Raw genomic sequence first — 56347 nt, 5'->3', positions numbered from 1 at the left:
AGCGCAGCCGACAGGAAGAGTGCCACCTTGAACGCCTTCGCGAGCCCGGGGCGGACCACGTAGTCGTTCACGATGGTGCGCATGCCGTTCGCGCCGTGGATGAGCGCGAGCCACAGGAGCAGCGTGTCCCAGATCTGCCAGAACGGGCTCGCGAGCTTGCCGGCTACGAAGCCGAAGTTGATCGCGTGCACGCCACCCTCGGTGAGGAGGAGGTTCGAGGCGAGGTGGCCGAACACGAGCACCAGGAGCAGCACGCCGGAGACGCGCATGTAGATCCAGCCCCACTTTTCCCAGTTGGTGCGCTTCTTCGCGGGGGTCTGTGAGCGCGGAGCATCAATCGTCATCGTCATGTCTCTCACTCCTCGCTTAGTGGCCGAATACGTTCATCAGGTGGCGGGGCAGGAAGCCGGCCATCGTGACGACCCAGAGGCCGATGACGATCCAGAACATCACGCGCTGGTACTGCGCGCCCTTGCGCCAGTAGTCGACGAGGATGATGCGAATGCCGTTGTAGGCGTGGAAGACGATCGCTGCGACGAGCGCCGCCTCGCCGAGGCCCATGACGGGGGTCTTGTAGGTGCTCATGACGGCGTTGTAGGCCTCGGGGCTCACGCGGATGAGCGCCGTGTCGAGCACGTGCACGAGCAGGAAGAAGAAGATCGCGACACCGGTGATGCGGTGCAGCACCCACGACCACATTCCCTCGTTGCCTCGGTAGAGCGTGCCACCCGGGCGGCTCTTCTGCTTCACCGCGGGTGCGGCCTCTGCCGTTTGGGCTGACACGGGCTTCCTCCTTGGTCGTGCGTTGCCGGGTGTGCCCCGGCAGCTGACGGTGTGGGCTCAGGCGCTGATATCGCATTCAGGTCCGACCCGAAAGCGCGCACGGCTGAGAATCCACTGCGTCCCCATTATGACACCATTTCTGAACCCGGCTCGCACGGGACTCTCGCGCGCACTACCGAGAATTCATCTGATGAAAAAGTGGTTTGCGCTGCATCGCGAGCAGGGAGGTCGGGCGGGCGGCAGGCGAGAGGGGTCGGGGCGCGCGCCCCGACCCCTCAACTGGCCTAGACCGCAGCCGGCATGACCGCGCGCTCGAGAATCGCGCGCAGGTCTTCACGATCCGCCGCAGTCAGCTCCTGAAGCGGCGGGCGCACAGGCCCGCCGGTCCGACCGCGCACGTCGAGCCCCGCTTTCACGATCGAAACCGCGTACCCGGGCACTCTGTTCCGAATCTCGAGGTAGGGCTGCACGAACTCCCGCAACGCACCAAACACTGCAGCGTGGTCGCGCCGACGAACCGCGCCGTAGAACTGAGTAGCGAACTCGGGCACAAAGTTGAACATCGCCGACGAATAGGTGGTGACGCCAAGCTCAAGGTACGGCAGCGCAAACGTCTCCGCTGTGGGCAGGCCACCGATGTAGGTCAGCCGGTCGCCGAGCGTCGAGTAGATCTGCGTCATCTGCTCGATCGAGCCGACCCCATCTTTGAACCCAATAAAGTTCCGGCATCGTTCGGCGATTCGGACGAGGGTCGCCGCCGCATACTGCGCGTTCGCGCGATGGTAGACAATCACCCCGAGCGATGTCGAACGGCATACCGCCTCGACGTAGGCCGCAAGCCCCTCCTGCCCCGCTTCTGTGAGGTAGGGCGGGAAGAGCAGGATCCCGGCACCACCGGCGGCTTCGACAGCGCGTGCCTGCGCGACCGCTTGCTGCACGGACCCCCCTGCAGGCCCGAGCACCGCGACCCGTCCGTTCGCCTCGCCTACCGCGGCGGCTACCACGCGCGCCACCTCCTCAGTGGTGAGTGAGAAGTACTCTCCGGTGCCGCCTGCAGCGAACAGACCAGCCACAGGGTGGGCGCTGAGCCAATCGATGTGCTCGCGGTAGGCGTTCTCATCGAACTGCAGTTGTGCATCGAAGTGGGTGACAGGGAAAGAGAGAAGTCCAGAGCCGATCTGGTGCGCAAGCTCCGTGGGTTCGATGGTGTGCACGTTGTGCGACCTCCGCTATGTCGTGGTTTCACCCCGCAGATACGAGGAGCTCGGGCGACTCACCCGATACCTTCACGCTAAGGAGGAGAGTGCATACCTGTCCAACATCAGTTCTAGATCATCGTATGCAGTTTGGGTATCATGAGTCACAGCCCATCGTCGCCAAAGAAACCGTGAGTTGCATGTCCTATACCCTCGATCAGGTCCGTGCCCTTGTCGCTGTTGCTGAAGAACTCCATTTCGGTCGCGCCGCAGAGCGTCTGCAGATGACGCAGCCGCCGCTGAGCCGGCAGATTCAGCGTCTCGAATCGCAAATCGGGGTGCAACTGCTCACCCGCAGCAACCGTCGCGTCGAACTCACGGATGCGGGTAGGGCGTTCCTCGATGAGGCGCGTCGGATCCTCGCGATTGCCGACAGCGCTCCTCAGGTGGCCCGCACGGTCGCCGCAGGACTCTCCGGAATCGTGCGCATCGGCTTCACCGCGTCGAGCGCGTTCACGCTCCTGGGCCCCACGCTGGCGAGACTCTCGGCCGCGCTGCCCGATGTGACGATCGAACTTCAAGAAATGGTGACCAAGCGACAACTCGATGCCCTGACCAAGAACACCATCGACGTGTCGATCGGCCGGCCACCGTTTGACCCTGACCAGTTCAGCTCACTGCGCGTCCACCGGGAAGGGCTGCTCATCGCTCTCCCTGCGGATCACCTGCTCGCGCGACGCACCAGTCCCATCACCGTGGAGGATCTGGTCAACGAAGACATCATCATGCACTCCCCGGTTGAGGCGAAGTACTTCTACGACATCGCAACGCGACTCATGCCGATCTCCCGGTGGCGGCACCGCTTTACCGTGAGTCAGGTCTCCACGATGGTCGCGCTAGTCGCGGCGCGTTGCGGGGTCGCCCTCGTCCCGGAATCCGCCGCAGCGTTTGGGCTCCCCGGTGTCGTCTACGCTCCGCTGATGACGAGCGATCCGAGCCCCATCGAGTTGCACGCGGTGTGGCGCGCTGACGATTCGCGTCCGCTGACCCACCGCGTGGTGCGGGAGCTGCAGGACGCGGCACCGTCAGCGCGCCGCTCAGGGTTTGGAGACCCAGCCGCTACTCGGTGAGCGTGAGGTTGTAGGTGCGGTCGGCACCAATGAACCAGAGATCCTCGGTTCCGATTGCGTAGTTGCCGTAGCGCCACGGGATCTCGGCAGCTCCGTAAGAGCCTTCCCGAAGCACGAAGCGGTACCCGGGTCGCAGCTCGTTTGCAAACGATTCCTGTTTGCCCATGAGGTGGCCGACGTTGCGCTTGCGGTACTCCGTGTCGAAGTCGGTTTCCTCACCCAGCAGGCCCAGCTCGATCATTCGCGGCCGCACCTCCGCGAGATACTCGAGCGTGCCAGCGTGAACGTCTTCGCACACCACCCCTGGGCGCAACTGCGAGATCACTCCCTCCCGCACGGCGCGCGTCAGAATCTCGTAGGCTTCCCGACCCTCCGGCGTGCGCAGCAGCGAGCGCGCCATGTCGGACGTGGCGACCGTCACCCCGTCAATCACCACTCGCACCCCTGCGTCGAGCTGCACGCAGGTGGTCTCGGCGTTGATCGGGAAGTCCGTCGGGGGCCCTGGGAACAGCATGCGCTGTGAGGAGTGCAGGTTCGTGAAGTAGGGTTCAATCCGAAACGGGATCTCCGCCGCACCGCTGAAGCGCTCAAGCGCCGCAAGGTACTCCGAATACATGTCGTTCTCAGTGAAGCTCTCACCGTCGTCGAGTCGCCCATGTGCCCAGGCCACTGCCGCTTCGATCGCTGTCGTTGAGGCTCGCGCCGCAAGCACCTGGAACGGGAGGTCCTCATGGTCCCGCTCGTCGCGCCAGGAGCCGAGCGCGAGTGAGGCAGCGACCAGCACCGCGCCGCCACCCGAGAGCTCGATGCCGAGCGCGCTCGTCTCCCACTGCTCCTCGAGGGCGATGCGCGACCCTCCGGCATGGGCGAGAATCGCCTGCGCGGCCGAGTCATAGCTCGCGATCGGGGCACCGTGGGCATCGTCCAGCTCGCGGTCAGCGATGACGACGAGCCGTCCGTCTGCCTGCGACCACAGCGCACGGGTTCCCCCCTCGCGCGCGGTACCCGTTGCTTCCGAGTAGTTCGGATCGGATGAAATCAGGATCGCGTCGACGCCGAGGCGCTCTGCGACGGCCGCGAGACCGGAGAACCTGGTGTCGGTGCCGGCGTCGAAGTGGGTGTCGAGTCCGGTGAGGTGCGACACCCCTGCGATCACTCGCGAGGCGACCGGCAGCGCGTCGGCACGCCAAGCCGCAAACCTGGCGGTGACCGTCGCCTGATCAACCTCGTATACGCTGACCGGCTTGGGCTCCTCGTGCGGCACCCGTACCTCGACCTCGCCGCTCAGCTTCAGGAAGTGCGCGTACGGCGCGTCCGGAGAGAGCTCCACCGGCCGGTCGCCCACGAGCTCGCGCACGAGTGCTGAGAGGTTGGTGGCCGCTGGGAAGTCAGCGACCGGCCGCGGGTCGATGGTGACCCAGGGCTCGTAGAAGCGGACTCGGTCCGGGGCAACTCCGGCCGACAGGATGTTGCCCTGCTCCTGCTGGCGTGCGAGCAGCAGTTCGGTGTCGCCATCCTCGAAGATGAGCGGCGTGACGAACGGGAATGAATCGAGTCGAATTGCGGAAAATAGCAGGCGCTCGTTCGGTGTGAAGCCGTATCGGCGCTCCACCTCCTCTGCGTTGCAGATGATGCGTGCCATAGCGTGTGGTCCTCTCTCGTGTCGGTATGTCGGTGCGGGCCGCGTGACCCGCATCTTCTCGGGGCGCGGTGGCCGGTCAGCTAATCCCGGCTTCAACACCGAGCAGGCGTTCGACTTGCGCAACGAGTTCCGCGAACTCGTCGAGGTAGCGCGTCTCCTTCGCGCGCGGGCGGGGCAGATCGACCCGGATATCGGCGATGATTCGGCCGGGTCGGTCTCCCACAACCAGGACCCTGTCGGCAAGCCAGACCGCCTCCGGGATACTGTGGGTGACGAACAGCACGCTGCGTCGCGTCTCCTGCCAGATACGCTGCAGTTCGAAGTTCATCGAGTCGCGCGTCATCGCGTCGAGCGCACCGAACGGTTCGTCCATGAGCAGAATCTCCGGGTGCGAGACCAGGGCCCGGCAGATCGATACCCGTTGCTGCATCCCGCCCGAGAGCTCGTACGAGTAGTTCTTCGCCTTGTCTCCGAGGCCGACGAGGTCGAGCAACTCACGAGCGTACGCACGCGCCTCGGGAGTGGCTCGCTTCCGGAACTCCATGGGAAGCATCACGTTTGCGAGGTTGTTGCGCCAGGGCAGAAGCGTGGGGCTCTGAAACACCATGGCGATGTCGCGGAGCGCCTCCGTCACGTCCCGGCCTCGCACGAGCACCTCCCCCTCGGTGTTCTGCAGAAGGCCAGAGATGATCTTGAGCAGTGTGGTCTTGCCACCGCCAGACTGGCCAACGATCGACACGAACTCCCCCGGTGCGATGTCGAAATCGCAGCCGCGCAGCACGGTATTTCGTGATCCGTCGCGCGCGGAGTAGGTCATCCCGACGTCGCGAACGCTAATCACCGGTTCAATTGCAGACATATCTTGACTCCTGTGTTTTCGGCTCGTAGCGGTGCTGGGTGCGGTCACTTGTTCGGTGCGGGGATCTGCTCGTCCGGCCCCAGCGGTTCGAGGAACTCGTTGGTGTACATATCTGACGGATCCTGCTCACTTGGGTTCTCGAGCCCCAGGTACTCGGCTGCGACATCGATCTGTTTCTGCACGCCGGCATCACTCATGGTGCCGAAGCCCGCCTCCAGGCTCTCCTCGTTCCACATCAGGTCGCACTGGCCGGCAATCGCTTCCGCGAGCGCGGCATCATCGAAACCGGGGACTGCTTCGGAGAACGAGGCGGCGGTGTCCTCCTGGTTTTGACATGACCACACGAACCCGCGCTGTAGGGCGCGCGTGAAGCGCTCAACGAGATCGGGATCGTTGGCGATCGTTTCGCCCGAGGTGATGACACCGTTGCCGTAGTAGAGCAGGCCAAGGTCGGCCCACTTCAACACGACCGGATCGTAGCCCTCGGCGACGAGCATCGGAGCGTCGGAGACGTAGAGCGCCAGATTGGCGTCCCACTGCTTGGCGATCAGACCGGGGATCTTTGCCTCCCCTGCCGCGGACACGACCGAGACATCGTCTTCGTCCCAGCCGAGCTTGTCGAGCACGGCTGGCCACATCGCCACCATGGCTCCGTTCCCCTCGGTCGCGACCGTCTTCCCCTTGAGGTCGTCCCAGTCGGCAATGCCGGAGTCGGGCAGGGCGAGTGCAGCGTACGCAGACTTGCCCTGCACGAGGTTGATCTGCTGGATGTTTGCCCCCTGGGCCCGGTTGAGAATCGACACGTTGAAGTCGGCCCAGCCGAAGTCGACCCGTCCGGTGTCGACCGACGCGACGGTGTTGGCCGAGCCGGAGCCGGGCATGATCTCGAGATCGATTCCTTCTTCCTCGAAGAAACCGGCCGCTGCGGCCGCGTAGAACGGTGCGTGCTTCGGGAGCACCGCCACGTCGAGCATCAGGCTGACCCGGTCGGATCCGGACGCGCCGGCATCGGTGCCGCAGCCGGTGGCGAGGAGCCCGGCTCCCACGACCAGGGCTGCCGCCAGTAGTTTCCTTGCACGCATTTGCGAGCCTTCCTTTCTAAACACGGTGGTCTGTTGCGATGCCCGAGGGCGTCACTTCACGTGGTTGCGCCACGGCAGGAGCCGCTGCGAGAGCAGGGTGATGAGGTAGAAGAGCGCGAGTGAAATTGCCGCGAGCACCATGAACGCCGCGAACATCGTCGCGAGGTCGCTCTGCGCGTTTGCGCGGAGGATCACCTGGCCGAGTCCGTCGGTGCCGGCGATGAACTCGCCAACCACAGCGCCGCCGACAGCGAGCGAAATCGAGATCTTCGCGCCGGAGAAAATCGATGGCAGCGCGTACCAGAACTCAATCTTCCGCATCCGCATCCACGCACTCGCGTTGTTGATTCGAGCCAGTTCCTTGAGCTCATTCGGGACAGCGGAGAGCCCGTCGAACGTGTTGATCACGAGCGGGAAGAAGGCGATCGCCATGGCAACAAACACCTTCGACTCGAAGCCGAAGCCGAACCACACGATGAAGAGGGGTGCGAGGGCAACCTTCGGGATCGTGTCCACCGCGATCAGTGCGGGATACAGGAAGTGCCGCACCGGCGGAATGTAGAACAGCATGGCCCCACACACAATTCCGAGACCAACGCCGAGGCCGAATCCGGCAAGGGCCTCCTGCACGGTAACCCAGGCGTGGTGCGCGAAGTACCCCGGCTGCTCTCCGAGCTTCTGAAACGCTGCGATCGGGCCGACGAGCAGGTAGCTCGGAATGCTGAACGCGCGCACGATCAGCTCCCAGATGGCGAAGATGCCGAGCATCCCCAGCACGGCCTTCACCGCTTTCGATACGCCCTCTGGCAGCGCGCGTCTGGGCGGCGAAACCACGGTGAGGGTCTCTGTCAGACTGGTCGGGGCCGCGATGCTTTGCGCATCAGGGACCGCGGCGGGTGTTGGAGGTGCGGTGTTCATCTCAATCCCCAGTTCAATATGCACCAGCGTGCACGTATGCGGCGCGTGTGTCTTCTACGGGTGTGTCATTCACGGCGACGCAGTCCGCACCGGCCAGACCTCGGCGGTGAGGTAGCGAAGCATGTTCATCAGTATTGGAGCCGAAAAAGATACCTGTCTAACACCCTTTAGGCATCTGTTGAGACCCTCAAGGTATCGACCTTGTGGGGCTTGGACTCCGGCGGCAACGATGCCGCAGAAGTATCATTCGACACCGAATCAATACTGGACAGCGGATCCACGTCGGCGTTCACTGTGGGCAGGAACGAGCGTTGCACGCTCCCGCCCCAGAAAGGTCCTGCCGAGATGATCGCACCACCGCAACCGCCCCGCCCACACCACGCAGCGCACGAGCGCCTCGCTCAGCTCGGGCTCACCCTCCCCCAGCAGCCACCCACACAGTACTCGTACAGCCCAGTGGCCTCGTGGGGACAGATTGCGTTCATCTCAGGGCAGATTCCCAAACGGGACGGCGCTGTGGCGTTTACCGGCCCAATCACCGCGGCGACTGATCTCGACCGCGGGGTGGCGGCGGCCGAGCTCGCGACGCTCGGAGCCCTCGCTGCGCTGGACCACGAGTTCGGGCTCCACCGCGTCGCGCGAGTATTGAAGCTCAGCGTCTACGTCGCCAGCGTGCCGGAGTTCAGCGATCCCCCGGCGGTGGCGGAGGGTGCCTCGCGCCTCCTCAGGAACGTATTCGGTACGGCCGGGCAGCACGCCCGAACCGCGCTGGGGCTGCCCCAGCTCCCGAAAGACGCGACCGTGGAGCTCGACCTGGTCGTCGCACTCACTCCCGAGGAGGACGCAGCATGAGCACCACATCTCCCGCCGCACTCGAGAAGGTGCTCGCCGCTGCCGCTGCCGCCGCCCCGACGTTGGCTGCGAAGACACCGCTGGCCCGCGCGCAGCTGCTCACCGCGCTCGCCGACGGCGTGAGTGACGCGGGCGCCGAGCTCAGCGCGATCGCGGCCCAGGAGACCGGGCTCAGCGAAGCGCGTCTCACCGGGGAAGTTGCGCGCACCGCGGTGCAGCTCCGTCTCTTCGCCGACACCGTGCTCACCGGGGGCGCCCTTGGCGCCCGAATCGACGAGGCCGACCCGTCATTCGCACTCGGCCACCGACCGGATCTGCGCCGCTCCCACCGACCGGTTGGCCCGGTCCTGAACTTCGCCGCGTCAAACTTCCCGTTTGCATTCTCGGTGCTCGGCGGTGACACGGCCTCCATCCTTGCTGCCGGCTGTCCCGTGATCGTCAAGGCTCACTCGGGACACCCACTTCTCTCGGACGCTACGGGCGAATTGGCGCGACGCGTCATTGCGGAGGCAGGGTTCCCAGCCGGCACGCTCCAGGTAATCCACGGCCACGATGCAGGAGTCGTCGCACTCACGGACGCGCGTGTGCGGGCTGGATCCTTCACCGGGTCTACCGCCGGAGGTCGCGCGCTCGCCGATCTCGCGGCAGCGCGCCCAGCCCCGATCCCGTTCTTCGGTGAGCTCGGAAGCGTCAACCCGGTCTTCATCACGGCAGCCGCGGTGGAGGAGCGGGCGTCCGAGCTCGCGAGCGGCTACCTGGCGAGTGTGTCCGGATCGGCGGGGCAGCTCTGCACCAAGCCCGGCGTGCTCCTCACCTCCGAACCGGGCCCCATCGCGGCGGCGCTCCCGCAGCAGTCCCGTGTGCCCGAGCACCGTCTGCTCGGGGCTCGGATCACCGAGTCGTACCGGGAACGTCGCGCGGCAATTCTTGCCCTGCCGGGGGTCACTCCGGTCGTGGAGGGCAGCATTCGCACGGAGAACGACGGCACCGGTTGGGTCACGCCCACGATCGTGCACGCGAGCCTCGACACCGTCCTGGCACACCGCCACCTGCTCGCCGACGAGACCTTTGGCCCGCTGTCCGTGCTCGCGGGCCTCCCACCCACGGCGGACCCCGCGGAGGTTCTTGACGAGCTCTTCGAAGGCAGCCTCACGGGAACCGTGCACCTCTCGGCGGCCGAGCGCGCAGCTCCCGGACCTGAGCTCGTGCGCCTGACCGAAGTACTCGCGCAGCGCGCTGGCCGCGTCATCTTCGACGAGTGGCCCACCGGCGTTGCAGTCTCCCCCGCGCAGCAGCACGGCGGACCGTGGCCGGCGACGACGAACGATACGAGCACCTCGGTGGGCTCCGCCGCGATCTCCCGTTTCCTGCGCCCCATCGCGTTCCAGAATGCTCCGGCGGCACTGTTGCCAGCCGAGCTCACTGACGAGAACCCCCTGGGAGTGCGCCAGGAGCGCAGCCGCGCCGGCGAGTCGCTGAGCTGGGGAGTGTCCGGGCCGTGAGGTTCGTTTTGCCGTTCATGGGCGCACCCGCCGGACACTCCCCAGCAGCCCCGGGTAGTCTGGCCGTATGACCGACGCTCCCGCGCCCAGCCCAGCTATCGACCGGCTCACCTGCGTGATTCCCGCTGGCGGCGTGGGATCGCGGCTGTGGCCGCTCTCCCGCGCGAACGCCCCGAAGTTCTTGCTCGACCTCACGGGCTCCGGCGACTCGCTGCTCCGGGCAACGTGGGATCGCCTCGCCCCGATCGCGCCGCCGGAGCGCGTGATGGTGGTCACTGGGGTGTCGCACCGCGAGTCGGTGATGGAGCAGCTCCCCGAGCTGCTGAGCGACAACCTCGTGACCGAGAGCGAGCCGAAGGACTCCTCGGCGGCGATCGGCCTCGCCGCCGCGCTCCTCGAGCTCCGCGATCCCGACGCGATTCTCGGCTCGTTCGCCGCCGACCACGTGATTCGCGGCGATGTGCTGTTTCAGCGCGCCGTCACGACGGCGGTGCAGGCCGCGGATCAGGGCTACATCGCGACGATCGGGATCCACCCCTCGCACCCGGCGACCGGGTTCGGCTACATCTCCTGCGGTCAGGCCCGCGGCGACCTCGCTCCGTTCGACGTGTACGAGGTGACGGAGTTCGTCGAGAAACCCGACGTCGCGAAGGCCGAGGAGTACCTCGCGCACGGCGGCTACCTCTGGAACGCTGGCATGTTCATCGCGCGCGCCTCAGTGCTCCTCGACCAGATGGCGCTCGCCGAGCCCGAGCTGGTGCGTGCGCTGCGCGAGATGGCCGCGAGCTGGGACACGGAGCAGGGCGCCGCGGCGCGCGAGCGGCTCTGGCCGACGCTGCCGAAGATCGCGATCGACTACACGGTCGCGGAGCCGGCGGCCGCCGCGGGCAAGATGGTGTGCGTCGCCGCGCACTTCGACTGGGACGACGTTGGCGATTTCGCGTCGGTGGCGAACCTGCTCACTCGCGGGCGGGGCAGCGATCTCGCCGTGCTCGGCGACGGCGCGCAGGTGCTCTCCGATGCCTCGAGCGGGATCGTGGTGTCCGAGAGCGATCGGCTCGTCGCCCTCGTCGGCGTTGAGGACGTCGTGGTGGTCGACACCGCCGACGTGCTGCTGGTCACGTCGAAGCACCGTGCGCAGGACGTGAAGAACCTGGTCAACCGCATGAAGGTGTCGGGCGGCGGCCACCTGCTCTGAGCGCGGCAGGCTGCGCCGGTACCGGCGCCAGTGCCAGTGACACTCAGGCCGCGCCCGTGCGCTCCCGCGCGGCGACGAGGGCGAACGGGTAACGGCTCGACCCGACGACACTGACGGCGCCCGTGAGCCCCGCGAGCCCCTGCTCGGGATCCACACCGGGGAAGCGATCGCCCGTCTGCCACTCGGCCTCGCTCGAGAGGATCACGCGGCCGCTCGCGTTGACGAGCGTCACCCCACAGCTGAGCTCTGCGTGCAGCGCGTCCTCGAGCGCGGAGACGAGCACATCGGCGCAGATCACGCCGACAAATCGCGCGTCGATCTCGACCGGGATCGCTGACGTGATGGTGATCTCGTTGGAGCACAGGTAGTCGACGAACGGGCCGGCGATGTGCCGCGTGCCCGTGGCCTCCGGCACTCGGTACCACTCGAGGCGCACGAGATCGATCGCCGCCTGGCCAGGGCCGAAGGTGGAGGAGGCGAGCAGGCTGCGATCCGCGCCCTGCCACCAGGCGAGCGGGTTCCCCTCCGCGACGACGGCGTCGCTCGCGCAGTAGCCGGCGCCGTAGACGGGCCGGTCGGCGGTGTCGAGCACGGCGTGCGCGTCGGCCTCGACGAGCGCCGCGAGTTGCGTGCCGGTGAGGCGCCCGTCGAGCAGCTGCGCTGCGAGCTGCTCGCGGAGGCGCGGGAGCCACGCTTCGAGCGGGGCGAAGACGCCGTCGAAGAACTCCTCGACACGTGCGAGCGCACGGTCGAGCTCGTGGTCCACCTGCTGCGGCACGTCAGTCCCCCTCTGCATTGAGGCCTCCGCGACGATCACTGTCCGCGGCTGCGAGACTCTAGTGTGTCATGAACCTCAGCGTTCCGGGGGCGCGCGAGGAGCTCGGCCCGGAATGAGACGAGCCAGCGCACGGAAGTGCGCACCGTGTCGCGCACTGCCGAGCGTGCGGCGGCGGCATCCCCCACCCGGGTCGCGGCGATCTGGGCGACGAGCCCTTCGTGCGTTGCCATGCGTGCGGCGTAGTCGAGATCCTGGAGCGCGAGCAGCGGCGTGAACTCCGTCTGCACGCGCACGTGCTCGTTCGTGAGCCGCACGGACTGGCTGAGCGCCGCGAGTTCGAGCTGCGCCTCGGTGATCCTGCGCCGCCAGGCCGCGCGGTCGAGGTCGCGAGCGTCGTCAACGATGCGCGCGACGACGCCAAGCTCCTCGGGAGTCGCACGCTGGCAGGCGTACTCGGCGCAGGCCGCGGCGATGACCTCGTAGTGCACGCCGAGGTCGGCGAGTGCGACGCGAGGGAGCGCCATGAGCGCTCGCGCGTTCACCTCCTCGACGGCGCGGTGGCTGGGGCGAACAAAGCTGCCACCGTTGCGGCCGCGGCGCGTCTCGATCAGGCCGCGGTGCCGCAGGGTGCCGAGCGCCTCACGCACGGTCACGACGGCGACGCCGAGGAGCGCGGAGAGCTCGGTCTCGCTGGGCAGCCGCTCGCCCTCGATGAACGCACCGACCGAGATGGCCTGCACGATGCGCGATTCGACGAGCTCGGTTCGCCCCTCCTCGCCAATCGGGGCGAAGGCGGCGGTGCGCAGGCGACTCGGGGGCGAGTGGCTCAGCGTTGCGCTCACGTGTCTCCTCCTGATCGAGTGCGTGCGTGCCTCGAGTCTGGCACGCGGTTCGTGAGGAATGGCTGTGCCGCTCCGTCATCGAATCGTGATCTTTCCGACACACCCTCGGCATTTAACCTATAAACCCATATGTTATGGTTCTTGACATTGGTTCGACAACGACGTTGAGGAGCAGCGCACCATGCCCCACCCCACCCCACACGCCGACGGCGCGGACATCGCGGTTTCCGTCCAGGGCGTGCGCAAGCAGTTCGGCGACCTGGTGGCCGTCAACGAGCTCGACATCGACATCCGCGCCGGTGAGTTCTTCTCGATGCTCGGCCCCTCCGGCTCGGGGAAGACCACCGTGCTGCGCATGATCGCCGGCTTCGAGGAGCCGAGCGCTGGCACGATCCTGCTGCACGGCACGGACGTCACCAAGGCCGCCCCGTTCGACCGCGAGGTCAACACCGTGTTCCAGGACTACGCACTCTTCCCGCACCTCACCATCGCGGAGAACGTGGCGTACGGGCTGAAGGTCCGCGGCGTCGGCCGCGCCGAGCGCGCCGCGCGCGTCTCCGAGGCCCTCGAGCAGGTGCAGCTGAGCCACCTCGCCGAGCGCCGACCCTCGCAGCTCTCCGGCGGCCAGCGGCAGCGCATCGCGCTCGCGCGCGCCCTGATCCTCCGCCCGAAGGTGCTCCTGCTCGACGAGCCGCTCGGCGCACTCGACAAGCAGCTGCGCGAGCAGATGCAGTTCGAGCTCAAGCAGATCCAGCGCGAGGTGGGCATCACTTTCGTGTTCGTGACCCACGATCAGGAGGAGGCGCTCACGCTCTCCGACCGCGTCGCGGTGTTCAACGGCGGCAAGATCGAACAGGTCGGCAGCCCGCGCGAGGTCTACGAGTTCCCGCAGACCGAGTTCGTCGCTCGCTTCCTCGGGATCACGAACTTCCTCGTCGGCGACAGCGCGCAGCGCATCCTCGGCGAGGCCGGCGCGCACAGCGTGCGCCCGGAACGCGTGGAGCTCGTCGATCCCACCGCACCGGTCGAGCCCGGCAGGATCGCCCTGTCCGGCACCGTCGTCGAGGCCGTATACGCCGGCGCGCACACCCGCTACCTCGTCGAGACCGAGGGCGGCGTGCGCTTCATCGCAGAGAAACAGAACTCGCACACGCCGCACCTGCACCCGAGCATCAGCCGCGGCGACGCCGTGAGCCTGCGCTTCGCGCGCGACCACGCGGTCGCGGTGCCCGGGGACCCCGCCGCCCAGCGCGCGGCCGCCTGATCCAGGCACACCGCCCGCCAACCACACATACTCGCACCACACACAATCGACAACAAGGGAGTTCCGATGAACAAGAAGATCCTCGCCCCAGCGGCGCTCATCGCCGCTGCAGGCCTGGCACTCGCCGGCTGTTCCGCAACCGACGGTGGCGGTGACGCCGCAGGCGGCCTCTCCATCGACGTCCCCGAGATCCCCGCGATGGAGACGCTCGGCGACATGGAGAAGGAGGTGAACATCGTCGCGTGGTCCGGCTTCGTCGAGCCGGCGTGGGCCGATCAGTTCACTGCGGACACCGGCTGCGCCGTCAACCGCAAGGTCGCCGCGACGAGCGACGAGATGGTGCAGCTCATGCGCACCGGGGAATACGACCTCGTCTCCGCGTCGGGCGACGCCAGCCTCCGCCTCATCGTCGACGGCAACGTGCAGCCGCTCAACACCGAGCTGATCCCGAACTTCAGCGACGACATCGTCGAGGGCATGAAGGGGCAGCTGTACGACACGCTGAACGGCAGCGTCTACGGCATCCCGATCGGCCGCGGCGCGAACATCCTCGAGTACAACAGCGAGGTCGTCACGGAGGCGCCGGACAGCTGGGACGTCGTGTGGGAGAAGGACAGCCCGTACGCCGGCAAGATCACCGCATACGACAGCCCGATCTACATCGCCGACGCCGCGATCTACCTCATGGAGCACGAGCCGGATCTGGGGATCACGAACCCGTACGCGCTCGACGACACCCAGCTCCAGGCCGCGACGGATCTGCTCAAGCAGCAGAACGCGATGGTGTCCGAGTACTGGTCGCCCGCAACGAACGTGACCTCGTTCACCGGCGGCAACTCGGTCGTCGGCACCTCGTGGGAGGTGCTGCGCAAGGCGACGCAGGACGACAAGTTCAAGAGCGTGCTCCCCCAGGAGGGCGCGAGCGGCTGGTCCGACGCGTGGATGCTCGCCTCCGAGGCGAAGAGCCCGAACTGCGCGTACGCGTGGATGGACTACACCTCCTCGCCCGAGGTGAACGGCGCCATTGCGATGAACTTCGGCATGGCCCCCGCGAACGGCGCGTTTTGCGAGCTGAACGACGAGGCGAAGGCGCACTGCGACTACTTCAACGCCACCGATGAGGAGTACTACAAGCAGGTGTGGTTCTGGACCACGCCGATCGACCAGTGCCTCGACGGCCGCACCGACGTGACGTGCACGAACTACCAGGACTGGACCAACGCCTGGGCGACGGTGAAGGGCTAGTCACCCCGATCCGCTGAGGTGCGGGGCCAGCGGGCCCCGCACCTCACCCCCTCTCCTCCCCCGCACGCGCACCGCAGCGTGCCCCACCCACCGTCTCTCGTAGCGAGGAAGCACCGTGAGCACCCAGAACGTTCTCGAACGCCGCAGCAAGCCCCTGTCCACCGCGCTCGCGCGGCACCCGCGTGCACGCCTCGCCTCGCTCCTCGCGCTGCCGATGACGTGGCTCATCGGGGTGTACATCCTGTCCCTCGCGCTGCTGCTGATCACCGCGTTCTGGACCACCGACCCGTTCACCTCGCGCGTGAAGCCTGGCTTCACGCTGGAGAACTTCCAGCAGCTGTTCACGGTGCCCGCGTACCTCGCGACCGCGCTGCGCACGCTCGGGATCGCGCTGGCGGTCACCGCGATCTGCGCGCTCGTCGCGATCCCGCTCGCCGTGTTCATGGCGAAGGTGGCCGGGCCGCGCCTCCGGGCAACTCTCGCCGTCCTGATCACGCTGCCGCTCTGGGCGGGCTACCTCGTGAAGATCATCGCGATGCGCCTTGTCTGGACCGATACCGGGTTCTTCAACTGGGCGCTGTCCCCGCTCGGCGTCGAGGGCCCCGGCTTCGGCGTGCTCACCGTCATTCTGACGCTCGTCTACCTCTGGTTCCCGTATATGGCGATTCCGGTATATGCCGCGGTGTCCCAGATCCCCACGAACCTGTTCGACGCGTCCTCTGACCTCGGCGCGAGCGGTGCGCGCACCATCCGCACCGTGGTCGCGCCGCTCCTGCTCCCCTCGCTCATCGCCGGCTCGATCTTCACGTTCTCGCTCAGCCTCGGCGACTACATCGCGGCGATGTACGTCGGCGGCTCCACCCAGATGATCGGCAGCATCATCGCGCAGAACATCAATCTCAATCCCCCGCTCGCCGCTGCGTTCTCGGTCGTGCCCATCGTGCTCGTTGTGCTCTACCTCACCGTGGTGCGCCGCACGGGCGCGCTGAACAACCTGTAGTCCGATCCGGCTCGCCAAGGAGACCCCCATGCTTCGCTTGAACCGCGGGACGAAGATCGCTCTCGCCATCGTCACGCTCATCGCGCTCGGCTTCATGTACATCCCGCTGTTCGTGATCGTCATGAACTCGTTCAACTCCGGCCGCGTCGCCGGCTGGCCCATTCCCGGTTTCTCACTGGAGTGGTGGCACAAGGCGCTCGTCAACCCCGCCGTGCACGCGGCGCTGCTCAACTCCGTCGTGGTCGCCCTCATCGCGACCGCGATCGCGCTGGTGCTCGGCACACTCGCCGCGTTCGCGCTGCAGCGCTTCCGCTTCTTCGGGCAGCAGACGGTGAACCTGCTCATCGTGCTGCCGATCACCCTGCCGGGCATCGTCACCGGTGTGGCGCTCTCGAACACGTTCCATCAGGTGCTGAAGCCCATGGGGATCCACGTCGGCTACTGGGGCATGATCATCGCGCACGCCACCTTCTGCGTGGTGATGGTGTTCAACAACGTGATCGCGCGGCTGCGCCGCATGAACCCGAATCTCGAGGAGGCGTCGATGGACCTCGGCGCCGGCATCGGGCAGACGTTCCGCCTGGTCACGTTCCCGCAGTTCCGCAGCTCCTTCATCGCGGGCGGCCTGCTCGCGTTCGCGCTCTCCTTCGACGAGATCGTGGTGACCATCTTCACGGCCCCGCCCGGCGTTGAAACGCTGCCGCTCTGGATCATGAACCAGATGGCGCGCCCCAACGAGGTGAACCAGGTGAACGTCGTCGCGACGATCATGATCCTGCTCTCGCTGATCCCGGTGTACTTCTCGCAGAAGGCCTCGGCGGCCGGCGACGTGAAGTAGCCAGGGCGGCATGCGGGGGTGGGGAGCTCGGTGGCTCCCCACCCCCTTATGCGTGCGCCCGCGGCCGGAGGCCGAGCGCCGTGTACTCGGCGCGGAAGCCGTTCAGGATCGCGCGGAGCCCGAGATCGAACGCGGCGTCCGCTGGGCGCACGCCGCGCTCGGCGAGCACGGTGGAGCGCTCGGCGTACGCTGCAGTGAACTCGGGCACGTCGTCGCGCGGCCCGGGATCGAGCATGCTGTCGTCGGCTGCGAGGTCGAGCGCCGAGCCGAGGATGAACGATTCGAGCGCGACCATGAGGGCGAGCGCGCGCTCGCCCGACCAGCCCGCGCGCACGAGCGCCGCGATCACCGTCTCGTACATCTGGGAGGTCACGGAGTTCTCGGCGAGCGGCAGGGTGGCGAGCAGCGCGATCGTCGGGGGATGCGCGGCGAACGTGCTGCGGTAGTGGGTGGCCCAGCCAGCGAGCGCCTCGTCCCACGGCTCGCTGGCGAACATGTCGACGGCGATGCGGTCGCTGATCAGCTCGCGCACGCCAGCGATCAGCTCCGCCTCGCCCCCGATGTGGTTGTACAGCGCCGACGGGCGCACGCCGAGCTCGCTCGCGATCGCACGCATGCCGACGCCGTGCGCGCCGCGCTCGTCGATGAGCCGCAGCCCGGTTTCCAGGATCAGGCGGCGCGACAGCACGCGGTTTCGCGGTCGGCCGACGCGCCGTTTCGGGGCGCTCGGAGCGCTCGTTTCCGCCGCGGTCTCGCTGGCGTCGCCGGTGGGCGCTGGCTTCTTTGCCGGTGTCGACATCGTGTTCCTCCGCTCCCAGCTTGCCACGATCCGACACATCAGCGTGTGCGAAGTCGCGCTCGGGCGCGTTTCGTACTATTCTCAACCCGACCGTAAAAGAACCCCGTTCATTTATGCGTCCGCACCACCCGCATCAAAGGAGATCCAGTGACAGAATCCGCCGCACGAAATGGGCTGAAACGAGAACTTGGCCTCGGAGGCCTCGTCCTCTTCGGCCTCGCGTACATGGCGGTCGCGACCGTTTTCACCACCTACGGCATCGTGAACCAGGTCACCGAGGGCAAGCTGCCCCTCGCGTACGTCGTCGCCCTGCTCACCATGCTCTTCACCGCGAATAGCTACGCGGCGATGGTGCGCAAGTACCCCGTCGCCGGTTCGGCGTACACCTACACGCAGCAGGCCTTCGGCGGCGGCGCCGGCTTCCTGACCGGCTGGGTCCTCCTGCTCGACTACCTCTTCATCCCGATGATCAACTTCATGATCCTCGGCCTCTACGTGTCGACGCAGTTCCCGAGCGTGCCGGCCTGGATCGTCTCGCTCATCACGCTGATCGCGGTCTTCATCTTCAACGTGCTCGGCATCACGCTCGTCAACAAGCTCAACGTCATCATCGTCAGCATCTCGGTCGCCGCGGTGATCCTCTTCGCCGTGTTCGCCATCAAGACGGCGATCGCCGACCCGAACGCGCCCGGCCTCATCGAGCCGTTCATCCCCGGCTCGACCGGCTTCAGCCCGATCTTCACGGGAGCCGGCATCCTGGCCCTCTCCTTCCTCGGCTTCGACGCGGTGTCCACGCTCTCCGAGGAGGCGAAGCACCCCCGCCGCGACATCCCGCGCGCCATCATCCTCACCGCGCTCATCGGCGGCGCGATCTTCATCTTCGTGTCGTGGGTGGGCGCGCGCGCGTATCACCTCGACGACTGGAGCCAGGCCCCGCGCGAGCTGCTCGACGCGGCCGGCGTGGTGCTCGCACACCACGTCGCTGGCGAGTGGCTCGGCCTCCTCTTCGTGGTGTTCACGGTGGCCGGCTGCTTCGGCTCCGGTCTCGCCGGCCAGGTCTCGGTCGCCCGCATCCTCTACTCGATGGGCCGCGACGGCACGCTGCCGAAGCCGCTCGGGATCCTCTGGAAGCGGTTCGGCACCCCCGTCGTCGCAGCCGCCGCGGTCTCGATCGTGGCGCTCGCGAGCCTGTTCCTCACCCTCGAGCAGGCGGCGTTCATGATCAGCTTCGGCGCGCTCGCCGCGTTCGCGATGGTCAACCTCTCGGTGATCCGCGTCTACCTCTTCCCCAAGCGCGGGGAGGAGGCGCAGCGATCCGGCAAGGATCTGATCCTGCGCGGCCTGTTCCCGCTCATCGGCTTCGCGCTCACCATCTGGCTCTGGACCTCGCTCGAGTCGATGACGTGGATCGTCGGCGGCATCTGGTTCGCGATCGGCCTCATCATCCTCATGGCGAAGACCAACTTCTTCCGCAAGCCCGTGCCGCGCATGGACTTCTCCGAGGGCCCGGAAACCACCGTCGTCGACGCGATGGGCGAGGCGGTCCCCTTCAAGTAGCCCCCGTGCGGCGGGGCACCGCCCCGCCGCACCCCACCAGCGCGCCACGCACCACCGCACCAGGCACCACCGCACCAGGCACCACCGCCCGAACCCGCACCCAGCAGCAAGGACGCAGAGACCATGAGCATCACCGTTTTCACCGGCGGCACCATCCTCGTTGACCCCGCACACGCGGGATCGCCGATCACGAGCGACGCCATCGCGTTCGACGGCGCCGCGGTCGCGGCGCTCGGAGCGGACGCTGCCGCGCTCGCGTCCCAGCCGGGCGCCACCGTGATCGACCTCGCGGGCGGCACGCTCGCCCCAGCCCCCGGCGACGGCCACGCGCACCCCATGCTCGGCGGCGTCGAGGCCCTCGGGCCCGCGATCCGCGCCGCCGCGGACAAGCAAGGAATCATCGACGCGGTCGCCGCGTGGAAGGCCGAGCACCCCGAGGCCGAGTGGATCGTCGGCGGCAGCTACGACGCGACGTTCTCCGAGGGAGGCCTGTTCGACGCGCGCTGGCTCGACGAGGTCACGGGCGACACCCCCACCATCCTCCGCGCCTGGGACTACCACACGGCGTGGGTGAACTCCGCGGCACTCGCGGCCGGCGGCATCACCGCGGACACCCCCGATCCCGCACTCGGTCGCATCGTGCGCCGCGAAGACGGCTCCCCGCTCGGCACCCTGCAGGAGGCCGCGGCCAACAACTTCCTCGCGGATGTCGTGCCGGCGTTCCCGCTGGAGCAGCGGCTCGACGCGATCGACCGCGCGACGCGGCAGTACGCGGCGCTCGGCATGACGTGGGTGCAGGACGCGTGGGTGGAGCCGGGCGACCTCCCCGTGTACCTCACCGCCGCCGAGCAGGGCCGCCTGCACACGCGCATCAACCTCGCGTTCCGCGCCGATCCCGCGCGCTGGCGCGAGCAGCTCGCCGAGTTCACCTCGAACCGCGCGCGCGTTCGCGCACTCGGCGCTGACCGCCTGAGCGGCGAGACCGTGAAGTTCTTCGTCGACGGCGTCATCGAGAGCCACACCGCCGCGCTGCTCGAGCCGTACGCCGATCGGCCGACCGAGACCGGGCTCCCCAACTGGGATGCGGTGGAGCTCGCGGCCGCGGCGACCGCGTTCGACGCCGCTGGCTTCCAGCTCCACCTGCACGCCATCGGCGATGCGGCGAACCGGAGCGCGCTCGACGCAATCGCCGCCGCGGTGGCGACGAACCCCGCGCGCCAGCGCGACCACGTGATCGCCCACGTCGCCCTGCTCGATCCCGCCGACGTGTCGCGCTTCGCCGAGCTCGGCGTCATCGCGAACTTCGAGCCGTACTGGGCGCAGTGCGACGCCGTGATGCGCGATCTCACGATCCCGCACCTCGGCCACCCGCGCGAGGACTGGCAGTACCTCATTGGCTCGGTGCACCGCAGCGGCGCCACCATCTCCTTCGGAAGCGACTGGCCGGTCACGACGATCGACTGGCGCCCCGCCGTGTCGACCGCGATCACCCGCCACAGCCACGCGGAGCCCGGAGCCGAGGCCTGGCTGCCCGAGGAGCGCGTCGACGCCGCCACCGCGTACGGCGCGTACACGCGCGGCATCGCCCGCCAGGCGCTGGCCGCCGACACGCGCGGCACGCTCGAAGTGGGTCGCACGGCGGACGCCGTGTGGCTCGCCGAAAATCCGCTTGAAATCGCGGCAGAAGCGATTGCGGATCTGCCCGTGCTCGGCACGTGGCTCGCAGGAGACCGGACTTTCACCCGATAATCCACAAGTAAGAACGCTGACTCGATTCAAAGGAGACATCGTGAGCGCATCGAATCAACCCCAGCTCAAGCGATCACTCGGCTTGGTTGGACTCACCCTGTTCGGGGTGACGTACATGACGGTGATCACCGTCTTCACCACGTACGGCATTGTCAACCAGGTCACCGACGGCCACCTCCCGGCCGCGTACATCGTGGCGGTGGTGACGATGCTGTTCACCGCTGCGAGCTACGGTGCGATGGTGCGCCGCTACCCGGTTGCCGGGTCGGCGTACACCTACACGCAGCAATCCTTCGGTGGGGCAGCTGGCTTCCTCACCGGTTGGGTGATGCTGCTCGACTACCTGTTCATCCCGATGATCAACTTCATGCTGATCGGGATCTACCTGAACACGCAGTTCCCGGCGATCCCCGTGTGGGTGTTCACGCTCGTCGCACTGCTGCTGGTGCTGCTGTTCAACATCCTCGGCATCAACCTCGTCAACAAGGTGAACTTCGCGATCATCGCGCTCTCCGTGGTGCTCGTGGTGATCTTCATGGTGCTCGCGTTCAAGCACGCGCTCGGCGGCAACACCGACGTGAGCCTCATCGAGCCCTTCACCTTCGGTGAGGGCGGCATCGGCGCGGTCGCCTCGGGCGCCGCGATCCTCGCGCTCTCCTTCCTCGGCTTCGACGCGGTCTCCACGCTGTCGGAGGAGGCGAAGCGCCCCCGCAAGGACATCCCGCGCGCGATCGTGCTCGCCACGCTCGTCGGCGGCCTGTTCTTCATCCTCGTCTCCTGGGCCGGAGCGGTCGCGTACCACCCGGACTGGGCCGCGCTCAGCGACACCGAGATCGAGGCAGCCGGCGTCACCGTGATGAACAACATCGGTGGCGAGGCGTTCACGGCCTTCTTCGTCGCGGTGTACGTCGTCGGCGCGTTCGGCTCCGGCATGACCGGCCAGGTCTCCGTCTCGCGCATCCTCTACGCGATGGGCCGCGACGGCATGCTTCCGAAGCCGCTCTCGCGCCTCCACCAGCGCTTCGGCACGCCGATCGTCGCCGCGGTGACGGTCTCCGTGTTCGCGCTGTCGAGCCTCTTCCTGTCGCTCGACACGGTGGCGTTCATGATCAGCTTCGGCGCGCTCGCCGCGTTCGCGATGGTCAACCTGTCGGTGATCCGTACCTACCTGTTCCCGAAGGGCGGGCGGCGCGAGCCGGTGACCGCGTCGCAGATCCTGAAGTACGGCGTCGCACCGCTGATCGGTTTCGCCCTGACGATCTGGCTGTGGACGTCGCTCGAGCCGGCCACCTGGCTCGTCGGCGGGATCTGGCTCGTGGTCGGTGTCGTGATCATCGCGCTCGTCACGAAGGGCTTCAAGAAGCCGGTGCCGAAGATGGACTTCTCGGAGGGGGATCCCACCACGGAGCAGATCGACGCGCTCGGTGAGGAGTTCCCGCTCGAGGGCACCCGCTAGCCGCACACGACGGAGCCCGCCACCACGATCACTGCATCGTGGTGGCGGGCTCCGTCGTGTGCCGTCCGGCGTGCGATCAGCGGAGGTGCTCGACGTCGCCCGCCGAGACGGTCAGCTGACCACCCGTGGGCAGATCGACCACGAGCGAGCCGTCCGCGGCGAGCGCACGTGCCCGGCCGTCGACGATCTCGTCGCCGGGCAGGTGCACACGCACCTCGGTGCCGAGGGTCAGCGAGGCGCGCGCGACGCGGGCGCGTGCAGCCGCGGGGTTCTCCGCTGCGAGCGTGAGGAGCTGCCGGAGCGCCAGCACGTAGTCGGCGAGCACCCCGTCGACGAGTGCGACGCCTGCCGGGTCGAACACGGTCTCCGCGCCACCGACGTCGGCGCCGGCCGCGAGCAGCGACGTCGCACGCCCCGTCGGCAACTCGTACTCGGGGATCAGGAGGTTCACGCCGGTCCCCACGATGACCGAGCCGTCGGGCAGCAGCTCGCACAGGATCCCGCACAGCTTCTGCCCCGGTCGCCCGGCGATCGCGTCGTCCTCGTCGCGCACATGCACGTCGTTCGGCCATTTCACGCCGACGCGCATGCCCTCCCCGAAGCGTGACTGCAGTGCGGTGCTCATCGCGGTGCCGACGAGGAGCGGCAGCCAGCTCAGCTCGAGCCCGGCGCCGGCGCCCCGCACGAGCAGGGACGCGGCAACCGACTGCCCTGGCGGGGTGACCCAGCCGCGATCGAGGCGGCCGCGTCCTGCGGTCTGGTCGGCGGTGAGAAGCAGGGTGCCGTCGGCGAGCGGCTCGCCGCCCTGCTCGCCCTCGTGCGCGAGCGCGCGGAGTTCGGCGTTCGTGGAGGGCGAGCTCTCCCGCCAGAGCACGCTGGGCAGGAGGTCGGACGTGCGCGTCAGTTCCATGCCCCAACGCTACCGCGCTCGCCTGGCCCCGCCCGAGCGGATCGGGGTCACTCCGGCAGGGTGTCGCGCCGTGGGCAGACGCGACACCCTGCCGGAGTGACCCCGATCCCGTGGTGACGGGGGCTGGGCGGGCGTAGCTTTGGTGGGAATCGACCAAGGTTCAGGGATTCCGTTGGAGAGGTTCGGATGCTTCGGGCATGGGTGCCGCGCTAGGCTGGCTTCCGTGACTGCAGAGAACGCCACCTCAGCGAACCCCGGACCCGCCACGACCGCGGGTCGGATCGCCGACCACCGCCGGAAGTACCAGGAGGCCGTGGGCGACCGCGACGCCGCCGCCGCCGCGAAGCAGCACCCGCGCGGCAAAATGACGGCGCGCGAGCGCATCACCGCGCTCCTCGATCCCGGCTCGTTCGTCGAGTTCGACAAGTACGTGAAGCACCGGAGCCACGGCTTCGGCATGGAGAAGTCCCACCCCTTCGGCGACTCGGTCGTCACGGGTGCCGGCACCATCCACGGCCGCCAGGTCGTCGTCTACTCGCAGGACTTCACCACCTTCGGCGGCTCGCTCGGCGAGGTCGCTGGCGAGAAGATCGTGAAGGCGATGGAGTTCGCGCTGAAGACCGGCGCACCGGTACTCGGCATCCTCGACTCGGGCGGGGCGCGTATCCAGGAGGGCGTGGTGTCGCTCTCGAAGTACGCGAACATCTTCCGACTGAACACGATGTGCTCCGGCGTGATCCCGCAGATCTCGATCGTGATGGGCCCGTCCGCCGGCGGCGCCGTCTACTCCCCCGCGCTCACCGACTTCGTCATCATGGTGGACAAGACGAGCCACATGTTCGTCACCGGCCCCGACGTCATCAAGACGGTCACTGGCGAGGAGGTCGGGTTCGAGGAGCTCGGCGGCGCGCTCACGCACAACAAGACGAGCGGCGTCTCGCACTACCTCGCGAGCGACGAGTACGACGCGCTCGACTACGCGCGTGCGCTGATCAGCTACCTGCCGGACAACAACCTGGCCGAGGCGCCCGTGTACGACAGCGACACCGCGCTCGAGATCACCGACGCCGACCGCAAGCTCAACTCGTTGATCCCGGACAGCCCGAACCAGCCGTACGACATGAAGACGGTTATCGAGGCGATCCTCGACAGCGGTGACTTCCTCGAGGTGCAGCCGCTGTTCGCCCCGAACATGCTGATCGGCTTCGGCCGGGTCGAGGGGCGCACGGTCGGGATCGTTGCGAACCAGCCCAACCAGATGGCCGGCACGCTGAACATCGACGCGAGCGAGAAGGCCGCGCGCTTCGTGCGGTTCTGCGACGCGTTCTCGATCCCGATCCTCACGCTCGTCGACGTGCCCGGCTACCTGCCAGGCACCGATCAGGAGCTGCAGGGCGTCATCCGCCGCGGCGCGAAGCTGCTCTACGCCTACGCCGAGGCGACCGTGCCGCTCGTGACGATCATCACGCGCAAGGCGTACGGCGGGGCATACATCGTCATGGGCTCGAAGCAGATGGGCGCCGACTTCAACATCGCGTGGCCCACCGCCGAGATCGCCGTGATGGGCGGCTCGGGCGCCGTGAACATCCTCTACCGCAAGGAGCTTGCGGCTGCAGCCGAGCGCGGCGAGGACGTCGAGGCGCTGCGCGCCGAGCTGACCGCGAAGTACACGGCCGACGTGACGAGCCCGTTCCTCGCCGCCGAGCGCGGCGAGCTCGACAACGTGCTCGAGCCGGCAGGCACCCGCCTCGCCGTCATCAAGTCGCTCCGCGGCCTCCGCGGCAAGCGCACCGAGCAGCCGGCCAAGAAGCACGGGAACATCCCACTGTGAGCCCCGCAGATCCCGATCAGGAGGCCGGCCGCCAGGCCGACGCGCTGCTGCCGCCCGACGCGGCGGCGCGCGACGCGGCGAAGCGCGAGGAGCTCGGCCCGCAGGACGACGCGCTCTCTGGCTCCGACATCACCTTCGTGACGCGCGGCGTGAGCGCCGAGGAGCACGCGGCGGTGATCGCCGTGCTCACGCAGGTGCGCGCGGAGGAAACCCAGAGCGCGAAGCGCGTTGCGCGCAGGGACCGCGAGCCGTGGGCCCGCTCGCAGCGGGTGCCAGAGGGCATCTCAGACCTCCTGGTCGAGGGATAGTCGGGCGCGAGCACAGCCGGCACGGCTAGGCTGAGCCGCATGGAACGCTCAGTCGCCGAGGCCGAGCGCGAGCTGCGCGCGCTCATGGAACGCAACCTCACGCTGCGTTTCCCGCCGCAGGGCGCGCTCGCCGACACCCCGCTGCGCCACTCGGCGGTGCTGATTCTGTTCGGTGCGCTCGACCGCACGCCGGCCGCCGCCGGCCCAAGCGGGGTGCCGCCCGAGCTCGACGTGCTGCTCACGCGGCGCGCCGACGGGATGCGCCACCACGCGGGGCAGATCGCGTTTCCCGGCGGCGGCGTGGAGCCGGAGGACGCCGACTCGGTGGCCACAGCGCTCCGCGAGGCGCACGAGGAGACGGGGCTCGACCCGAGCGGCGTCGACGTGCTCGGCGCGCTCCCTCCCGTGCACATCCCCGTGAGCAACAACCTGGTCACCCCGGTGCTGGGCTGGTGGCGGCTGCCCAGCGCGGTCGCCGCAGACCACTCGGAGTCGGTTGAGGTGTTTCGCGCACCCGTTGCCGAGCTGCTCGACCCGGCCGCGCGCGGCACCTCCGTGCTGTCACGGCCGGGGATGACCCACCGCGGCGCGGCGTTTCAGCTGAGCGAGCGCTTCGGCGCGCGCACGGTGTGGGGGTTCACCGGGATCCTGCTCGCCTCGCTCTTCGACGAGCTGGGCTGGAGCCAGCCGTGGGACACCGCGCGAGAATTTCCCGTGCTGCCCTAGCGTGGTCGGGGCCGCAGCAGTGGCGGTCTACGCGCAGTTGCCGCAGACCCCGGAGAGCGCCATCAGCATGAAGCAGTTGGGGCAGACGGCCTGCACGCGCTCCGGCGCGGCCGCCGGCTTCGCCTTGGGCTCGGCCTTCGGCTTCGGGGTGGCCGTGCGGCGGGATCCCGATCGAGTCGCGCGCTTCGCGCCACCCAGCGGCTCAAGCGTGTCCGTTTCTGCGGCGACGCCGCGCCCGTGATCCGGGTGGTCGACCGCCCAGACGCCCGGGGTGCGCACGCTGCGCCAGCGCGGGGCCGCCTCCCCGACCACGGCGATGATCTCCTCCTCGCTCTGGAAGCCGACGGTGTAGCCGCGGAAGATCTGCACGGCCGGCGCCCCGTCGGAGCGCTCGACGAGGATGCCGCCCTCCGAGCGCATGAGGCGCGAGATCGGCATGCGGCTCAGCAGGCGGCGCAGGAACACGCGGTTCGGCACGCTCGCTTTGCGGTGCACGAGCGCTTCATCGAGCGAGCCATAGCGGGTCAGGATCGAATCGCGTGCTGCCGGCTGCTCCATGTGTGCCCTCCCAGGGTGTGTCGGCCCCAGAATAGGCCATCTCCCAGTATCCCGCAGACCCCGTCCTAGTGCTCCTACCGCGTTTGCCGGGCGCGGTGCGGGGGCCTCGGGGCTGGGGCGTGGCGCACCGCGCGCCGCCGCTCAGCCGCGGGTGAGTTCCCCGTGCGTGATGCGCGCCTGCTGGTCGCTCAGCGCGGCGACGTAGTCGAGGACGGCACGCGCGCGGCCCTGCCGCCTGAGCCCGGCATCGCTCGTCTCCCCGGTGAGTAGCTCGGGCCGATCGCGTCGCAGCGCGAAGTACCCCGCCGTCGCCTCGTCCACCCACTCGAGCAGCCGTCGCGGTGCGCGGCCAGCGTCGACCGGATCGGTGAGCCACGCGTCGAAGCCGAGCGCGAGGTCGGCGATGACGCGCGCCTGCCCGCGCTGCGTCTGCCCCAGCTCGGGGCGCTCGAGCACGAAGTGCGCGTGCACGAACTTCAGCACCATCACCTCGTGCCAGGCGCGCGCGTTCAGGCGGACGTGCCCGCTCCGTACGTGCGGCGTCTCCTCGACGACGATCGACGTGCGCAGATGCTCGATCCAGCGCCGCGTGAAGCCGGACACCGCACGCTCGGTATCGATCCCGCCGTCGTATGGGGCGGCAAGCAGGGATTCGCCCACCTCCTCTGCCACGCGGAGCACTGCCGCGGTGAACGCCTCGCGATCCGCGATCCAGGCGTCCTTGAGCGCGAGGCGACGCCACAGGAGCTCGAGCGAGTGCCCGGGCGCGCGCCAGCTCCCGTTCAGCTCCGTGAGCTCGGCGCCGGCGAGCAGCGTGGATTGTGCCAGCCAGGCGCGCAGCTCCCCGGTGACCGCCGACTGCTGCAGCACGCCGGCGCGCGCGAAGTCGTCCAGGTCGTGCACGGCGTACGCGATGTCGTCGGCGAGATCCATGACCGCGCACTCCACCGTCTGCATGCCGGACGCGATGTTCGGGTGCGCGGCGAGTGCCGCGTCCATCTCCGCCGCGTCGAGCGCGTACGCGGAGAACTTCTCGGCCCCGTTCTGCTCGTCAGCGCCGACGCCACGCGGGCGCTCCGCGACCGGGCGCTCCGCCGTCGTGACACCCACCCACTCGGCGCGCGTCCACGGATACTTCAGCGTCGCGGCGCGGGTCGCCGCCGTGAGATTGAGGCCGGGGAAGTCGCGCCCGAGCGTGTCGAGCTGCGTGAGAATGCGAAAGCTCTGCGCGTTCCCCTCGAATCCCTCTGGCAGGCCGAAGCGTTCACGCGCCACGCGGTCGAGCACGCGCTCGCCGAGGTGCCCGAACGGCGGGTGGCCAAGATCGTGGGCGTGCGCCGCGGCCTGCGCGACGACTGTGTCGCAGCCGCCGAGATCCGCGATGACCGCGCCGGCCGCGTCGTCTCGTGCAGCCTCCCCGCGCGCGAACGCGGCGTGCACAGCGGCCTGCCCCGCGAGCTGCGCCGCGATCACCCGCGCAACGGCGCTTACCTTGAGCGAGTGGGTGAGGCGATTGTGCATCACCGGGCCGACGCCCGACTGCGGCACCACCTGTGTCACATCGGAGAGCCTGGCGAAGTAGGAGGAGAACCGGATGCGCTCGAGGTCGATCCGGAAGTCCTGGGCCGCCGACGTGAGTGCGATCGGCACGTCAGCGTCGTGGATGCCAGCGGAGCGGTGCTGGGAGGACTCTTGCTCGACGTACCTCCGTGCACCGCGCGTCCCCGGCACCGTGGTCACCCCAGCCTCACTCATGCACCCATTCAAGCAGTTTCTGGCGCGCAGCTACACTGGTGCGCAGCCTCGGGAAAGGACACGCGATGAGCGACACCGTGCAGGAATCCATGCAGCACTCAGGAAACCGCACCCGCGGCGAGCGCGTCCCAGCAATCGAACGCGCGTCGCGCAAACCGTGGGGCGAGTGGGTGACGCTCTTCGAGGCCGCCGACGCTGCGACGCTCCCGCACCCCGAGATCGCGCGTATCGCGCGCGCCGAGCTGCCAGCGGATCTCGCGAACCCCGACTGGTGGGCGCAGGGGATCGCGATCGCCTACGAGCAGCACGCCGGGTTGCGCGTGCCAGGGCAGTCCTCCACCGGCACCTTCCGCGTGAGCGCGAGCCGCACCCTGCCCCTCGACCGCGACGCGGCGATTGCCGCGTGGCGGGAAGCGCACGGCGACCGCGCTGAGCACCTCGGGCACGCCGCCGGCGAGCCGCGGCCCTCCCGCACCGAGAAGCGCTCGTTCTGGCGATTCGACCTCGCGGGCGCCGGCCGGGTCGAGGTGTCAGCAACACCGAAGGATCAGGATCGCGCCGTCCTCACGGTCAGCTTGGAAGGGCTCCCCGATGGGGATCGCATCGAGGAGTGGCGCGCGCACTGGAAGGCGCTGCTCGCCGCGCTCTGATCCAGAACTTCCAGCATTTTCCCGAGGAGCTCCGAGTGTGCTCATTGGCTGGCCTGACACAGTGGGTACCAATTCGCCCGTATCGCGGTGAATATCCAGCAAGAAGGAGCCGCAGTGCAGAAGTCGCAAAAGGTGCTCATCGGGGTCGGCGCTGGCGTGCTTGCGCTCGCCGCCGTCGCAGCAATCGCGGGGCCCATGGTCTACCGTGACTTCATCGCCGCACCCGCGGCGGACGCCCCGGCGCTCTCCGGCACCGAGCAGATCATGGGTGAATCGAGCGGTGATCCCCTCGATCCCGCGGTCATCGCCGGCACATGGCGGGTGGCCGACGGCTCCGAGGCGGGCTACCGCGTCAACGAGGTGCTCAACGGGACCGACGTCACGGTCACCGGGCGCACCGCGGAGGTGAGCGGGGACTTCCAGATCAGTGCTGATGGGCTCACACTCGACACCGCTCAGCTGACCGTCGACGTCGCCTCGATCGCCACCGACAGCGCGCCGCGCGACGCATACTTCCGCGACGAGGCCCTCCGCACCGGGGAGTTCCCCGAGGCGACCTTCACGCTCACGGAGCCGGTCACCCTGCACGAGATCCCGAACTCGGGCGACACCGTGCGCACCGCAGCAGCTGGCGAGCTCACGATCGCGGGCGAGACGCGCGCGGTGACCGCGTCCGTCGAGGTCCGCAGCGACGGCGAGCGCGCCGAGATCGCCGGCTCGATCCCGATCACCTTCGAGGACTTCGGGGTCACCGCACCCAACCTCGGCTTCGTCTCGGTCGAGCCGAGCGGACAGGTCGAGTTCCAGCTGGTCGCCGAGCGCGGCTAAGGCGCGCCACAGCGCGGGAGCGCTCAGCTCAGCTGGAACCTTCAGCGAGTTCCTGCGCCTCCGGGGGAAGCTTCCGCACGCGCGCGCGCCGCCGCCGGCGCTCGGGGATCATCGAGCGCATCTCTTCAAGCTTGCCGAAGCAGAGGAGCCGATCCTCCGGTTCAAGCACCACGTGCTTTCTCGGGTTCGGGATCACCTGCACGCCGCGGTGCAGAGTGAGCACCGTGATGTCGCGGTCCCAGAGCCCGAGATCCCCCAGCTGCTTCCCCACGTGCTCCGAGCCGGCGTGCATCGAAATCTCGGCGACCCCGTAGCCGGTGGAGACGCTGAGCCGCTGCCGCACGTCGATCTCAGGGAAGTTCACCTGGTTCGCGATGTAGTCAATGATCGCGCCGGCGACATCGAGGCCGGTGGCAGCCTCGATCCCCTGCAGCCCAGGCGAGGAGTTCACCTCCATCACGAGCGGCCCATCGTCACCCTCGAGCATGTCGACGCCGGCGACGCGGAGTCCCATGATCTGCGCGGCGCGCACCGCGGCCTGCTCGTACGCTGGCTCGAGCTGCACCGGCTCAACCGTGCCGCCGCGGTGCACATTCGAGCGAAACTCGTCGCCGCTCGCCACCCGCCGCATCGCCGCAACGACCCGATCCCCCACGACGAGCGCGCGCACGTCGCGCCCCCGGCTCTCGGAGATGAACCGTTGAATGAGCACGTTCTGGCGGGTGGAGTGCAGCGTCTCGATGATCGCCTCCGCGACTTTCACCTGCGGGGCGAGGATGACACCGATCCCCTGCGTGCCCTCGAGCAGCTTGATGACCACGGGCGCCCCGCCGACACTCTCGATCGCTGCGCGCACGTCGGCGCGATTGCGCACAAACGCGGTCGCGGGCATCGCGATCGAGTGGCGCGACAGGATCTGAATGGCGCGCAGCTTGTCGCGCGAGTTCGAGATCCCGTTCGCGGTGTTCGGGGTATACACGTCCATCTGCTCGAACTGCCGCACCACGGCGGTTCCGAAGTAGGTGATCGAGTTGCCAATGCGCGGCAGGATCGCGTCGTAGTCGCTCAGCTGTTTGCCCCGGTAGAGCAGGTCGGGTTCGTCGCCGGCAAGGTCAATTCCGAAGCGCAGCGTGTTGAGTACGCGGGCCTTGTGGCCGCGCTGCTCGCTCGCCGCCATCAGGCGCTGCGTCGAGTACGCGTGCGGGGCACGCGAGAGAATCGCGAGTTTCACCGAAGTTCCTGCCAAGATAGAAGCGTGAGCGGACAAGACCATTCAAGCACTCTCACGGGGTGGCGCGAGTGGGTGTCGCTTCCCGACATTGATGTGCCGTGGATCAAGGCCAAGATCGACACGGGAGCGCAGACCTCCGCGCTCCACGCGACGGGCATTTCTGAGTTTGAGCGTGACGGCGCGGCGTGGGTCAGATTCACGGCGCACCCCTGGCAGATGAGCGACGAGGACGCCGCGCTCGTCGAGCTTCCCGTGCACGATCGGCGCACGGTGCGCAGCTCATCCGGGCACGCACAAGAACGCCCAGTGGTACTCATTGACGTCCGGCTCGGTGGTCGAACGATCCAGGCGGAGTTCACGCTCACGGACCGCGAGGAGATGCTCTTTCGCGTGCTCATCGGGCGCGAAGCGCTTCGCCAGGGGTACATCGTCGACTCGGGGGCATCGTTCCTCGGCGGCAAGCCGCCCCGCGCAGTGCGACGTCGCAACCGCGGCATCGCGTAGCCGCTACTCCGCGCGCTGGAGCTCGCCGATTTCTGTTCCAGCGACGTCCCTGACGCGCAGCACACCGTCGTCCAGCGTGACGGAGGCAACGTCGGCGAGCCACTGATTGACGCCCATGCACGCCATCGCGGTGATCGCGAACGGGGCGACCCGCGCGCCGGCCTCCGTTGCCTCGTAGGTACTCACAATGCGGTTGCACCCATCGCTGCCGCTCACGACGCCAGAGGCCTCGAATACGAGCTCCGGCAGTCCACGCTCCTGCGAGACCCAGGTTCCGAGTAGTTCTTCGTTCACGAGATCCACAGAGCAGTCCTTCCGTCCGATTGCGCGTCCCCCCTCGCTCGACTGTCAGGCACGATGGCCAACGGCCGCAAGCGTAGCCCAGGAGCCAGCGCCACACCACCGCCCGGTGATGCCGACGATGCGGACGAGGATGCGGCGCATCGCCACGCCAGGGCGGCGCCCAGCACTATTGCCCTCAGATGGCACGAAAAGCATCATCGTGCACCACAAAAAGGACACTCAGTGAAGAGCAACCACGCCCCCAGCTCGACACACAAACGCTCATTCTTCGCGGGTTTCCCTCAACCTTTGGCCCGGCAATCACGCGGCAATCTAGCGTAACTGGGGTCCGAACCCACGGTGTTCCGCTCTGCGTGCGCCGGGTCAACCCCGTACCAGATCTGGAGGCTCAGAGCCGTGACACTACGTCGCCCACTGTCCATCGGTGCCGCAGCAACAGCTGCGCTCCTCGCCCTATTCATCTCTCCCCCTGCATTCGCTCAGGACGCACCGGCCGAGGGCGACCAACTCGCGCAGGCTGCGGATTCTGTCTCCGCAGTGCAGCAGGCAACCGACGCCCCCGAGAGTGTCGCCGGCTACGGCGTGACCACCTCCGGGCAGTCCATCGTGCTGGTCAATTCAGAGTTCCGCGATGCACCGGAGCTCGCCGAGCTTGCACCGAAGCTCGCGGTTGACGAGATCGCTTTCATTGATCCCGCCGTCGCTGACGCCGCAACCGATGTTGCCGGCGGCGCCGGCTACCTCGCGGATCTCGGCGGAGGCAGTCTTGGGCTGTGCTCCATCGGCTTCACGGCTTGGAGCCCTACTGGAGACCCAGCGCTCGTCACCGCAGGCCACTGCTCAAATGACGGCGCGATCTCCGAGATCGCACTCTCGAAGCCGTCGGGTGATGCGGCGTACGCTGGCACGAACGATGGCGTCGATTCCAACGGTACCGGCGTTGCCGGGCAGTTTGGGTTCTCGCAGTTTGGCGGGCCAGGGAACTCACCTGGCGCAGAGAACGCACCCGACTCCACCGACATTGGGGTCATCGATATCACGAACCCCGCACTGACTCTTCACCCGAGCGTCACTGACTGGACTACCGCTGGTGCCGACGATCTCGCAGCCAGCACCATTGCGGTGAAGAACGTCGGTGTGCCGGTCTCAGGCACAGTCGAAAAGTCCGGGCGCACCACGGGCGTCACGAGCGGCGACACCACCGTCATGATTGAGTACAACGATGGTTCGATCCGTCCCACCGAGATCCTGGATGGGTACATGCAGGTGTCGGGCCGCTGGGTACACGGCTTTATCGGGGGCGCGAAATCAGATCCGGGCGACTCCGGCGGCGCGGTGTTCCAGGGTGGCCAGGCAGTCGGGATCCTCAGCGGCGGCCCCGCGCAGGTCACTGTCGGAGATGACTGGGCGTGGTACACGAGGCTCGCAGACGCGCTCACCTACACCGGTGGCTACACGATCGCGCTCGATATCGATGCCCCGACCGTCGCGGCTGTCACCCCTGGCGACGTGCTGCAGCCCGGCGAAACGATCACCGTCGAGGTGCCGACAAACGCGACGGAGCTGAGCGTGACGCAGAACGCAGGCACCCCAGAGACACTTCCCGTAGACCTGAACACGGGGACGGTCACACTGTCCGCACCTGAGGAGCTCGGTGACCACACCCTCTCGCTCACCGCACTCAATGGGTACAGCGCTTCCGCAGAGACGGAGCTGAAGTTCAGCGTCGACGAGGCGATCGCCGTGCCAACGATCACAGAGCAGCGCGTCGATGCAGCCGCGGGCGAACGCTCGGCGCCCGTCGCGGTCGCGGGCACCGGCATTGCCGGAGCGACGGTCACCGTCACCGGGCTCGCCGGCGACGAGGTCGAGGTCCTCGTCGCGGACGACGGCACCTGGGCTCTGTCTGAGCAGACCGTTGAGATCGGTGCGCACGAGGTCGCCGCCTCCCAGAGGATCGATGATCACTCATCCCCGAAGGCAACGGCTGTCATCACCGTAGCTCCCGCTGCACCTGAGGTCACTTCGGTAACCCCCGACGAGATCTTCTCCGCTGGCTCAGCGCCTACGGAGATCGCGGGCACCGGTCTTCCCGGCTCGGAACTCACCCTCGTCGTTGACACAAGCCAGGATACTGACACCACCCGCGCAGTACTTGCTCGAGGCGAGCTGAGCACTGACGAGCTGCGGGCAGCTCCCGCTCTGAGCACTACGACCGTCACAGTGGACGACGATGGCAACTGGGTTGCCGCTGTCGACGGTGTGCAAGACGTCGGGCATTACGATGCCGTTGCAGAGCAGCAGTTCAACGACGTGACCTCAGCGGGCACCTTGCTCGGCTACGCAATCGAGGACACCTCAACGGTTGGCGGCGGTTCCCCGACGCCCGGGACCGAGAACCCAGACGGCGACCTGCCCGTCACCGGCGGCGGGCCACTCCTGCCACTGATGATCGGCGCACTGCTGCTCGCGCTGCTCGGCGGTGGCACGGTGCTCATCGCCCGCCGCCGTGCAGCACACAACAGCTAGGCGCACACCAGCGGCGAACGGCGCCAGGATCCCGCACTCCGCGGGGCCCTGGCGCCGTTCGTTGCGTGCCCACTCCCACTGGAACAACACTTCTTGACACCCCTGGTCAGGCTCTGGGCGCACAGCTATTCTGAAGGAATGAGCGCCACGCACCTCGATCTCATCCCCTCCGGCACGGTCTTCACCCCCGAGGAGATCACCCACTACGCGGACTCCGATACTCGAACGCTCGAGCAGGCCATCTCCGACGCGGATCTGCTCGTCGCGACGCCGCACTCCGGCGCAGCGATCCCCGAGGAGGTCGCCGAGTTCCTCTCCCCAGCGCTCACCCGTCGACTGCAGTACGACTACAGCGACGTCGCCACCGCGTCGATCGTGCGCCGCTGGGCGGAGATTGACCCGCGCATCGTCGCCGTCATCAACCCGCACCCGCGCCTCATCCGCGACCCGAACCGGCGCAAGCCGGACGATGTGCGCGCGGACCTCGCCGCGGCGATCGAGCGAGTCCGCGCGGCCGGCGCCTGGCAGAAGGTCGACCTCACCGGCGTTGACGCGATTCGCCCGGTGACTTTCTCGTTCTTCCCGATCCTCGAGATCCCCGAGACCGATGCCGGGCTCCAGGCACTCGTCGACGCGTTCGCCGAGACCGCGGAGGCTGGGCTCGGGGTCTACGAGCGCACGCGCGAAGCGCTCACCGACGCGTTCGTGGCGCAGGGCCTCGAGCGCGGCGGCTCGTTCACGCGGCTCTCATTCCACGACACGATGAACACGACCACCACGCGGGACGGTGCCGTGAATGTTGCGCGCGCCGAGGCCGACCGCCTCCCCGCCGTGGTCGCGCTGTCCAACCGCGGCGATCACCAGGGCGAGGAGCGCGACCCCGAGGATCGGCCGACCATGGATCCCGCAGCGCTGCGCGCGCTCGCCGAGGCGCACCGCGCCGGCTTTGAGGTGAGCGATCCCGCGGCGGTGCTGCTGAACCAGCCGTACCTCGGCAGCGAGGAAATCCGAGCCGCCGGTGCACGGTTTGGGGCGATGCGCGCCGACGCTGACGCCGCCGGGCTCCGCCTCGGCGCAGTGCAGGCCGAGTTCCTGCGCGAGTACCTGCTCGGCCCCGCGGCTGCCGCGGAGCTCCAGGAGCCTGGGACCGACTGGATCAGCGAGGACCCCGAGCACATCGACGCCATCGCGCACGCCTGCAAGCGCGCGTGGGACGCGTTCCGCGAGGCCGAGTAGACACCAACGGGCGTGCACACGCCGAGGATTCCATGACCCATTCAGATTTCACCGTTCGCCCGCTCGTCGCAGACGACCTCGATGTCACCGCACGCATCCTCGCCGAGGGGTTCTGGGATGACCCAGTGTGGGGACCGGCGTTCCCCGCGCACCCGGAGCGCATGACGCACGCGGTCGCTCACTGGCGCTTCATGGCTGATCAGGCCGTCCGCTATGGCGAGCCACTCATCGCCGAGCTGCCCGACGGGACCGTCGCCGCGGTGTCCACGTGGTTCCCGCCGGGGCAGGATGAGATTCGGGAGGCTGACCTGCCAGCGTACGAGACGCTGCTGCGCGGCACGATCGGTGATGCGGCAGCGGAAACGCTGCTCGCGGAAGGCGAGCTGTTTGCCGGTGCGCGTCCGAGCGAGCCGCACGCGTACCTTTCGTTGCTCGCCGTCTCGAGCGCGGCTCGCGGCTTGGGGATCGGTATGCGCCTGGTGCAGGCCGGGCTGGAGCACTACGACGCCGCGGGGGTGCAGACGTACCTCGAGTCGTCGAACCCGGCGAATGATGCCCGCTATGAGCGGCTGGGCTACCGTCCGGCGACGCAGCTGACCATCCCGGGATCGCCGCCGGTGCAGACCTACGTGAGGCCTGCGGCGGCGTAGCAAGCGGCCCGCGCTCCCCAAAGCTCCCTAGACCCAGCGCTTAGCCCCCTCACCCCCATTCCGCACGGAGAAATCCGGTATTTCGGACCCATTTCTCTGAAATGGTCCGAAGTACCGGATTTCTCCGTGCGTGAGGGACGTGCGGGAGTGCGTTGGCGCGCGCGGGGGCCGCCAGGCCTAGCCGCCCCAGAGCACCCCGAACAGGGCGCCAGCCGCAATCGTGGTCACCGCGAGGATCACCGTCGGCAGGAAGAACGAGTGGTCGACGAGCTTGGTGCCGAGCTTCGTGGACCCCGAGTGGTCGAAGTTCGCCGCCGCGATCTGCGAGCCGTTCGTCGGCAGCAGGTAGATGCCGGCGAACGCGCCGGCCCACATGCCGGAGAGCAGACCGAGCGGGATGCCGGCGGCGAGGCCGATCGGCACGATCGTCCGCGTTGCGGTCGACTGGCTGGTCGTGAGCACACAGACCAGGAACACGCCGAGCGCGAAGATCCAGGGGGCCGCGGTGACGAGGCCGCCAACGCCCTCGGCGATGAGCGTGGTGTGCGCGCCGAGGAACGTGTCGGTGAGCCATGCGAGGCCGAAGAGCGCGATCGCGGAGACCATACCGGCCTTGAACACGGTCATCGTGGGGATCTCGCCGACCTTCGGTCGGGACACCACGAGGATGAGCGTACCGACGACGAACATCACGATCTCGATGATCGGGGTCATCGCCACGGGGTCGCCTGCGGCGTCGAGCGGGCGGATCCCCTTGAAGAGGCCGAAGGCGACGATCGCGGCGACGCCGAGCAGGAAGATGACCGCAGCGTTCCTGCCGGCCGAGGTGACGGTCACTTCGGCGCGCACCTCGGCGGCGTTCGCCGAGGGTGCGGGGATCTCGCCCTTGGCGATCTTCGCCTGGATCTCGGGATCGTCGGCGATGTCCTTGCCGAGACGGTTCACGATGATACCGGAGATGATGATGCCGACCACGGCGGCCGGGATGGTCACCTTGAGGATGTCGACGAGCTCGAAGTTCCAGGGCGCCGTGTCGGTGAGGGTCACCATCGCAGCCATCGCCGCGGAGACCGGGCTACACGCGAGCGCCACGCCCGTCGCCACCACCGAGAGCGAGAGCGGCCGCGAGGGTCGCACACCGTTGCGGTAGGAGAGGTCCTGGATCACCGGGAGGAGCGGGTACAGGATGTTCGAAGTGCCGGCGCCGACCGCGAAGAGGAACGAAACGAGCGGCGCGACAAGGGTGATCTGCTTCGGGCTGCGCGCGATCAGCTTCGCTGCGATTGAGACCATCCAGTCGATGCCGCCTGCCGCCTGCATCATGGACGAGGCGAGCACCACGGCCAGGACGATGAGCAGCGCGTCGACCGGGGGTGAGCCTGGAGCGAGACCGAACACGAACACGAGGATCGCGACCCCGGCACCGCCCCAGAGGCCGAGGCCCACACCGCTCGACCTCGTACCCATGACGATACAGCCGAGGACGACAAGCAGCTGCGTAGCAAACAGCACGATATCCATAGGGTCCCCCTTGATTCTTCCTGGGGTTCAGAGTAGCGGTGCACACGGTCCAGGCACAGCAAAATCTTTCGGAACGCCGCCGAATTCCCTTTTCTGAGGAATGGGGCATGATGGGGACTGGACAAGGGAGGCAGAATGACCGCGGTTCTGGCGGGCCTGCGCGGCCTGCTGCCCACACGCGAAGACTACCGGGGACTGCGCACCAGCTGGCGCGCTGACGTCATTGCCGGACTCACGGTGGGGATCGTCGCGTTGCCGCTTGCACTCGCCTTCGGCGTGAGTTCCGGCGTTGGCGCTGAGGCTGGCCTCATCACCGCGATCGTTGCCGGGCTCGTCGCCGCCGTCTTCGGCGGTTCGAATGTGCAGGTGTCCGGCCCCACCGGCGCGATGGTGGTCGTGCTCGCCCCCATCGTCGCCATGCACGGCGTCGGCGCGGTCGCGGTTGTCAGCCTCTTCGCCGGGCTCATCGTGCTCGCGGCTGGCGCGCTGCGCCTCGGCCGCGCCGTGAGCTACATCCCGTGGCCCGTCATCGAGGGATTCACGGCCGGGATCGGGATCATCATCTTCCTGCAGCAGGTGCCCGCCGCGCTCGGCGTTGACGGCGCCGGCCGCTCGTCCAACGCGGTCATCGCGGCCTGGGAGGTCGTGCAGGACGCGAGTTGGCCCAGCGCGCTGCTGCCGCTCGCCGCGGTGGTCGGGGTCGCGGTCGTCATGCTTCTGCTCGGCCGGTTTGCGCCGGCGATTCCCGCGTCGTTCGTCGCGATCCTCGTCGTCTCGGTGGTTGCGGCCCTTGCGGGATCGCCGCTGCCGACCATCGGCGCGCTGCCGCACACGCTCCCGGCGCCCACCATGCCGACCTTCGATCTCGCACTGCTGTCCGGGCTCGCCGGCCCGGCCGTCGCGGTCGCCGCGCTCGCGGCCATCGAGTCGCTGCTCTCGGCGCGCGTCGCCGCGACCATCGCCGACACCGGGCAAGTGAACGCGGACCGCGAGCTGTTCGGGCAGGGGCTCGCTTCGATCGCGTCCGGCTTCTTCGGCGGGATGCCCGCGACGGGCGCGATCGCGCGCACCGCGGTGAACGTGCGCAGCGGAGCACGCACGCGACTCTCCGCGATCGTGCACGCGCTGGCGCTGCTCCTCGTCGTGCTCGTCGCCGCTGAGGTGGTCGGCGCGATCCCGCTCGCCGCCCTCGCGGGCGTGCTCATGATGACGGCGGCGCGCATGGTGTCCCCCGGCACGATCGGCCGCGTGCTTCGCTCGAGCCGATCGAGCGCTGCGGTGTTCCTGATCACGCTCTTCGTCACGGTGGCGTTCGACCTCGTGATCGCGGTCGGGATCGGCCTCGCCGTCGCCGCGTTCTTCGCTCTGCGCACGCTGAGCAGCATGAGCGACGCCGAGCGCGAGGACCTCCCCGGCCCCGCTGCGCCCGGCGACGAGCGGATCGCGCTCTACACGCTGCACGGCTCCCTCTTCTTCGGGGCGGCGGATCGGCTCATCGAGCGCATCACCGCCGCGGACGACGTCGAGGTGGTGATCCTGCGCCTCTCCGATGTGCAGATCATCGACTCGACCGGCGCGAACGCGCTCGCGGAATTCGTGGGAACGCTGGAGCGCCGGGGCGCGACGGTGCTGATCAAGGGCATCCGCCCCGAGCATCGCGTGCTGCTCGAGCGCCTGGGCGTCGTTGGCGCGCTCCGGCACCCGAACCACCTGTTCCACGAACTGGAGCCGGCGCTCGCGCACGCGCGCGATCACGTTCGCCGCGGCGTCGGGCACTAGCAACACCGGCGCGGCCGGCACTGCCGGCGCAGACGTTTCAGAGCCGGGTCAGGCAGACTCAGATGATGACTTCCCCCGCTCCGGCCGCGACGCGCATGATCGGCGTCGACGTCGCGCGATTCCTCGCCATCATCGGGATGATCGCCGCGCACCTCATCCCCATCGCCGGGATGATCGCCGAACCGGGCAGCTTCGACGAGGCCGCCGGGAAGTTCACCGACACGCTGACGGCCGGGATCGCCGCCCCGCTCTTCGCCGTGCTCGGCGGCGTGAGCACCGTGCTCGCCACGCGGAAGCTCCTCGCGGCCGGCCGCACGGGCGCCGCCATCGGCGCAGTCGCGATTCGCGGCGGCCTGCTGATCCTCATCGGCTTGACGCTCGGCATCATCGAGACCCCGGTCGCCATCGTGCTCGCCTACTACGGCATCGCGATGCTGCTCATCGCGCCGCTCGTCTGGGCGCGCAGCTGGCTGCTCGCGCTCATCGCGCTGGTGCTCACCGTCGGCGGCGGCTGGCTGAACGCGGTGTACCGCGAGGGCGCGGACACACCGTACGAGGGCGGGCAGGTGAACTTCGACTCGTTCGCGCAGGATCCGTTCGCGGCGCTGCGCACCCTCCTCCTCACCGGGGAGTATTCGGCACTCACGTGGTGCGCGTACCTCCTGTTCGGCGTGCTCATCGGCCGGCTCCTCACCGGCAGCGCGCGGCGCGGTGGGCTCGGCCGGGCCGCGGCGCTCCTCACCGCGGTCGGCGCCGTGTTCGCGGTCGCCGGGCAGCTCGTGTCGAACGCGGTGGTCGCGACGCTCGGCGGTGTCACCGATCCCGCGCTCGATTGGGTCTCCGCCCCCGATCGCGCCGAGTACGTGACGCAGTCGACGTTCGGTGCGCCACTCTCGACGCAGCTGTGGGCGCAGCTCGTCGCCACCCCGCACTCCGGGTCGCTCATCGACATCGTCCGCACGGCCGGCATCGCCGCCGCGGTGATCGGCGCGCTGGTGCTGCTGTGCGACGTTGCGCGTGCGCGCGGCGGGCGCGCAACCCCAGCCCCGGGACCACTCCTCGCCACCGTGCGCGCGGCGGGCGCGGCCCCGCTGACCATCTACACGCTGCACATCATCGCCACCGGCGTGCTGCTCCAGCCTGCGCTCGACAGCCCGGACGCGTTCACGGGTGCCGGCTTCGACTGGTGGGTGGCCGGGGTGGGGGCCTTCGCTCTGCAGCTCGCCGGGGTGCTCGGGATCGGTGCGCTGCTCGCCGCACTCGGTCGACGTGGCCCGCTGGAGGCGCTCGTCTCGGGGATCGTGAAGCTCGGGATCCGGGAGGGCAGCGCCGGCCGAGTGTGACGCCGCTTTACCGCCGGGCTCGCGCTCGACGCCCGCACAGGGGAGCATGGGCGCATGACTGAGGCCGACTGTTTCCGCTCCCTCGACGTGGATCCCTCCGGCGTGCCATTCGCCGAGCTGACTCCCGCGCGGCTGCGCACGGAGCGCACCAGCATCAAGTGGACGCGCTTCCCCGAGGACGTGCTGCCGCTCTTCGTCGCTGAGATGGACTTCGCGCTGGCCCCCGAGATTCGCGAAGCGCTGATCTCGCGGGTGAGCGCCTCGGACACCGGCTACCTCGACGGCCCCGGCCCGCTCGCACCGGCGTTCGCCGGCTACGCACGCGACGCGTGGGGCTGGGAGGTGCCCACCGAGCACGTGTTCCTCGCCACGGATGTCGCGACCGGCGTTGTCGAGTCGCTGCGCGTCGAGGGCGCGCTGCGCCGCCGGGCCGCGGACGCCGGCGGGGCGGCGCCGAGCGGGCGCATCGTGGTGCCGACCCCGGTCTACCCCGGCTTCTTCGAGATGCTCGAGGAGCTGCCGTACGAGATCGTTGAGGTGCCGCTCGTCGCGGGGTCGGGATCGGGATCGCTGCCGGGCTCGGGCTCTGCCGCGACCGCGCCAGCCGGTGCCGCGGCAAGCCCCGAGCTGCGCCTCGACCTGGCGGCGATCGAGCAGGCGTTTGCCGCAGGCGCCGACGCATTCCTCCTCTGCAACCCGCACAACCCGCACGGCCTCGTGCACTCCGCGGACGAGCTCGCCGAACTCGCGAGGCTCGCCGCGGCGCATGACGTCTTCGTCGTGTCCGACGAGATCCACGCTCCCCTCACCCACGCGGGCGAAACTTTCACCCCGTTCGCCCCGCTCGCTGCGGCCGCCGGGGCCCTCTCGGTGACCACCACCTCCGCGAGCAAGGGCTGGAACCTCGCCGGCGCGAAGTGCTCGGTGATCGTCGCCGCAGACGCGCGCGCCGCCGCGGCACTCGAGCTCCTGCCGCCCGAGGCGGTGACGCGATCCAGCATCCTCGGCCTGCACGCCGGCATCGCGGCGTTCACCCAGGGCCGCGCGTGGCTAGCACGCACCATCGCGCAGGTGGAGGCGAACCAGACGCTCCTCTCCGATCTCGTCGCCGCGCAGCTGCCCGGCGTGCGCGTTGCCCCGAGCCGCGCCGGCTACCTCGCCTGGCTCGACTTCCGCGACGCGGGACTCGGCGACGACCCGTATCAGCGCATCCTCGACGACGCGCGCGTCGCGCTGAACAACGGCGCCTTCTTCGGCGCAGGCGGGGCCGGGCACGTGCGCCTGAACCTCGCGTGCGCGCCGGACACCATCCGCGAGGCCATCGCGCGCATCGCAGCAATCATTGACGCACCGGAGGCACAGGCATGAGCACCACACCAGACGCAGCCACCCCCATCACCGACTGGGAGGGCTTCGACTTCGAGACACGGCAGGTGCACGCCGGCGCCTACCCCGACCGCAACTCCGGGCTGCGGGTGCCGCCCATCGCGCTCTCCGCGGGGTACGTCTTCGACAGCTTCGACGATCAGGTGGATCGCTTCGCCGGGCGCGAGCTGTGGCGCGGCGGCATCGGGCTGACGCGCGGCATCGATCCCGATCCCGATCTCGACGGGCCGGGTGAGCCAGCGCCCATCTACTCCAGGCAGGGCAACCCGACGAACGCGGTCGCGGAGGATCGGCTCGCCTCGCTGGAGGGCGGCACGGCGGCGATCGCCGTGTCGAGCGGGCAGGCGGCCATTTCCTCGGCGCTGTTCGCGCTCGCGCAGGCCGGCGACCATATCGTCTCCACCGCGTCGATCTACGGCGGCACCCGGATCCTCTTCGGCCGCAGCTTCAAGCGGTTCGGGATCGAGGTCGACTACGTCTGGGACGCCGCCGACGAGGCCGAGTGGCATCGGGTGATCCGCCCGAACACGAAGGCGATCTACACCGAGACGATCCCGAATCCGCGCAACGACGTCACCGATCTGCGCGGGATCGCGGCGGTCGCGGCACGCCACAATCTCCCCCTCATCGTCGACAACACCATCGGCACGCCGGCCCTGATCCGCCCGTTCGAGCACGGCGCGAACATCGTGGTGCACTCGACCACCAAGTTCCTGACCGGGCACGGCGCCGCCGTGAGCGGCGCGATCGTCGACGGCGGCACCTTCGACTGGGAGGCCGCGGAGCGTGCCGGTCGCTCGTACCCGCTCATCACGTCGGCGCCGCGGCCCGGCGTCGGCTCGCTGCTCGACCGCTTCGGATCGCGGGCGTACGCGCGCGCGGTGCGCGAGGCGGTGGTCAACGATATTGGCCCGGCGCTCTCCCCGTTCACCGGCTTCCTGCTGCACCAGGGCATGGAGACGCTGTCGCTGCGCATGGCGCGGCACGTCGACTCGTCGCTCGAGATCGCGGCCTGGTTGGAGGCGCAGCCCGAGGTCACCGTGGTCGACTACGCCGGGCTCCCGTCGAATCCGCTGCACGACATCGCCCAGCGCGACTACGCCGGCCGCACCGGCTCGGTCTTCGGCGTCACCGTGGCTGGCGGGGTCGACGGCGCGCGCGCCTTCGTTGACGGGCTGCGCGTGTTCTCGCGGATGACGGGCATCGGCGACACGCGCTCGATGATCATCCACCCGCTGACCTCCACGCACGCCACGTTCGCGCCGGAGCTGAACGAGCGGCTCGGGATCACGCCCGGCCTGCTGCGGCTGTCCGTCGGCCTCGAGTCGGCGGGCGATCTGATCCGCGACCTGCGCGGCGGGCTCGACCGGGTCGCCGGATCGGTCCCGGCTTAGCCGTCGAGCGCCGCGCGCGCCGCGGCCACCGCCTCCGGCGTCGCGGCGTAGCCGTGCTCCGGGCCGGGGAAGACCGCCCCGCGCACCTCCGCGGCGTATGCGGTGATCGCGGCGGTCATGTCCGAGCCGATCGTGCCGAACGACTTCACGAACTTGGCGGTGTGCCCCTCGGTGATCCCGAGCAGGTCGTGCAGCACGAGCACCTGCCCGTCGGCGGGGCCGGCCCCGATCCCGATCAGCGGGATCGACACGGCCTCGCGCAGCACCTCGGTGATCTCGGAGGGCACGGCCTCGACGACGAGGCAGCACGCCCCGGCAGCGGCGACGCCGATCGCCTCGCGGACGAGGCGCGCGGCGCTCTCGGTCGTGCGGCCCTGCGCGCGCAGCCCGCCGAGCGCGGTCGCGGTCTGCGGGGTGAGGCCGATGTGGCCGACCACGGGGATTCCGGCGGCGACGATCGCGCGAATGCGGCTGAGGCGTTCGGGGCTGCCGCCCTCGAGTTTCACGGCGTCGGCGCCCGCCTCCTTCACGAACCGGATCGCCGTGGCGACCGCCTGCTCGTCGGACAGCTCCGTCGTGCCGAACGCCACGTCGCACACCACGAACGCGGTCTCGGTGCCGCGGCGCACCGCGCCAGCGAACACCAGCAGCTCGGCGGTCGTGATCGCGACGGTCGAGTCGTGGCCGAGCACCACCTGCGCGCCCGAGTCACCGACGAGCAGCATGTCGACGCCAGCGCGCTCGGCGGCGCGCGCGCCCGGCGCGTCGTACGCGGTCACCATGACGATGGGGTCGCCGGCCGCACGCATCTCGTTGAGGCGGGGGATCGTGATCTTGGTCATGCGCTCACTCCTTCGTGTCGGGTACTGGGCTGGCGGGAACGAGTTCCACATTGTCGATGAGTCGCACGTCGCCCACGCGCGCCGCGATTGCGCAGAGCACGGGAGCGGTCACCTCGCGCACCGGGGTGAGGTCGTCGGGGGTGACGAACGCGAGGTACTCGGGTCGGATGCCGGCGGCGTCGAGGATCGCGTCGGCGTCACGCGCGAGCACGGAGACGCGCGACTCCCCCGCGGCGACGGCCGCTGCGGCCGCCGCGAGCGCGCGCGGGATGGCGAGCGCGCGCCCGCGCTCCGCGGCCGAGAGGCGCACGTTGCGGCTGGAGCGGGCGAGCCCGTCCTCGTCGCGCGAGGTCGGGCAGGCGACGATGCGCGTCGGAATGCCGAGGTCGGTCACCATGCGGCGCACGACGAGCAGCTGCTGCGCGTCCTTCTGGCCGAAGTACGCGGCCTCGGCGCGCACGGCGAGCAGGAGCTTCGAGACCACGGTGGCCACGCCGTCGAAGTGCGCTGCCCCGCGCTTCGCGCCCTCGAGCGTCTCGGTGAGCGGGCCGATGAGGCGCACGGTCGTGGCGAAGCCTGCGGGGTAGAGTTCCGCCGCCTCCGGCGCGAAGATGAGGTCGACGCCGGCCCCCTCGGCGAGCGCGGCGTCGGCGGCCTCCTGCCGCGGGTACGCGTCGAGGTCCGCCGCCTCGGTGAACTGGGTGGGGTTCACGAAGATGGAGAGCACCACGACGTCCTGCTCGGCCCGAGCCGCGCGCACGAGCGACAGGTGCCCCTCGTGCAGCGCGCCCATGGTGGGCACGAACCCCACGCGGCGCTCCCCCGCCGCAGCGCGCGCGTCGAGTTCGGCCCGAAGCTCGGGGATGGTGCGGACGATCCTCATCGGGTCTCCTCGGTGGGTGTCGGTGCGGGATCGGCGCCGTCGCGCCGTCCGGCAAGGGCACGGGTGGTCTCCGCGAGCGCGTCGAACAGGGCGAGTTCGCCAGGCAGTCGCTCGGCGATCGCCGCGCGCTGCCTGGCGACGGTCGCGTCGTCGCCGCGCGCGATCGGCCCGGTGAGCGCCGCCGCAGCGCCGCGGCTGGCCCAGTTCTCGAGCGCGGCGCGCGCGAGCGGGGCGAGGGCCTCGCGTGGCACCCCGGCGGTCGCGGCAAGGCGCTCGGCGGTCCACTCGAGCGTCACGAGCGCGTTCGCCGCGAGCGAGGCAGCCGCGTGGTAGGCGGCGCGATCCTCGTCGGCCACGCGGAAGGTGCGCATGCCGAGCGCCGACGCGAGCCGCGCGGCGTGATCCCGCGCGCGCTCGCTCGTGCCGTCGAGCGCGGCGTGCGCCCCGGCGAAGGCGGTCTCCGCGCCGGTCACGGTGAGGAGCGGGTGCAGGCTGAACGCCTCGTGCGGGGCGAGCACGTCGAGCCCGGAGATCCCCGACAGGTGGCCGACGATCGGGCCGGGCAGGATCGCTGCCGCGGCCTCGGCGATCGCCGCATCGGGCACCGCGAGGAGCACCACGTCGGCGCCCGCGCCGGTCGCGCCGCGCCCCAGCGGGGTCGACACGCTCAGATCGGGATCGGTGCTGAGCGCAGCACTCAGCGCCGCGCCCATGCGGCCAGCCCCGACGATCTGAATCCGCATGTCGACGGCTACAGCTCGAGCCCGTACAGATTGGGTTCGGGGACGAGGACCAGGCCAAACTCCTGCTGCACGCGCTGCACGATGAACCGGCCGAGCTCGGCGACGTCGGCGGCTGACGCCGCGCCTCGGTTCGTGATCGCGAGCGTGTGCTTGGAGGAGATCGCCGCGCCGGAGCCGGGGAGGCGGAAGCCCTTCGGCACGCCGGCGTGCTCGATCAGCCAGGCCGCGGAGAGCTTCACCATGCGCTCGGGTGCCGCCGGCTGCGGCGCGAGCGATGCCCCTGCCGCGAGGTCCTCGAGGCTCACCACGGTGTCCTCCGGCTCGGCGTCGCCCACCGGGAACCGCGGGGCGTCCTCCGGCAGCGTGCGCGCGAAGTGCTCGGTGACGATCGGGTTCGTGAAGAACGATCCCGAGCTCCACGAGTCGTGGTCGGTCTCGCTCAGCACCATGCCCTTCGCGGCGCGGAGGCGCAGCACGGAGTCCCGCAGCACGCGGATCGGCACGCGCGCGCCGAGCTCGACGCCGAGCGCGGTGGCGAGCTGCCCGTAGCGCACGGGCGCTTCTGCGGCCGCGGTGGCTGCGGCACCATCGTCGGCCGCGGCTGCGCCGTGGCGGCCGCGCGGGGCCGCGGCGCGCGTGAGCACGAGATCAATCGACACGACCACGCCCTCGAGCCCCTGCTTGATCACGGAGTCGCGGTAGCCGAGCTCGAGCTCGGCGGCGCTCAGCGTGCGCGGCTCGCTCGCGCCAGCGTCGAGGAACTCGATCGAGTGCAGCACGTCGGAGAGCTCCTGGCCGTACGCGCCGATGTTCTGCACCGGTGCGGCGCCGGCGAGTCCGGGGATCCCGGAGAGCGCCTCGATGCCGGCCCAGCCGCGGGACACCGCCGTCTCGACGAGCGCGTCCCAGTCCTCGCCAGCCGCGACGCGGATGCGCAGCTGCTCGGCAGGCAGATCGGGATCGGGCACCTCCGCGATCCCGCGCGTGCGCACGAGCAGCACCGGCCCGGGGAAACCGTCGTCGTGCACGACGGTGTTCGAGCCGCCGCCGAGCAGCAGCCAGGGTTCGCCGTCGCGCCAGAGCTCGCTCGCGTGCGCGATCAGCTCCTCGCGGCTCGTCGCGGTGAGGAGCCGCTCGGCGGGCCCACCGACGCGCATGGTGGTCAGCTCCGCGAGGCGGGGGTCACCGCCCTGCACTGCGACCGGGTGCTCACCGGCAGGTGTCACGCGAACGCCGCCACGAGCTGAGCCTTGCCCAGCACGGTCGCGCCGTCGAACACGACCTTCAGATCGATGCGCGCGGTGCGTGCCTCGGCGTCGAGCTGGCCGACCGTCGCGGTGACGGTCACGGCCGCGCCCGCGGCCGCGTCGACGGGCACCGGGCGGGTGAAGCGCGACTGGAAGTCCTGCACCCAGCCGGCGGCGCCCAACCAGTCGGTGGCGACGGCGCCTGCCGCGCCCATGGTGAGCATGCCGTGCGCGAGCACGCCGGGCAGGCCGACCGAGACCGCAACATCGTCGCGGTAGTGAATGGGGTTGAAGTCTCCCGAGGCCCCGGCGTAGCGCACGAGCCGGTCGCGGGTGAGCGTCAGCTCGCGCTCGGCGACCACCTCGCCGACGGTCAGGTCTGCGAACACTGGTGCGGCGCTCATGCGGCTGCTCCCTCTGCCTCGGTGGCCGCCTCGTCGGGTTCCGGTGCGCGGACCACGAGCGTCGAGATGGCGGTGACGACGTGCGCGCCCGTCGCGTCGGTCATCGCGCTCGACGCGGTGACCATGGAGTGGCCGCCGAGCTGCTTGACCGCGGCGATCGTGAGGGTCGCGGTGAGCTCATCGCCGGCGACGACCGGGCGTGAATACGTGAAGCGCTGGTCGCCGTGCACCACGCGGGAGAAGTCGACCCCCGCCTCGGGGTCGGCGAGCAGCTGCGCGAGCGTGGCCTCCTGGACCACGACGGGGAAGGTGGGCGGGGCGACGACATCGGCGTGCCCGGCCTGGCGCGCGGCCTCCTGGTCGAAGTGGACCGGGGACTCGCTCAGCACGGCGCGTGCGAACTCGCGGATCTTCTCGCGGCCCACGAGGTACGGCGCTGTCGGCGGGTAGACCCGCCCTTGAATTTCAGGATTCACCACCCCGCCAGTGTACCGGGTTGCTCCGGCAGGTGGCGGGGTGGCTCCCGATGCCGCGTCCTACTTCTTGCCGCCGAGCAGGCCGCCGAGCAGGTCGCCCAGGCCGCCGCCGCTCTGCTGCTGGCCACCGCCGAGCAGGCCGCCGAGCAGATCGCCGAGGCCACCGCCGGACGCCTGCGCGCTCTGCTGCTGGCCGCCGCCGACGAGACCGCCGAGCAGGTTGCCGAGCACGCCGCCGAGGCCGCCCTGATCGTTCGATGCGGCGACGGTGCCCTGCTGGCCGCCCACCTTGCCTGCGAGGAACTGCATCACGAGCGGCGCGAGCATGGGGAGGAGCTGCGGCACGAGGCTCGCGATCGCGTTGTCGCCCGACTGCTGGCCGAGCGCCTGCGCGACCTCGTCCTTCTTGTCGCCGAGCACGTGCTTCACGATCTTCTCGCCATCGGCGGTGTCGATCGAGTTGAGGTCGATCGTGCCCTCGGTGGGCTGGTGCTTCGCGAGCGCGCTCTCGAGCTTCGCTGCGCCGTCTGCGTCGCTGGCGTTCACCGCGAGGCCACCGATGAGACCTGGGAGCGCCTGCTGCACGGCGGCGGTGACGGTGTCCTGGTCGACACCAAACTTGGCGGCCAGCTCACCGAGCGGGATGTTCTTGAGCAGGGAATCGAGATCGGCGTTCTGAGCCATGAGTGTCTCCATCTGTTCGATGCGGGAGGGTGCGGCGACGCGGCCGCGCCCCCACACGACTTCAGCGTACTGGCTGTGCGAGCCGTGTGGAATACCCAGGTCACGCCGGTTCACACGGTGTCGCCGCGCCACGCGGGCAACACGCGGCAGTTATCCGCTTCAGCAACGGATCTCCGAAAGGTTTGTGCCCTATATCCAAGGAAGCGGCCCCCCTCTCCAATAGGCTGGAGCGCATGTCCCGCATTCGTAAAGTGCTGATCGCCAACCGTGGCGAGATCGCCGTCCGCATCATCCGCGCCGCAGCAGACAGCGGCATCGCCTCCGTCGCCGTCTACGCCGATCAGGATCGCGACGCCCTGCACGCGCAGCTGGCCGACGAGGCGTACGCGCTGGGCGGCTCGACGAGTGCCGAGACCTACCTCGTGATCGACAAGATCCTCGGTGTGGCCCGCCGCTCCGGCGCCGACGCCGTGCACCCGGGCTACGGCTTCCTCGCCGAGAACGCCGACTTCGCGCGCGCGGTGATCGCCGCCGGCCTGACCTGGATCGGCCCGGGCCCCGACGCGATCGAGCGCCTCGGCGACAAGGTGTCCGCGCGCCACGTCGCGGAGAAGGTGGGCGCACCGCTCGCAGCCGGCACGAGCGACCCGGTCCAGAACGCTGACGAGGTCATCGCGTTCGCCGACGAGGTGGGGCTGCCCATCGCGATCAAGGCGGCGTTCGGCGGCGGCGGCCGCGGCCTGAAGGTCGCGTACAAGCGCGAGGAGATCGCCGAGCTGTTCGAGTCGGCAACGCGCGAGGCGGTTGCCGCGTTCGGCCGCGGCGAGTGCTTCGTCGAGAAGTACCTGGAGAAGCCGCGCCACGTCGAGACGCAGTGCCTCGCGGATCAGCACGGCAACGTCGTCGTGGTCTCCACGCGCGACTGCTCGCTGCAGCGCCGCCACCAGAAGCTCGTCGAGGAGGCGCCGGCGCCGTTCCTCACCGATGAGCAGAACGAGCGCCTCTACGCCTCGTCGAAGGCCATCCTGAAGGAGGTCGGCTACGTGGGGGCCGGCACCTGCGAGTTCCTCGTCGCGAAGGACGGCACCGTGTCGTTCCTCGAGGTGAACACCCGCCTGCAGGTCGAGCACCCGGTCTCCGAGGAGGTCACGGGCATCGACCTCGTGCGCGAGCAGTTCCGCATCGCCGAGGGCGGCGTGATCGACTACGACGATCCAACGCCGCACGGCCACTCGTTCGAGTTCCGTCTCAACGGCGAGGATCCCGGCAACGGCTTCCTCCCTGCGCCCGGCCCGGTTGCACTGTTCAAGCCGGCCTCCGGCCCCGGCGTGCGCGTCGACACGGGCGTCGCTTCGGGCGACGTCGTCTCCGGTGCGTTCGACTCGATGCTCGGCAAGCTCATCGTCACCGGTGCCACCCGCGAGGAGGCGCTTGAGCGCTCGCGCCGCGCACTCGCGGAGTTCGAGGTGCAGGGCCTGCCGACCGTGCTGCCGTTCCACCGCAAGATCGTCACCGATCCGGCGTTCACGGCGCCCGATGGGCACTTCGGCGTGTACACGCTGTGGATCGAGAGCGAGTTCGAGAACGACATCGAGCCGTGGGAGGGCGAGGTCCCCCCGATCGCGCAGGATCCGAAGCGCCACACCGTGGTCGTCGAGGTGGAGGGCCGCCGCGTCGAGGTGACCATGCCGGCGACGCTGCTGCCGCTCGTTGACCAGGACGTCACCCGCGGCCCCGCGCCGAAGCGCGCGAAGGGTGCTGGCGTGGCCACCGCGGCCGGCGCTGGCGTCTCCGCCCCGATGCAGGCCACCGTGGTGAAGCTCGCGGTCGAGGAGGGCCAGTCGGTCACCGAGGGCGATCTCGTCGTCGTGCTCGAGGCGATGAAGATGGAGCAGTCGATCTACGCGCACCGCTCCGGTGTCGTATCGGGCGTTGACGCCCCCGTCGGCCAGACGGTGCCGAGCGGCCACACGCTCCTCTCGATCACCGAGGCCGAGTAGCCCCGGCCCGCCGCCCGGCGGCCCACCCCGGCCCCGCCCGTCCGCCCGTCCCACCGGATCGGGGTCACTTGGGCAGGGTGTCGCGACGCGCATCACCGCGACACCCTGCCGAAGTGACCCCGATCCGCGCGGAGGGGCGGGGGCGCGGGGCTAGAACACCCAGCTGGCGCCCGCGGCGATCGGCCACGACCACGCCGCCGCCGCACGGGCGATCGCCTCGGGCGCGCCAGCAACCAGACCGGCCTGCGCGAGCGCGGCGAGCGAGGTCGAGCCGAGGTGCGCGGCGCCCAGCTCCCGGATATTGAGCGCGAGTGCCGGCTCGGCCTCCGTGCGTGTCACCTCGGCGTGCCCGAACGCGTCGGCCACCACACGCCAGCGCCCGGCGTTCTCGGGGATGCGCGCGTCACTCACCTCGAGCACCACGTCGATGGGCGCCGCGTAGCGGCGTTCGGCGAGCGCGCGCGGCAGGTCGATGATCCGCACCCACTGCAGGTCCTCCACCGTCGGCGCAGCGCCGCGCGCGTTGACGAGCAGGCTGTGGATCGGGTCGTCGACGGGCAGCGGGCCGGTCGTGACCCGCGCCATGAGGTCGAAGTCGAGCAGCACCGACCACAGCCGGTGCGTCGCCGCGGCGTCGAGCCCCACGCAGTCACGCAGCTGCACCGTCCCGTTGGGCACGTTCCGCTGCCATTCCAGTTTCCTGCGGAATCGCGCGTAGCCGCGCGCGGCACCAGTACCGTCGCGCACGATGAGCATGCGCTGGGGCTCGAGCCCGCCACGCAGCACCGGCGCGTCCTGGTCGGCGTACGCCCGCAGCTCCGGGGTCTCCCACGTCACCCAGCCCGGACGGCCGAGGCCCGGTGGCTGCTCGGCGTATGCCGCGTGCACGGCGGCGATCTCGGGCCCGTCCCGATCCGGATCCCACTCGCGCACGTCGACCGTCAGCTCCGCACTGCCCGGCACCTCGTGCAGCTGCGCCCCGCGCGGCACCGTGAGCGAGACCTGTGAGCTCGCCTGCCCGTAGCCGAAGCGCCCGTAGATCGCCGCCTCCGCAGCGTTGAGCCCGGAGATCGCGTCGCCGCGCGCACGGCAGTCGGCGAAGTGATGCTCGATGAGGCCGGTGAGCAGCCCGCGGCGTCGCCACCCGGGATGCACACCCACCCAGGTGAGCCAGGCACCCGCGGTCTGCGCGCCCGGCACGGGAAAGCGGGTCAGCGAGTACGCCGCGTACATGGCGGCGAGCTCCCCGGCCTCGGTCTCGACCGCCCACGTGCGTCCCCACGGAATCGGCGTCGCGAGCGGGAGGAGATCGCTCATCGGTACGTCGGTGGGGTACGCCCACGCGTCGATCCGCAGCACCTCTTCGAGCCGCTCGGGCGTCGTCAGTTCCACGAGTCTGGTACCTACGGGAAAGCGCATGCCCCTCAGTATTGCCGAAATTGCTCGTGTGTGAGCCGCCTGAGCTCGTGCGGTTCGAAAACACTCCCGGGGTGCCGTACACTCGTGAACACCATCGTAGTTTCTATAGTTGGACAAGGGCGTCAAATAATGGCACAGACCACGGCAACCCCCGTGAGCACTCCGAGGGAGCGACGGAAAGTCGTCGCCGCCTCGATCATCGGTACCACCATCGAGTGGTACGACTTCTTCATCTACGCGTTCGCCGCGAACCTGATCCTCGCGAAGCTCTTCTTCGAGCCGGCCGGCCCCGAGATGATGCAGATCCTCTCGCTCGTGACGATCGGCCTCTCGTTCCTGTTCCGCCCGCTCGGGGCGTTCCTCGCCGGGCACTTCGGCGACAAGCTCGGCCGCCAGCCGATGCTCGTCATCACGCTGATGCTGATGGGCATCGCGACCGTCGGGATCGGCCTGCTTCCCACGTACCAGTCGATCGGGATCGCTGCCCCCGTCCTGCTCATCCTGCTCCGCATCCTGCAGGGCCTCTCCGCCGGCGGCGAGTGGGGCGGCGCGGTCCTCATGTCCGTGGAGCACGCCCCGACGGGCAAGCGCGGCCTCTTCGGCATCTTCCCCCAGCTGGGTGTGCCGTTCGGCATGCTGCTCGCCTCCGCGATGCTCGCGCTCATGCGCGTGATCGCGCCCGGTGACGCATTCGAGGTGTGGGGCTGGCGCGTGCCGTTCCTGTTCTCGGTGGTGCTCATCGTCGTCGGCTTCATCATCCGTCGCACCGTCGACGAGTCGCCGGTGTTCAGCGAGATCGCCGAGGCCAAGAAGCAGGAGTCCGCGCCGATCATCCAGGTGTTCAAGCTGCACTTCCCGCTCGTCATCCTGAGCGCGCTGCTCTTCGCTGGCAACAACGCCGTCGGCTACATGCTCACGGGCGGCTACGTTCAGGGGCTCGCGTCGCGCCCCGAGACCGAGGGCGGCCTCGGCTACAACCCGGTGCAGGTGCAGCTCGCGGTGCTGACTGCAGCGGTGGTGTGGGGCATCTTCACGTACCTCTCGGGACCGCTCTCCGACCGGTTCAGCCGGAAGTCCGTCATGATGGTGGGCTGGTTCGTGCAGGCGGCCGGCGTGATCCCGCTGTTCCAGTTCGTCTTCACCGGCGGCGTCGGCGGCGTGCTGCTCGGCACCTGCCTCCTCGCGGTCGGCCTCGGCCTCACCTACGGCCCGGCTGCGGTGTGGTTCGCCGAGACGTTCCCCGCCTCCGTCCGCTACTCGGGGATCTCGATCAGCTACGCGATCGGCGGCGTCATCGGCGGCGCGTTCGCCCCAACGATCGCGCAGCTCCTGCTGCAGTCGTTCGGCTCCACCTGGGCGATCGTCGTGTACCTGCTGATCATGACCGGGTTCGGCCTGCTCGCAACGATCCTGCTGCGCGACCGCAGCAACATCCCGCTCGGCGTCGACTTCGAGCGCAGCGGCCAGTGGAAGTCCTGGACGCCACCGTCACGCTAGCGCCAGCTTCGCGACGCGCGGCGGCCGATCCCGGGTTCGGGGTCGGCCGCCGCCCGCGTTCAGCGGCCTGGCGCTCGGAATACCGCACCGGTCCGGGGCGTTACACCGAGCATGACCACGCTGCCTCCGCTCTCACTCCTCGATCTCGCAACAGTGGAAGCCGACGGGAGCATCGCTGACGCACTGGCGCACTCGGTCGAGCTCGCGCAGCTCGCGGAGGCGCAGGGGTACACGCGGATCTGGTACGCGGAGCACCACAACATGTCCTCGATTGCGTCGAGCGCCACCTCGGTGCTCATCGCGCACATCGCGGCCAACACCCGCACGATCGGGCTCGGCGCCGGCGGCGTCATGCTGCCGAACCACTCGCCGCTCGTGATCGCCGAGCAGTTCGGCACGCTCGCCGAACTGCACCCCGGCCGTATTCACCTGGGGCTCGGGCGCGCGCCCGGCACCGACGGCGCAACGTTCCGCGCGCTCCGGCGCACGCACGCCGCAGCGGAGAGCTTCCCCGCCGACGTGATCGAGCTGCAGCGCTACCTCTCGGCGGAGCTCCCGCGCACGGCCGTCAACGCCTACCCCGGCCGCGGCACGAACGTGCCGCTCACAATCCTGGGCTCCTCACTCTTCGGCGCGCAGCTCGCCGCACAGCTGGGGCTCCCGTACTCGTTCGCCTCGCATTTCGCCCCGCAGCTGCTCACCACCGCGGTGCAGCACTATCGGGCGAACTACACGCCGAGCGCGGCGCACCCCGAACCCTACGTGAGCGCCGGCATCAACGTGGTGGCTGCGGAGACCGACGCCGAGGCCGACGCTCTCTTCGCGCGCACCGAGCTGCACCGTGTGCGCACGTTCCTGTCCCGGGGCAGGGACCAGCTCCTCACCACGGAGGAGGCTGGCCAGCTCTTCGACTCCCCCGCTGGGCGCGAGATCCGCGGCATGCTGCAGTACACCGCGGTGGGCGGACCAGCGCGCGTGCGCGAGGAGCTCGCACAGTTCGCGAAGTTCGCGGACGTCGACGAGCTCGTCACGGTGCACGCGGCACCGACACGGGCCGAGCAGCTCGCGTCGGTGCGGATCGCCGCGGCCGAGATCCCCAGCTCCCACTGAGGCTCGCGGCCGGGGCGCTCACTCGTCGTCCAGCCAGCCGCCAACGTCGCCGCCGTCGGTCGCCCGGCGCCGCCCGTACAGGAGCACTCCGCCCGCGATGATGAGCGCGGCCCCCGCGGCCCCGATCATCGGCCAGCCGAGCCCGAAGCCGGTCTCGGCAAGCGGGTCGCTCGGCTTCGGCGCCACCGGAGGCTGCGGATCCTTCGGATCGACCGGCGGCTTCGGATCCCCGCCGCCCAGCGCACGGTAGGTATACGTGATCACGGTTGGATCCTTCGCGACCGTGCCGGTGGGTGCCCCGTCGACGCGGACGAACTCGTAGCCGTCGAAGGGGAGCTGCTTCGTGGCATACGCGCTCCCCACGGGACCCGACTGCACGATCGGGCTGCGGAGCTCGGCTCCGGCCTCGGTGACGTACTTCGCCACGACGGTGCCCGTCTCGACCGGCGGCAGCTCCTTCGCGCGGTAGTGGTAGGTGACCGTCTGGGCGTCCGGCCCGTACTCGCCATTCGCTGCGCCATCGACGCGCACGAAGTCGTAGCCTTCGAACGCCTTCTGCTCGGTCTCGTAGGTGCTGCCCAGCGTCCCCGTGAGCGTCGTGTCGGGCTCGAGCGGGTCGCCGTTCTCGTCGACGTAGCGCACGGTCACCGTGCCCTGCGTGGCCGGCGCGTCCTCCCACTGCGCGAAGAGCCGGAGACTGCCCGCGGGGATCGTGACCCCGCCGTCGGTGTACGCGTCGCCGCTGCCGCCCGGTTCCGTGTTCCAGCCGGCGAACACCTTCCCGGCCGGCGCGGTGCTCGGCGCGCCCTCGAGGGCGACCTCCGTCCCCACCGGGCCGAGCTGCCAGATCCTCGTCACGTCATCGCGCTGCACGATGCGCTGCTGCCACTCCGCCGGATCGAACGCCGCC

Annotated in this window: 52 protein-coding genes (2 of these 52 running past the window's edge); 27 read left to right on the top strand and 25 right to left on the bottom strand. The window is 69.4% G+C overall.

Annotation, left to right across the window (positions count from 1 at the left end; translation table 11 throughout):
- From EGM46_RS00990 to kdgD, 3 genes are all read right to left on the bottom strand, one after another.
- Positions 1 to 350 carry the 5' portion of a succinate dehydrogenase hydrophobic membrane anchor subunit gene (locus EGM46_RS00990; protein WP_125098297.1) on the bottom strand. Its footprint begins 94 nt before the window's first position, so only the first 350 of its 444 coding nucleotides appear in the window; the start codon lies at positions 348 to 350; its stop codon lies beyond the left edge, outside the window.
- Between the two features lie 16 nt (positions 351 to 366).
- Positions 367 to 783, bottom strand: a complete 417-nt coding sequence (gene sdhC, locus EGM46_RS00985) for a succinate dehydrogenase, cytochrome b556 subunit (RefSeq protein WP_125098296.1) — start codon at positions 781 to 783, stop codon at positions 367 to 369.
- A 284-nt stretch (positions 784 to 1067) separates the two neighbouring features.
- Entirely contained in the window at positions 1068 to 1997 is a 930-nt protein-coding gene (gene kdgD / locus EGM46_RS00980; RefSeq protein WP_125098295.1) for a 5-dehydro-4-deoxyglucarate dehydratase, read from the bottom strand.
- A gap of 182 nt (positions 1998 to 2179) precedes the next feature.
- Here kdgD and EGM46_RS00975 point away from each other — a divergent pair, with 182 nt between their 5' ends.
- Positions 2180 to 3109, top strand: coding sequence for a LysR family transcriptional regulator (locus EGM46_RS00975; protein ID WP_125098294.1), 930 nt, complete (start codon positions 2180 to 2182; stop codon positions 3107 to 3109).
- On the opposite strand, the gene EGM46_RS00970 is transcribed toward EGM46_RS00975, so the two are convergent.
- From EGM46_RS00970 to EGM46_RS00955, 4 genes are all read right to left on the bottom strand, one after another.
- Positions 3099 to 4751 (bottom strand): M24 family metallopeptidase, encoded by a 1653-nt coding sequence (locus EGM46_RS00970; protein ID WP_125098293.1) that lies wholly within the window; start codon positions 4749 to 4751, stop codon positions 3099 to 3101. The genes EGM46_RS00975 and EGM46_RS00970 overlap by 11 nt on opposite strands.
- Before the next feature lie 76 nt (positions 4752 to 4827).
- Positions 4828 to 5610, bottom strand: coding sequence for an ABC transporter ATP-binding protein (locus tag EGM46_RS00965; RefSeq protein WP_125098292.1), 783 nt, complete (start codon positions 5608 to 5610; stop codon positions 4828 to 4830).
- 44 nt (positions 5611 to 5654) lie between these two features.
- Entirely contained in the window at positions 5655 to 6692 is a 1038-nt protein-coding gene (locus tag EGM46_RS00960; protein WP_125098291.1) for an ABC transporter substrate-binding protein, read from the bottom strand.
- Positions 6693 to 6743: 51 nt separating this feature from the next.
- Positions 6744 to 7478: an ABC transporter permease gene (locus tag EGM46_RS00955; RefSeq protein WP_241156104.1), complete on the bottom strand. Its 735-nt coding sequence runs from the start codon at positions 7476 to 7478 to the stop codon at positions 6744 to 6746.
- Between the two features lie 477 nt (positions 7479 to 7955).
- On the opposite strand from EGM46_RS00955, the gene EGM46_RS00950 reads away from it, so the two are divergent.
- From EGM46_RS00950 to EGM46_RS00940, 3 genes are all read left to right on the top strand, one after another.
- Positions 7956 to 8462, top strand: a complete 507-nt coding sequence (locus EGM46_RS00950; protein WP_125098289.1) for a RidA family protein — start codon at positions 7956 to 7958, stop codon at positions 8460 to 8462.
- On the top strand, positions 8459 to 9964 hold the full coding sequence (locus tag EGM46_RS00945) for an aldehyde dehydrogenase family protein (protein WP_125098288.1): 1506 nt from the start codon (positions 8459 to 8461) through the stop codon (positions 9962 to 9964). The genes EGM46_RS00950 and EGM46_RS00945 overlap by 4 nt, the downstream gene beginning before the upstream one ends.
- A gap of 67 nt (positions 9965 to 10031) precedes the next feature.
- Positions 10032 to 11162, top strand: a complete 1131-nt coding sequence (locus EGM46_RS00940) for a mannose-1-phosphate guanylyltransferase (protein ID WP_125098287.1) — start codon at positions 10032 to 10034, stop codon at positions 11160 to 11162.
- Between the two features lie 43 nt (positions 11163 to 11205).
- Here the strand turns inward: EGM46_RS00940 and EGM46_RS00935 are convergent, their stop codons facing one another.
- Positions 11206 to 11958: a cache domain-containing protein gene (locus EGM46_RS00935; RefSeq protein ID WP_164512769.1), complete on the bottom strand. Its 753-nt coding sequence runs from the start codon at positions 11956 to 11958 to the stop codon at positions 11206 to 11208.
- Between the two features lie 17 nt (positions 11959 to 11975).
- Positions 11976 to 12782 carry a FadR/GntR family transcriptional regulator gene (locus tag EGM46_RS00930; RefSeq protein ID WP_125098286.1) on the bottom strand — a complete coding sequence of 269 codons (807 nt, stop codon included), beginning with the start codon at positions 12780 to 12782 and terminating at the stop codon, positions 11976 to 11978.
- Between the two features lie 181 nt (positions 12783 to 12963).
- Here EGM46_RS00930 and EGM46_RS00925 point away from each other — a divergent pair, with 181 nt between their 5' ends.
- The 4 genes from EGM46_RS00925 to EGM46_RS00910 all read left to right on the top strand — a co-directional run bounded on the left by EGM46_RS00925 (position 12964) and on the right by EGM46_RS00910 (position 17129).
- The gene (locus tag EGM46_RS00925; protein WP_125098285.1) at positions 12964 to 14046 is read left to right on the top strand and encodes an ABC transporter ATP-binding protein; all 1083 of its coding nucleotides are present in this window, start codon (positions 12964 to 12966) and stop codon (positions 14044 to 14046) included.
- 66 nt (positions 14047 to 14112) lie between these two features.
- Positions 14113 to 15291, top strand: a complete 1179-nt coding sequence (locus tag EGM46_RS00920; RefSeq protein WP_125098284.1) for an ABC transporter substrate-binding protein — start codon at positions 14113 to 14115, stop codon at positions 15289 to 15291.
- A gap of 115 nt (positions 15292 to 15406) precedes the next feature.
- The gene (locus EGM46_RS00915; RefSeq protein ID WP_125098283.1) at positions 15407 to 16291 is read left to right on the top strand and encodes an ABC transporter permease; all 885 of its coding nucleotides are present in this window, start codon (positions 15407 to 15409) and stop codon (positions 16289 to 16291) included.
- Positions 16292 to 16319: 28 nt separating this feature from the next.
- Positions 16320 to 17129, top strand: a complete 810-nt coding sequence (locus tag EGM46_RS00910) for an ABC transporter permease (protein WP_125098282.1) — start codon at positions 16320 to 16322, stop codon at positions 17127 to 17129.
- Between the two features lie 46 nt (positions 17130 to 17175).
- On the opposite strand, the gene EGM46_RS00905 is transcribed toward EGM46_RS00910, so the two are convergent.
- A complete protein-coding gene (locus tag EGM46_RS00905; protein ID WP_125098281.1) occupies positions 17176 to 17928 on the bottom strand; it encodes a TetR/AcrR family transcriptional regulator in 753 nt (250 codons plus the stop codon).
- A 147-nt stretch (positions 17929 to 18075) separates the two neighbouring features.
- Here EGM46_RS00905 and EGM46_RS00900 point away from each other — a divergent pair, with 147 nt between their 5' ends.
- The 3 genes from EGM46_RS00900 to EGM46_RS00890 all read left to right on the top strand — a co-directional run bounded on the left by EGM46_RS00900 (position 18076) and on the right by EGM46_RS00890 (position 22690).
- The gene (locus tag EGM46_RS00900) at positions 18076 to 19485 is read left to right on the top strand and encodes an APC family permease (RefSeq protein ID WP_125098280.1); all 1410 of its coding nucleotides are present in this window, start codon (positions 18076 to 18078) and stop codon (positions 19483 to 19485) included.
- Positions 19486 to 19608: 123 nt separating this feature from the next.
- Entirely contained in the window at positions 19609 to 21234 is a 1626-nt protein-coding gene (locus EGM46_RS00895; RefSeq protein ID WP_125098279.1) for an amidohydrolase, read from the top strand.
- Positions 21235 to 21274: 40 nt separating this feature from the next.
- Positions 21275 to 22690: an APC family permease gene (locus EGM46_RS00890; protein ID WP_125098278.1), complete on the top strand. Its 1416-nt coding sequence runs from the start codon at positions 21275 to 21277 to the stop codon at positions 22688 to 22690.
- A gap of 76 nt (positions 22691 to 22766) precedes the next feature.
- On the opposite strand, the gene EGM46_RS00885 is transcribed toward EGM46_RS00890, so the two are convergent.
- Positions 22767 to 23600, bottom strand: coding sequence for a biotin--[acetyl-CoA-carboxylase] ligase (locus EGM46_RS00885; RefSeq protein WP_125098277.1), 834 nt, complete (start codon positions 23598 to 23600; stop codon positions 22767 to 22769).
- Between the two features lie 223 nt (positions 23601 to 23823).
- Between EGM46_RS00885 and EGM46_RS00880 the strand changes: the two genes are divergently transcribed.
- Genes EGM46_RS00880 through EGM46_RS00870 form a run of 3 tightly spaced genes read left to right on the top strand, consistent with a single transcriptional unit; the run spans position 23824 to position 26465 of the window.
- Positions 23824 to 25431: an acyl-CoA carboxylase subunit beta gene (locus EGM46_RS00880; RefSeq protein WP_125098276.1), complete on the top strand. Its 1608-nt coding sequence runs from the start codon at positions 23824 to 23826 to the stop codon at positions 25429 to 25431.
- Positions 25428 to 25739 (top strand): hypothetical protein, encoded by a 312-nt coding sequence (locus tag EGM46_RS00875; protein WP_125098275.1) that lies wholly within the window; start codon positions 25428 to 25430, stop codon positions 25737 to 25739. The genes EGM46_RS00880 and EGM46_RS00875 overlap by 4 nt, the downstream gene beginning before the upstream one ends.
- A 39-nt stretch (positions 25740 to 25778) precedes the next feature.
- The gene (locus EGM46_RS00870) at positions 25779 to 26465 is read left to right on the top strand and encodes an NUDIX hydrolase (RefSeq protein ID WP_125098274.1); all 687 of its coding nucleotides are present in this window, start codon (positions 25779 to 25781) and stop codon (positions 26463 to 26465) included.
- Between the two features lie 27 nt (positions 26466 to 26492).
- Here EGM46_RS00870 and EGM46_RS00865 read toward each other — a convergent pair whose 3' ends face one another.
- A complete protein-coding gene (locus EGM46_RS00865) occupies positions 26493 to 27023 on the bottom strand; it encodes a hypothetical protein (protein ID WP_125098273.1) in 531 nt (176 codons plus the stop codon).
- A gap of 141 nt (positions 27024 to 27164) precedes the next feature.
- The gene (dgt, locus tag EGM46_RS00860) at positions 27165 to 28778 is read right to left on the bottom strand and encodes a dGTP triphosphohydrolase (RefSeq protein ID WP_125098272.1); all 1614 of its coding nucleotides are present in this window, start codon (positions 28776 to 28778) and stop codon (positions 27165 to 27167) included.
- Positions 28779 to 28843: 65 nt separating this feature from the next.
- Between dgt and EGM46_RS00855 the strand changes: the two genes are divergently transcribed.
- On the top strand, positions 28844 to 29428 hold the full coding sequence (locus EGM46_RS00855) for a hypothetical protein (protein ID WP_241156103.1): 585 nt from the start codon (positions 28844 to 28846) through the stop codon (positions 29426 to 29428).
- 114 nt (positions 29429 to 29542) lie between these two features.
- Positions 29543 to 30256 carry a YceI family protein gene (locus EGM46_RS00850; protein WP_125098271.1) on the top strand — a complete coding sequence of 238 codons (714 nt, stop codon included), beginning with the start codon at positions 29543 to 29545 and terminating at the stop codon, positions 30254 to 30256.
- A gap of 28 nt (positions 30257 to 30284) precedes the next feature.
- Here the strand turns inward: EGM46_RS00850 and EGM46_RS00845 are convergent, their stop codons facing one another.
- Positions 30285 to 31487 carry a RimK family alpha-L-glutamate ligase gene (locus EGM46_RS00845; protein WP_125098270.1) on the bottom strand — a complete coding sequence of 401 codons (1203 nt, stop codon included), beginning with the start codon at positions 31485 to 31487 and terminating at the stop codon, positions 30285 to 30287.
- 24 nt (positions 31488 to 31511) lie between these two features.
- Between EGM46_RS00845 and EGM46_RS00840 the strand changes: the two genes are divergently transcribed.
- Positions 31512 to 31991: an ATP-dependent zinc protease family protein gene (locus EGM46_RS00840; protein WP_125098269.1), complete on the top strand. Its 480-nt coding sequence runs from the start codon at positions 31512 to 31514 to the stop codon at positions 31989 to 31991.
- A gap of 3 nt (positions 31992 to 31994) precedes the next feature.
- Here EGM46_RS00840 and EGM46_RS00835 read toward each other — a convergent pair whose 3' ends face one another.
- Positions 31995 to 32294, bottom strand: coding sequence for an META domain-containing protein (locus EGM46_RS00835; protein WP_164512768.1), 300 nt, complete (start codon positions 32292 to 32294; stop codon positions 31995 to 31997).
- Between the two features lie 537 nt (positions 32295 to 32831).
- Between EGM46_RS00835 and EGM46_RS00830 the strand changes: the two genes are divergently transcribed.
- The 3 genes from EGM46_RS00830 to EGM46_RS00820 all read left to right on the top strand — a co-directional run bounded on the left by EGM46_RS00830 (position 32832) and on the right by EGM46_RS00820 (position 36709).
- Positions 32832 to 34823, top strand: a complete 1992-nt coding sequence (locus EGM46_RS00830) for a S1 family peptidase (protein ID WP_125098267.1) — start codon at positions 32832 to 32834, stop codon at positions 34821 to 34823.
- A gap of 138 nt (positions 34824 to 34961) precedes the next feature.
- Positions 34962 to 36059: an N-formylglutamate amidohydrolase gene (locus tag EGM46_RS00825; RefSeq protein ID WP_125098266.1), complete on the top strand. Its 1098-nt coding sequence runs from the start codon at positions 34962 to 34964 to the stop codon at positions 36057 to 36059.
- A gap of 32 nt (positions 36060 to 36091) precedes the next feature.
- Complete coding sequence (locus EGM46_RS00820; protein WP_125098265.1) at positions 36092 to 36709, top strand: GNAT family N-acetyltransferase; 618 nt, start codon at positions 36092 to 36094, stop codon at positions 36707 to 36709.
- Between the two features lie 177 nt (positions 36710 to 36886).
- Here the strand turns inward: EGM46_RS00820 and EGM46_RS00815 are convergent, their stop codons facing one another.
- Positions 36887 to 38230, bottom strand: a complete 1344-nt coding sequence (locus tag EGM46_RS00815; RefSeq protein WP_125098264.1) for an anaerobic C4-dicarboxylate transporter — start codon at positions 38228 to 38230, stop codon at positions 36887 to 36889.
- A 135-nt stretch (positions 38231 to 38365) separates the two neighbouring features.
- Between EGM46_RS00815 and EGM46_RS00810 the strand changes: the two genes are divergently transcribed.
- The 4 genes from EGM46_RS00810 to EGM46_RS00795 all read left to right on the top strand — a co-directional run bounded on the left by EGM46_RS00810 (position 38366) and on the right by EGM46_RS00795 (position 44132).
- Positions 38366 to 40009 carry a SulP family inorganic anion transporter gene (locus tag EGM46_RS00810; protein WP_125098263.1) on the top strand — a complete coding sequence of 548 codons (1644 nt, stop codon included), beginning with the start codon at positions 38366 to 38368 and terminating at the stop codon, positions 40007 to 40009.
- Positions 40010 to 40074: 65 nt separating this feature from the next.
- Positions 40075 to 41352, top strand: coding sequence for a heparan-alpha-glucosaminide N-acetyltransferase domain-containing protein (locus tag EGM46_RS00805; protein ID WP_164512767.1), 1278 nt, complete (start codon positions 40075 to 40077; stop codon positions 41350 to 41352).
- A gap of 54 nt (positions 41353 to 41406) precedes the next feature.
- A complete protein-coding gene (locus tag EGM46_RS00800; RefSeq protein ID WP_125098261.1) occupies positions 41407 to 42720 on the top strand; it encodes a MalY/PatB family protein in 1314 nt (437 codons plus the stop codon).
- Entirely contained in the window at positions 42717 to 44132 is a 1416-nt protein-coding gene (locus EGM46_RS00795) for an O-acetylhomoserine aminocarboxypropyltransferase/cysteine synthase family protein (protein ID WP_125098260.1), read from the top strand. Before EGM46_RS00800 ends, EGM46_RS00795 begins: the two co-directional genes overlap by 4 nt.
- Here EGM46_RS00795 and panB read toward each other — a convergent pair.
- The 7 genes from panB to EGM46_RS00760 form a co-directional block, all read right to left on the bottom strand.
- Entirely contained in the window at positions 44129 to 44974 is an 846-nt protein-coding gene (gene panB, locus EGM46_RS00790) for a 3-methyl-2-oxobutanoate hydroxymethyltransferase (protein ID WP_125098259.1), read from the bottom strand. The genes EGM46_RS00795 and panB overlap by 4 nt on opposite strands.
- 4 nt (positions 44975 to 44978) lie before the next feature.
- Positions 44979 to 45857, bottom strand: a complete 879-nt coding sequence (gene panC, locus EGM46_RS00785; RefSeq protein WP_125098258.1) for a pantoate--beta-alanine ligase — start codon at positions 45855 to 45857, stop codon at positions 44979 to 44981.
- Positions 45854 to 46600, bottom strand: coding sequence for a DUF2520 domain-containing protein (locus tag EGM46_RS00780; protein WP_125098257.1), 747 nt, complete (start codon positions 46598 to 46600; stop codon positions 45854 to 45856). Before EGM46_RS00780 ends, panC begins: the two co-directional genes overlap by 4 nt.
- 8 nt (positions 46601 to 46608) lie before the next feature.
- Positions 46609 to 47757 (bottom strand): UDP-N-acetylmuramate dehydrogenase, encoded by a 1149-nt coding sequence (locus tag EGM46_RS00775; protein WP_125098339.1) that lies wholly within the window; start codon positions 47755 to 47757, stop codon positions 46609 to 46611.
- 65 nt (positions 47758 to 47822) lie between these two features.
- Positions 47823 to 48251, bottom strand: a complete 429-nt coding sequence (locus tag EGM46_RS00770; protein ID WP_125098256.1) for a MaoC/PaaZ C-terminal domain-containing protein — start codon at positions 48249 to 48251, stop codon at positions 47823 to 47825.
- The gene (locus EGM46_RS00765) at positions 48248 to 48730 is read right to left on the bottom strand and encodes a MaoC family dehydratase N-terminal domain-containing protein (RefSeq protein ID WP_125098255.1); all 483 of its coding nucleotides are present in this window, start codon (positions 48728 to 48730) and stop codon (positions 48248 to 48250) included. Before EGM46_RS00765 ends, EGM46_RS00770 begins: the two co-directional genes overlap by 4 nt.
- 57 nt (positions 48731 to 48787) lie before the next feature.
- Entirely contained in the window at positions 48788 to 49411 is a 624-nt protein-coding gene (locus EGM46_RS00760) for a DUF937 domain-containing protein (RefSeq protein WP_125098254.1), read from the bottom strand.
- A 233-nt stretch (positions 49412 to 49644) separates the two neighbouring features.
- On the opposite strand from EGM46_RS00760, the gene EGM46_RS00755 reads away from it, so the two are divergent.
- Positions 49645 to 51411: an acetyl/propionyl/methylcrotonyl-CoA carboxylase subunit alpha gene (locus tag EGM46_RS00755; RefSeq protein ID WP_125098253.1), complete on the top strand. Its 1767-nt coding sequence runs from the start codon at positions 49645 to 49647 to the stop codon at positions 51409 to 51411.
- Positions 51412 to 51561: 150 nt separating this feature from the next.
- On the opposite strand, the gene EGM46_RS00750 is transcribed toward EGM46_RS00755, so the two are convergent.
- Positions 51562 to 52830, bottom strand: a complete 1269-nt coding sequence (locus EGM46_RS00750; protein WP_125098252.1) for a GNAT family N-acetyltransferase — start codon at positions 52828 to 52830, stop codon at positions 51562 to 51564.
- A gap of 129 nt (positions 52831 to 52959) precedes the next feature.
- On the opposite strand from EGM46_RS00750, the gene EGM46_RS00745 reads away from it, so the two are divergent.
- Together EGM46_RS00745 and EGM46_RS00740 are read left to right on the top strand one after the other, a co-directional pair.
- A complete protein-coding gene (locus EGM46_RS00745) occupies positions 52960 to 54327 on the top strand; it encodes an MFS transporter (protein WP_125098251.1) in 1368 nt (455 codons plus the stop codon).
- A gap of 111 nt (positions 54328 to 54438) precedes the next feature.
- Positions 54439 to 55437, top strand: a complete 999-nt coding sequence (locus tag EGM46_RS00740; protein ID WP_125098250.1) for an LLM class flavin-dependent oxidoreductase — start codon at positions 54439 to 54441, stop codon at positions 55435 to 55437.
- Between the two features lie 18 nt (positions 55438 to 55455).
- On the opposite strand, the gene EGM46_RS00735 is transcribed toward EGM46_RS00740, so the two are convergent.
- Positions 55456 to 56347 carry the end of a MucBP domain-containing protein gene (locus tag EGM46_RS00735; RefSeq protein WP_164512766.1) on the bottom strand. 1787 nt of this gene lie beyond the right edge of the window, so only the last 892 of its 2679 coding nucleotides appear in the window; its start codon lies off the right edge, out of view; the stop codon is at positions 55456 to 55458.

The sequence above is a fragment of the Leucobacter chromiireducens genome, from assembly GCF_003917135.1.
Taxonomy (GTDB): domain Bacteria; phylum Actinomycetota; class Actinomycetes; order Actinomycetales; family Microbacteriaceae; genus Leucobacter; species Leucobacter chromiireducens_A.
This window is presented reverse-complemented; position numbering and strand designations above follow the sequence as displayed.

What these genes read in the sequence shown, in the direction of transcription:
- EGM46_RS00975 (WP_125098294.1), top strand. Translation starts at nt 2,180, where the DNA reads ATGTCCTATACCCTCGATCAGGTCCGTGCCCTTGTCGCTGTTGCTGAA.
- EGM46_RS00970 (WP_125098293.1), bottom strand. Translation starts at nt 4,751, where the DNA reads ATGGCACGCATCATCTGCAACGCAGAGGAGGTGGAGCGCCGATACGGC.
- EGM46_RS00965 (WP_125098292.1), bottom strand. Translation starts at nt 5,610, where the DNA reads ATGTCTGCAATTGAACCGGTGATTAGCGTTCGCGACGTCGGGATGACC.
- EGM46_RS00960 (WP_125098291.1), bottom strand. Translation starts at nt 6,692, where the DNA reads ATGCGTGCAAGGAAACTACTGGCGGCAGCCCTGGTCGTGGGAGCCGGG.
- EGM46_RS00950 (WP_125098289.1), top strand. Translation starts at nt 7,956, where the DNA reads ATGATCGCACCACCGCAACCGCCCCGCCCACACCACGCAGCGCACGAG.
- EGM46_RS00945 (WP_125098288.1), top strand. Translation starts at nt 8,459, where the DNA reads ATGAGCACCACATCTCCCGCCGCACTCGAGAAGGTGCTCGCCGCTGCC.
- EGM46_RS00940 (WP_125098287.1), top strand. Translation starts at nt 10,032, where the DNA reads ATGACCGACGCTCCCGCGCCCAGCCCAGCTATCGACCGGCTCACCTGC.
- EGM46_RS00935 (WP_164512769.1), bottom strand. Translation starts at nt 11,958, where the DNA reads ATGCAGAGGGGGACTGACGTGCCGCAGCAGGTGGACCACGAGCTCGAC.
- EGM46_RS00925 (WP_125098285.1), top strand. Translation starts at nt 12,964, where the DNA reads ATGCCCCACCCCACCCCACACGCCGACGGCGCGGACATCGCGGTTTCC.
- EGM46_RS00920 (WP_125098284.1), top strand. Translation starts at nt 14,113, where the DNA reads ATGAACAAGAAGATCCTCGCCCCAGCGGCGCTCATCGCCGCTGCAGGC.
- EGM46_RS00910 (WP_125098282.1), top strand. Translation starts at nt 16,320, where the DNA reads ATGCTTCGCTTGAACCGCGGGACGAAGATCGCTCTCGCCATCGTCACG.
- EGM46_RS00905 (WP_125098281.1), bottom strand. Translation starts at nt 17,928, where the DNA reads ATGTCGACACCGGCAAAGAAGCCAGCGCCCACCGGCGACGCCAGCGAG.
- EGM46_RS00895 (WP_125098279.1), top strand. Translation starts at nt 19,609, where the DNA reads ATGAGCATCACCGTTTTCACCGGCGGCACCATCCTCGTTGACCCCGCA.
- EGM46_RS00885 (WP_125098277.1), bottom strand. Translation starts at nt 23,600, where the DNA reads ATGGAACTGACGCGCACGTCCGACCTCCTGCCCAGCGTGCTCTGGCGG.
- EGM46_RS00870 (WP_125098274.1), top strand. Translation starts at nt 25,779, where the DNA reads ATGGAACGCTCAGTCGCCGAGGCCGAGCGCGAGCTGCGCGCGCTCATG.
- EGM46_RS00865 (WP_125098273.1), bottom strand. Translation starts at nt 27,023, where the DNA reads ATGGAGCAGCCGGCAGCACGCGATTCGATCCTGACCCGCTATGGCTCG.
- dgt (WP_125098272.1), bottom strand. Translation starts at nt 28,778, where the DNA reads ATGAGTGAGGCTGGGGTGACCACGGTGCCGGGGACGCGCGGTGCACGG.
- EGM46_RS00855 (WP_241156103.1), top strand. Translation starts at nt 28,844, where the DNA reads ATGAGCGACACCGTGCAGGAATCCATGCAGCACTCAGGAAACCGCACC.
- EGM46_RS00825 (WP_125098266.1), top strand. Translation starts at nt 34,962, where the DNA reads ATGAGCGCCACGCACCTCGATCTCATCCCCTCCGGCACGGTCTTCACC.
- EGM46_RS00820 (WP_125098265.1), top strand. Translation starts at nt 36,092, where the DNA reads ATGACCCATTCAGATTTCACCGTTCGCCCGCTCGTCGCAGACGACCTC.
- EGM46_RS00815 (WP_125098264.1), bottom strand. Translation starts at nt 38,230, where the DNA reads ATGGATATCGTGCTGTTTGCTACGCAGCTGCTTGTCGTCCTCGGCTGT.
- EGM46_RS00810 (WP_125098263.1), top strand. Translation starts at nt 38,366, where the DNA reads ATGACCGCGGTTCTGGCGGGCCTGCGCGGCCTGCTGCCCACACGCGAA.
- EGM46_RS00805 (WP_164512767.1), top strand. Translation starts at nt 40,075, where the DNA reads ATGACTTCCCCCGCTCCGGCCGCGACGCGCATGATCGGCGTCGACGTC.
- EGM46_RS00800 (WP_125098261.1), top strand. Translation starts at nt 41,407, where the DNA reads ATGACTGAGGCCGACTGTTTCCGCTCCCTCGACGTGGATCCCTCCGGC.
- EGM46_RS00795 (WP_125098260.1), top strand. Translation starts at nt 42,717, where the DNA reads ATGAGCACCACACCAGACGCAGCCACCCCCATCACCGACTGGGAGGGC.
- panB (WP_125098259.1), bottom strand. Translation starts at nt 44,974, where the DNA reads ATGACCAAGATCACGATCCCCCGCCTCAACGAGATGCGTGCGGCCGGC.
- panC (WP_125098258.1), bottom strand. Translation starts at nt 45,857, where the DNA reads ATGAGGATCGTCCGCACCATCCCCGAGCTTCGGGCCGAACTCGACGCG.
- EGM46_RS00780 (WP_125098257.1), bottom strand. Translation starts at nt 46,600, where the DNA reads ATGCGGATTCAGATCGTCGGGGCTGGCCGCATGGGCGCGGCGCTGAGT.
- EGM46_RS00775 (WP_125098339.1), bottom strand. Translation starts at nt 47,757, where the DNA reads ATGCGCGTCGGTGGGCCCGCCGAGCGGCTCCTCACCGCGACGAGCCGC.
- EGM46_RS00770 (WP_125098256.1), bottom strand. Translation starts at nt 48,251, where the DNA reads ATGAGCGCCGCACCAGTGTTCGCAGACCTGACCGTCGGCGAGGTGGTC.
- EGM46_RS00760 (WP_125098254.1), bottom strand. Translation starts at nt 49,411, where the DNA reads ATGGCTCAGAACGCCGATCTCGATTCCCTGCTCAAGAACATCCCGCTC.
- EGM46_RS00755 (WP_125098253.1), top strand. Translation starts at nt 49,645, where the DNA reads ATGTCCCGCATTCGTAAAGTGCTGATCGCCAACCGTGGCGAGATCGCC.
- EGM46_RS00750 (WP_125098252.1), bottom strand. Translation starts at nt 52,830, where the DNA reads ATGCGCTTTCCCGTAGGTACCAGACTCGTGGAACTGACGACGCCCGAG.
- EGM46_RS00745 (WP_125098251.1), top strand. Translation starts at nt 52,960, where the DNA reads ATGGCACAGACCACGGCAACCCCCGTGAGCACTCCGAGGGAGCGACGG.
- EGM46_RS00740 (WP_125098250.1), top strand. Translation starts at nt 54,439, where the DNA reads ATGACCACGCTGCCTCCGCTCTCACTCCTCGATCTCGCAACAGTGGAA.